This window comes from Paraburkholderia lacunae (assembly GCF_003353175.1).
Lineage (GTDB): Bacteria > Pseudomonadota > Gammaproteobacteria > Burkholderiales > Burkholderiaceae > Paraburkholderia > Paraburkholderia lacunae.
Window position 1 is genome coordinate 1 of record NZ_QHKS01000041.1, and the last position, 49,582, is coordinate 49,582.

Consider the following 49,582-nt stretch of genomic DNA (forward strand, 5'->3'; position numbering starts at 1 on the left):
CAGTATGCAGACGCCAAGCTCGACGCCTTGTTCCGTCGCGCGCTGCTTGAGCCTGATAGCCGCGGCAAGACCCGCAGGGCCGCCGCCGACGATCACCACGTCGTATTCCATCGACTCGCGCGGACCGTACTGCTCGATCAAAGTATCGTTTGCCATCGGTTCTTCTCAGCGGTCCGCCAACGGTTCGATCGCAATCGACAGCAGTCTCGCCTCCGGTCCGAGCGGACTGAGGTCCAGCGCTTCGTGCCGCTCTTCGAGCCATATTCCATTCATCGGCGCGAGCGAGACGTTGCGAAGCAACGAACTGGAGAGCGTCCATTGATCATCGACGGACAACAACAGCTGATTGGCCGCGGGCGTCACGCGCAACGAATGCGTATGGACGCCGACGCTCGCGCGGCATGCGTCGCGCCGCGTCATGACGTTGAGCACATGGACCGGTTTGGCGGCCAAGGTCACCCACACGTGCAGATCGCCGGAAAACTGCACCGGTTGCCCCGTGCGTGCAGTCAACTGGCCGTCCTGCGAATGCAGATCGACGGCACCGTCGTCGAGCAATACCAGCGTGCGGTCGAAGCCGGGAAACTGCGAAAACCTGGCCCCGCCGCTGAGCGTGGCAAGGCTGACGCGCCAATGCACGCCTGCGTGATCCTCGGGCCCGCGCGCGATGGTCCGTGTGACGCCGCCGCCGTTCGCCCACGGTTCCGGCGCGAGACTGGCGCAATTGAAAAAACGCACGGCGGGCTGCGCTCCCGTGACCGGATGCGGCGAGGCCTTGCCGTGGTCCGATGAAGTCGATGAGCCCGACGAGCTCGACTCGCCCGACAGATGAAGTGTCATCGGCCCGCGCCTCCCGCGCCGACATGCGCTTCGATCTCGCCCATCACCTCGAACAGATCGCCCACGAGCCCGATGTCCGCGACAGAAAAAATCGGCGCATCCGGATCTTTATTGATCGCGACGATGATCTTCGAGTCCTTCATGCCGGCTAGATGCTGAATCGCGCCGGAGATGCCGAACGCAAGGTAGACCTCGGGCGCGACCATCTTGCCGGTTTGCCCGACCTGCGCGGTATTCGGCGCATAGCCGGCATCCACCGCGGCACGCGATGCACCGAGCGCCGCGCCGATCTTTTCCGCCAATTCCCCGAGCCGCTCCATATTCTCCTTCGACGCAAGACCGCGCCCGCCCGCGACGACGATCCGCGCGTCGGGCAACTCGCGGCCAGTCTGTGCCGAGGCCTGGCGTTCGACGAGCCGCGTCCTGTTGAAGCCAGCGATCGGTTCGAGCGTCGCGCGCAGGCCGTTGCCGCCGCTGTCGGCAGCGGGCGCGAACGACGAGGCTCGAATCGTCGCGAACGTCACGGCGCTCGCCGTACTCACGTTGGCGACGACGCTTCCCGCGTAGAGGCTGCGGACATACGAGCCTTCACCTTCTACAGCGATCACATCCGGAATGAACGCGCCGCCCGCCAGCGCCGCAGCGCGTGGCAGGGCGCTGCGGCCGAGCGTCCGATGACTCGCGGCGATCAGCGAATACGGTCCGTGCAACGCGTGCACCGCGTGCAACTGCGCGGCGAGCGTTTCAGGTACGACGTACTCGTTTGCAGCGCCTGCCATCGTCAGGACGCGTTCTACCCCGGCGATCTTTTCGACTGTGGCTGCCAACGCGGCATCCGGCACGAATACGTCGACCGGCAGGCCGCGTTGCCTGACCGCGGTGATGACGCGAAGCGTCGCGTCGGCCACGCGGCCGTTTTCGCTTTCGGCTACGACAAGGCTTCTCATGTTGGCACTCCTGCCTGATCGAACACGTGCCGCTGCGTGAGCGCTGCAATGAGCGCGGCGCTGTCGGCGACCTTGATGCCGGGCTGGCGAACCGGCGGATCGCTGAGTTTGACGATGTGGCTGCGGGGCGTCAGGTCGATTGCCAGCGTGGCGGCGTCGACGATCGCGAGCGGCTTCTGCTTCGCCTTGACGATGCTCGGCAAGGTCACGCGGCGCGGGTCGGCGAGACGCAGATCGGCGCTGATGACAGCCGGACCGTCGAGCAGCCACGTCGCCGTGCCGGTGTCGTCGCCGCACGAGACGGACCAGCCTGTGCCCTGCGCTGAGAGTGCGCCGGCGTTCAACGCCTGTGGCCAGTCGAGCAGGGCGGCGAGCATGGCGGCGACACCGCCGATGTCGCCGTCGATCGCCTGCTTGCCGCACAGCACGAGGCCGTATTCGCGACTCGCCATGTGAGCGTTCAGCAAACGCGCCACCGCCAGCGAATCGAGCGTGGAAGTCGCCGTTGCCGTATCGATCAGCACGGCATCGTCCGCGCCCATTGCCAGCGCGGTGCGCAAGACGTCCTGGCTGGCTTGCGTGCCGCAGGTGATCACCGTCACTTTCGATGCGGCGCCGGCTTCCCTGAGTTGCAAGGCCTTTTCGACCGCGCACTCGTCGAACGGATTGAGCGACATCTTGAGGCCGGTGGTGTCGATTGCGCCGTTTGCGGCGACCCGCACGCGCACGTTGGCGTCCACCACGCGCTTGACCGGAACCAGAATGTTGATTGTCATGACGGGAGCATCCCTCGAGCGGAAATCAGGAAACCGCGCCGGAGCCGTATTTGCCCACCAGCAGCGCGCCGCTGGCGAACCGGTCGAGCGCATAGGGTGCGAGCGAAACGTCGGTGGGCTGACCGAGCGCATGCTGGGCGAGAATCCTGCCGATGCCCGGCGAGAGCTTGAAGCCGTGCCCCGAGAAGCCGAAGCCGACCACGAGTCCCTCGATATCGGCGACCTTGCCCAACACCGGGTTCCAGTCAGGCGTCACGTCGTAGACGCCGGTCCACGACGAAGCGAGCCCCGCGGCTTCATAAGCGGGGAAGCGTTCGGCGACCTGGGCGCCGACTTCGGCGACATAGTCGAGCGAGATCTCGCCCTGTTCCGTTTCCGGCGAGTTCAGCGTTTCGCCGACCACGCCCTCGGACACGAGCATCTGGCTGCCGCCGTAGCTGCGGTAATAGAGCATGCCGGCCGAGCCCAGGTCCTTGAACGCCGGCATCTTGAACGAGTACGCGGCGCCCTCGCAGTCGAGTGCGAGCACCGTGTGACGCTCCGGCTTGACCGGCAGCGGCACGCCGATCCAGTCAGCGAGTTCAGGCGTCCAGATGTTCTGGGTGCTGATGAGGGTGCCGCAACCGAAGTTGCCGGCACTCGTCTGAACGCCGGTGATCCGGCGTCCTTCGCGGATGAGGCCGGTTACCGTGACGCCTTCCATGATCTTGACGCCGCGCCGGCGCGCCGAACGGGCAAAGCCGGTGGCGACCAGATAGGCGTCGGCAAAACCCGCTTCCGGTTCGAAGCCGATCAGCGCGGCGTCGTCGAAACTGGCGATCGGCAGGCGCTCGTGCGCCTCGCCCTTATCGAGCAACTGCACTTCGATGCCCATGTCCTGCTGCGCGGCGAGCGAAGCGCGCAGCGGCTCCAGCTTGTCGCCCTCGGGCGAGCAGATCAGATAGCCGCATTTGACGAGGCCGCAGGACGCTTCGTCGTCGCCGACGTATTCGGCGAAGTTATTGAACGCCCACCACGACGAGCGCGCGAGCTCCACATTCTGGCGTACCGAATAATGCGTGCGCAGCAGGCCGGACGATTGCGAGGTGGTGCCCGCGCCGATCGTGCCCTGCTCGATGACCAGCACGCTCTGCGCGCCTTGTGCGGCGAGATGATGGGCAACCGACGCGCCGATGACGCCAGCGCCGATCACGATGAAATCGTAGTGGCTCATGTGGACCTCTGTGTGGGCAATGAGGCGAATTCTAGGAAAACACCGGCCGCGTTAATTTTGTATTAGGCAAACTTATGGCGACCCAATGCAATTTCTCATCCTGAACACCGGTCGTGCAAACCTCGGCACCATGCTTTCGTGCCTCACGGTATGACCGGCAAGTCACCCACGCGAGCGGAGCATGCCATGAGACGAACCCCGACCCCGATCGATCTGCGCGCGCTGCAGGCTTTCGTCGCCGTGTGCGACAGCGGCTCGATGACGGGCGCGGCGAAGCAGTTGGGCGTGAGCCAGAGCGCGGTCAGTCAGTCGATCGCGGCGTTGGAGCGCGACCAGGGCCTGACGCTGTTCGACCGGGAGAGCCGCCCGCCGAGGCCGAACGTGGCGGGGCGCGCGCTGCTCGAACTGGCGGGCCCGTTGATGGAGCATGCGCAGATGGTCAGCGCCCGCATCGGCGATGCCTCGCATACGGGCAAGATGCCGGTGCGGCTGGGTTGTGTCGATTCGTTCGCGGCGACGGTCGGCCCGGAACTGATTCGCGCGGTGTCGAATTCGGAGCGGCAGATTTCGATGTGGTCCGGCCTGACGCCGGGCCTGAGCAAGCAGTTGCACGACCGCGAACTGGATATAGCGATCTGCACGCAGACCACGCTGAACGACGCGCGGATCGTCGAGGTGCCGCTGTTTTCCGAAGCGTTCGTGGTGGTGGTTGCGCGCAGCCATCTGAGCGGACGCCGCCAGGTCGACTGGCGCACGCTCGCGCTGGAAATGCCGTTGATCCGCTACACGGCGCGCTCGGTGATCGGCCAGCAGATCGAGCGTTTCGCGCGGCACCTGGGCATCAACAGTCCGCGGCGTTACGAGTTCGACGCGACCGATCCGCTGCTGAGTCTGGTGGCGGCGCGCGTGGGTTTCGCGATTTCGACGCCCTTGTGTTTGTGGCAGGCCCGTCAGTATCTGGACGATATCGCGGTGATGCCGCTGCCGCCGAGCGGCCTCGGGCGGCGCGATTTCTTTCTGCTGCACCGCCAGGGCGAATGGGATCAGTTCGCCGGCGATATCGTCATGCTCACGCGCGGCGTGCTGGACAACGCGATCCAGCCGTCGCTGGCGCGCGCGCTGCCCGATCTGCCGGAAGACGCGTTGCGCTGACCCGAGGGAGATGGATCGCAAGTCGCCGTCGACGCGCGCGCCGCGCAGCTACAGCCGGTCTTGCGAAGCAGGGCAGAGGTATCGCTGCACGCGTTTCGGGCGCTATCACGCCGTTTGTATAAGCATTGCTTCTGACACTGTTTAACCGCACACCTCGTTCTTGTGCAAAGTCGCACCACTCGCGACGAAGATGTGCACCGCAGTCAAGCCAGCGAGCGCTTCAGCCCAAATGCCGACGAAGCCTCATTGCGCATAAAGCGTTTATTGGCGGGAATTTTTGATTCACGCAGTTAAACATGGCACAAACGTTGCATTGTTTTACCTGCCGGTCGTGGACGGACGCAGCGACTGATCAGTCGGCGCCCGATTGCGGGTACACAAAGATCGACAGGAATTGAATGGGCGTCTTGATCAGACGTTCAGGACCGTGCGGTATCTCGCCCTGGAAGGTGAGGGTGTCGCCGGGATGGAGGATGTAGGTTTGCTGTCCGTGGCGGTATTCGATCACGCCCTTGAGCATGTGGATGAATTCGGTGCCCGGATGCTCGAACACAGGGAAGCGTTCGGCTTCGTCCTCCATCGTGATCAGGAAGGGTTCGAAGAGCTTGCGCGGACCCTGGTCGTAAGCGAGCAGGTGATAGGTGTGACCGCGTTTGGTGCCTTTGCGGACCACCTCCATGCCGGCGCCTTTTTTGACGAGCTGTGCACCGCCTTGCGGTACGTCGAAATTGCGGAACAGCGCGGAGAGCGACACACCGAGCGCCTGGGCGATGCGGTTGAGCACGTCGAGGCCTGCGGAGGTCTGCGCGTTCTCGATCTTCGAGAGCATGCCGCGGCTGATGCCGGCCTGCGCGGAGACCTGGGCGATCGTCAGACCGTGGCGCTGGCGTAGCTCGCGGATGGTAATGCCGAGGTAGCGTTCGAGCGGCGTTTTGTTGTCTTCACCGGTTTGCATGTAGGCCTCATGGAAAAGGAAAGCGTAGCAGATCGCAGCGCCGGGTCGCGCGCGGAGAGTTTCACTAACAATGTTGTTGCAAGGAGTGGCGATGAACCTGAACGATGCGAGCAAGCTGCCGGTCAACGAACTCGGATGCGTGCCCCGCTTCGGCTCGGCGGAAGAGGCGCAAGCTTATCTGACGCAGCAGGGCGTGAAGTACGTGCTGGCGCAGTTTGTCGATATTCATGGCGTGGCCAAGGCGAAATCGGTGCCGGTCAGTCATCTGAAGAGCGTGTTGAAAGCGGGCGCCGGTTTCGCGGGGTTTGCGATCTGGGGTGTCGGTATCGAGCCGAACGGTCCCGACTACATGGCCGTCGGCGAGCTGGCGACGCTCACGCCGGTGCCGTGGCAGCCGGGTCTGGCACGGATCGTCTGCGACGGTCACGTGAATGGCGAGGCGTGGCAATACGATTCGCGTGTGACGCTGAAGAAGCAGGTTGCGCGGATGACCGAGCGCAACTGGACGCTCTTCACAGGTCTTGAGCCGGAATTCTCGCTGCTGCGCCGTTCGGCGTCCGGCACGCTGGAGCCGTGCGATCCGAGCGATACGCTCGCCAAGCCGTGCTACGACTACAAGGGCCTCTCGCGCACGCGCGTCTTCCTGGAAAAGCTCACCGAATCGATGCGCGCGGTCGGCATCGACGTCTATCAGATCGATCACGAAGACGCCAACGGGCAGTTCGAAATCAACTACACGTACACCGATTGCCTGACCTCATGCGATCACTACGTGTTCTTCAAGATGGCGGCCTCCGAGATCGCCAATGAACTCGGCATGATCTGCTCGTTCATGCCGAAGCCGTTCGCGAACCGTCCGGGCAACGGCATGCATATGCATATGTCGATCGGCGACGGCGAGCGCAACCTGTTCGCCGATCCCGCCGACAAGCTCGGCATGGGGCTTTCGTCGCTCGGCTACCAGTTCACGGCCGGCCTGCTCGCGCACGCACCGGCGCTGACGGCGCTGTGCAATCCGACGGTGAACTCGTACAAGCGCCTCGTGGTCGGCCGCTCGCTGACGGGCGCAACGTGGGCGCCGGCCTACATCAGCTATGGCGACAACAACCGTTCGACGATGGTGCGCATGCCTGGCGAGCGGATCGAACTGCGCCTGCCCGACGGCGCATGCAATCCCTATCTCGCGACGGCGGCCGTGATCGCGGCGGGACTCGACGGCATCGACCGCGGCATGTCGCCGGGCGAACCGGCTAACGAAAACCTGTACGAGTGGTCGCCCGCGCGGCTGTCGGAACACGGCATCGGCGTGCTGCCGCAAAACCTCGAACAGGCGCTCGACGCACTCGAAAGCGACCGTGTGGTCTGCGACGCGCTCGGCCCGGTTGCCGACGAATTCCTCAAGCTCAAACGGATGGAGTGGCTCGAATACATGCGCCACGTGTCGGACTGGGAACTGAAGACCTACCTCGAATTTTTCTAAGGAGAACCACAATGTGCGGAATTGTAGGCTTGCTGGTGAAGACGCCGGCACTGCGCGAGCGGCTCGGCGAACTGATGGTGCCGATGCTGATCGGCATGACCGAGCGCGGACCGGACTCGGCGGGCCTCGCGGTGTTCGGCAAACCGGTCGATGCGAGCCAGCGCAAGCTGAGCATCTACGCGGGCTTCACCGAAGAAGGCGCGGATTTCGCGTGGCCCACGTTGCTGGAAGCGTTGAACGCGGCGATGGACGTGACCGCACGCATCGACTCGAAAGGCAATCACGCGGTGCTGACCGTTCAAGGCAATGTCGAGCGCGTGAAGACGTGGCTGCGCGAACGCTATCCGAAGCTGTACCTGCTCTCGAGCGGGCGCTCGATCGATCTGTACAAGGATATCGGCTCGCCGTCGCAAGTCGCCGGGCGTTATGACTTTGCGAACCTGAAGGGCTCGCATCTGGTCGGCCACACACGCATGGCGACGGAATCGGCGGTGACGCCCGACCGCGCCCATCCGTTCACCGCCGGCGACGACTTCTGCCTGGTTCACAACGGTTCGCTCTCGAACGCGCATGGCGTGCGCCGCAAGCTCGAACCGCAAGGCATTCACTTCGATACCGACAACGACACCGAAGCCGCCTGCCGCTTTCTCGAATGGCGGCTGCGCGAAGGCGACACCTTGCCGGTCGCGTTGCAGAAGGGTTTCGAAGAACTCGACGGCTTCTACACCTTCCTGATGGGCACGTCGACCGAGCTCGCGCTGATTCGCGATCCGTTCGCGTGCAAGCCGGCGGTGGTCGCGGAAAACGACGACTACGTCGCGATTGCCTCCGAGTTCCGTTCGCTCGCGCATCTGCCCGATATCAAGAACGCCAGGGTCTTCGAACCCGCACCTGAGGAGATGTATGTATGGAAAGCCTGACTTTCGATCTGGAGCGTACGACGGTCCGTGAGCTGAACCAGTTCCTGCACAAGCCGGCGAGCGAACTGGAAGGCCAGGCGGTGACGGTCGTCGCGCCGAACGGCGCGCATAACCTCGCGGTCGGCGTGGATGCGCCGGTGCGGGTGACGATCGCCGGTCACGCCGGCTATTACGCGGGCGGCATGAACAAACACGCGACGATCGAGATCGACGGCAGCGCGGGCACCGGCGTCGCGGAAAACATGATGAGCGGCAAGGTGCATGTGAAGGGTTTCGCGTCGAACGGCGCGGGCGCTTCGGCGCATGGCGGCCTGCTGGTGATCGACGGCGATGCGGGCCTGCGCTGCGGTATTTCGCTCAAGGGCGGCGATATCGTGGTGGGCGGTTCGGTCGGCAGCTTTTCCGCGTTCATGGCTCAGGCCGGGCGCATGGTGATTTGCGGCGATGCGGGTGACGCGCTCGGCGACTCGCTTTACGAAGCGGTGCTGTATGTGCGCGGCGCAGTGAAGTCGCTCGGCGCGGACGCGCAATACGAACCGATGACCCAGGCCGATCTCGACGCCGTACGCGCACTGCTCAGCGCCGCCGGCATGGACCACGACCCGGCGTCGTTCAAACGGATCGCCTCCGCTCGCACGCTCTATCACTGGAACGCCGACGCGAACCAGGAATATTGAACACACGCTCTCGAAGAAGGTCCCCATGGAAGCCAAACCCGTTCACTTCGCCCGCTTGCAGCAGGAAGAGTCGCAAGGCTACGACCGCAAGACGATCGACTATATCCACTCCGCCGCGCAGCGCGGCCTCTACGAAATTCGCGGTCTGGGCGCGAAGCGCCGCGTGCCGCATTTCGACGATCTGCTGTTTCTCGGCGCCTCGCTGTCGCGCTATCCGCTCGAAGGGTATCGCGAGAAATGCGCGACGCAGACGGTGCTCGGCACGCGTTTCGCCACGAAACCGGTGGTGCTCGACATTCCGATCACGATTGCCGGCATGAGCTTCGGCGCGCTGTCCGCGAACGTGAAGGAAGCGCTCGGCCAGGCCGCGACCGCGCTGGGCACCTCGACCACCACCGGCGATGGCGGCATGACGCAGGAAGAACGCCGCTCGTCGAAGACGCTGGTCTATCAGTGCCTGCCGTCGCGCTACGGCTTCAACCCGGACGACGTGCGCCGCGCCGACGCGATCGAAATCGTGATCGGCCAGGGCGCGAAACCGGGCGGCGGCGGCATGTTGCTCGGGCAGAAGGTCAATCCGCGCGTCGCCTCGATGCGCACCTTGCCGGCCGGCGTCGATCAGCGTTCGGCGAGCCGTCATCCGGACTGGACCGGCCCGGATGACCTCGCGATCAAGATTCAGGAGCTGCGCGAAATCACCGATTGGGAAAAACCGATCTACGTGAAGGTCGGCGCGACCCGCACGTTCAACGACGTCAAGCTCGCGGTCCATGCGGGCGCGGACGTGGTCGTGATCGACGGGATGCAGGGCGGCACGGCGGCGACGCAGACCTGCTTCATCGAAAACGTCGGCATTCCGACGCTGGCCGCGGTTCGCCAGGCGGTGGACGCGCTCGAAGACCTGAACATGAAAGGCCAGGTGCAGCTGATCGTCTCGGGCGGCATCCGCACCGGCGCCGACGTGGCGAAGGCATTGGCGCTCGGCGCGGACGCGGTGGCGATCGGGCAGGGCATGCTGATGGCGCTCGGCTGCAACAGCGATACGTATTTCCAGAATGGCGCGCTGCATTCGGCGGCGGCGGACTACGCGGCGCTGAACACGTCGGCGGGATTCTGCCACCACTGCCACACGGGCAAGTGCCCGGTCGGCGTGACCACGCAGGACGCGGTGCTCGAACAGCGCGTCCAGCCCGACGAAGGTTCGCGCCGTGTGCGCAACTATCTGAAGACGCTGAACATGGAACTGACGACGATCGCGCGTGCGTGCGGCAAGCAGAACGTGCATCACCTGGAGCCCGAGGATCTCGTCGCCCTGACCGTGGAAGCCGCGGCGATGGCGCGCGTGCCGCTCGCGGGGACTTCGTGGATTCCCGGATGGACTGGATGAATTAATTTGTTTCGCGATTTTTGACTATGGAAAAGTTGAGCGCATTCAACTTTGACTCACCCATCTATCAGGAGCCCCACATGAGCACTCCGCAAAGCACCACGCAAGCGGCGCCAGCCTCGCCGGCATCAGCCGGCGGCCTGCGTGCCGGTACTTTAGGTTTTGCCGAGGTGATCGGCCAATCTATCGCGAACCTTTCTCCGACCTTCACGCCGTCGATCAACGTGACCGCGATCGCGGCGCTGGCCGGCGCGGGTACCTGGTTGATCTATGGTCTTTCGACGCTCGGGCTGTTGCTGGTGAGCATGAGCATCATCGCGCTCTCGAGCCGGATCGCGTCGGCGGGTTCTTTCTTTATCTATATCTCCCGCGCGCTCGGGCCGATGGCGGGCGGCATTGCCGGCTGGGGCCTGATTGCGGCTTACGTGGGTACTGCGATGGGGGTGGGCGCCGCAGGCGTGATGTTCGTGCAGAACGCTTTTTCGGCCTGGGGCATCAATATCCCGTCGTGGGCGGTCTACACGATCTTTGTCGGCCTGGCCTGGTTCTTCTCGGCACGTGACGTGAAACTCTCCTCGCGCCTGTCGCTGGCGATCGAAGCCGCTTCGGTGGTGATCGTGGGCGGCGTGCTGATCTATGTGCTCGCACTGCATCCGGACCATATCGTCGACCATGCGCAGCTGGGGCTGCAGGGCGTGAGCGGCAAGGGCATGGCGCAGGGCATGGTGCTCGGCATCTTCTCGTACGTGGGTTTCGAAAGCGCGGCCTCGCTCGGCCAGGAAACCAGGAACCCGCTGCGCGTGATTCCGCGTGCGGTGATCTGGAGCGTGATCCTGTCGGGCCTGTTCTTTATGTTCGTGGCCTATTCGATGATGATCGCGTATCACGACGATGGAGCCAAGCTCGGCGGCGATTCGGCCGTGCTCAGCACCTTGCTCACGAGCGTCGGCGCCTCGCCGCTCGGCCCGGTGTTTTATCTGATCGCCTCGGTCAGCGCGTTCTCGTGCGTGCTGGCGTCCATCAACTCGGCCAGTCGCCTGCTGTATTCGATGGGGCGCTACCAGTTCGTGCACCGCTCGATGGGTATGGTGCATCGCACGCATCAGACGCCGTACCTGGCCGTTGCGTTTTCCTCGATCGTGACCTTCGTGGTGTGCATTGCGATGCTCGGCACGGGTCCGCTCAACACCTTCGGCTATACGAGCACGTTCGCGACCTTCGGCTTCCTGGTCGTGTATTTCCTGGTCGCAATCGCGGCACCGGTTTATCTGAAGAAGCAGGGCGAGCTCAAGTCGATCAACGTGGTATGGGGCGTGCTCGGCGCGCTGGCGATGGTCGGCGCAGTGATCGGCAGCGTGTATCCGGTGCCCGATTATCCGTATAACATCCTGCCCTATCTGTTCGTTGCGTATATGCTGGTTGGCGCAGTCTGGTTGATGATGCTCAAGAAGCGCTCGCCGCAGGTGCTCGAAAAGATCGAGCACGATCTGGAAACAAGCGACGTGATGACCCATGGCAAAAAGTAAATGAGTGGACCCTTCTCCCCGGATAGTTTGCCCGCACCGAACACGGGCCGGATGCCAGACGATCCAGAGAGAAGGCCTGCCAGCCGTCGCGGCATGGGCGGCCAGGAAATCGACCTGCAGTTGCGGCCGGAGCGCGGCGAGTGCGCCGCCCTCGAGATCGGCTGTCTCTCTTGTCCTGCCCGCGCCCGCGGGCAGGACCACATCAACGAAGACTACGTCGGCGTGATGCTCGGCGATCTGGCGGCGCGCGCGGCCTCCGGCAGTGTGATCGCTCTCGCCGATGGCGTGAGCGGCAGCAAGGGCGGACGGGTCGCGGCCGAACTCTCGGTGCGGACCTTTATCGATGCCTATTACGGGCTCCCCGACACCTTGCAGCCCGGCGTGGCCGCTGCGCGCGCGCTCGAGGCCATTCACGGCTGGCTGCATCAGATCGGCCGCGTCGATCCCGCACTGAAGCAGATGGCCGCGTCCTTTGCGGCGCTGATCGTGCGCCGCGCTACCGCGTATCTGGTGGCGGCCGGCGACGTGCGGCTCTATCTGCTGCGCGATGGCCAACTGACCCAGCTCGGCGACGACGACGTGATGCCGGTCGCCTTCGGTTCTTATGTGGCGCACGCGGTCGGCATGCATCCGACGCTGGTGACCCGCATCGAAACCCTCGAGCTGCGCGAAGGCGACCGTCTGCTGATGTGCTCCGACGGGCTCTATCGCCGCGTGCCGATGCGCGAGCTGCAGACGGTGCTGGCGGCGCGCAGCAGTGCGCTCGACACGGCACGCCGGCTCGACGCGCTGGCGGTGGCGCGCGGCTCGCAGGACGACGTGACGAGCGTGGTGGTCGATGTGGGCAGCCTGCCTTTGCTCGATGTCGGTTACCTGGAGCGGGTGGTCGGCGCCTTGCCGATTCCGGCCGTGCCCGACGCCGGCCATGTGGTCGATGGCTATCTGCTCAAGAGCGTGTTGAGCGATGGCTTTTATTCGCGGATTTTCGCCGGCTACGATCTGGCCGATCCAAACACGCCGCTCGCGCTCAAGTTTCCCAAGCCGCGTGTCGAGCAGGACGAGAACGTGCGCCAGTCGATCGTGCGCGAACGGTGGCTGGCCGGCAAGATCGGCGACGATGGCGTGCTCGCGCCGCTGCCGGTCGATGCCGACCGGCAAACCCGGCTCTATGTGGTGATGCCGCTCGGCGCAGGCGTCACGCTCGAAAAACTGCTGGCGGCGCCGCAGCCCATCGCGCTGCCGCGTGCGCTCAAGATCGCGCGGCAGCTGGGCCGTTCGATCGACGCGCTGAATCGCCGCAATATCTTCCATCGCGATATCAAACCCGAGAACGTGCTGGTGATGCGGGGCGATGACACGCGCCTGCTCGATCTCGGTTTCGGTTATATGCCGGGCATGCAGGTGCCGGGCCCCGACGTCGCACCGGGCTCGCCCGCTTATATGGCGCCTGAGTTGATGAAGGGCGCATTGGGCGATGCCCGCTCCGAGGTGTTCGCGTATGGCGTGACCCTGTACCGGCTGTTCAGCGGCGGCAGGCTGCCCTACGGCTTCAATGGCCGCGTGCCGCTCTATCACTACCGGCCTGACGCGCCGCAATGGCTCGACCTGGTGCTGGAGAAAGCCTTGCAGCCCGATCCGGCGCGCAGGTATCAGGACGTGCTCGAAGTCTGCGCCGATCTCGAACGTTTTTCGAGCGATCGGGACGCGCTGGCGCCGGCTCGGCGCAAGCCCTTGCTCGAGAGCGATCCGGTGCTGTTCTGGCAGTCGGTCGTGGTGCTGTTGCTGGCGCTGCTGTTGTGGTCGTTGATGCGGCATTGAGCGGGGTGGGTGGCGCGGCACAGCGCCGCGTCAGGCGGCGCAAGCCGTGAGCCATTGCCCGCGCTGCTGCCGTTCAGGCACGCACGCGGCTCTTATCCGGATCGTAGAAGATCGGCGCCACGACCCGCGCATCGATACGTTTCTGATGTCCGTCGATCTTGCCGATCTGCACGTGCGTGCCCGCTTCGGCATGGGCGATATCGATCCGGCACAGCGCAATGTTCTTGCCGAGTATCGGCGAGCGCACGCCGCTCGTGACCACGCCGATCTGCGCGCGCGCGTTGTGTTGCCCATGCACGCAGTCTCCGTGATGCGCCGGCTCATTGCCGTCGAGTTCCAGCCCGACCAGCTTGTGCCGCGGATGCGCACTGCGGGCAAGCAGTGCTGCGCGGCCTATGAAATCGTCGGCTTTGCTCTTTAGCGGCGCCGAAAAACCGATACCGGCCTCGAACGGATCGGTTTGGTCGGTGAACTCATAGCCGGCGAAGATCAGACCCGCTTCGACGCGCAGCATGTCGAGCGCGTTCAGTCCGAGCGGGACCATCCCTAGCGGTTGCCCAGCCGACCACAGACGGTCCCACACGCGTTCGGCGTCCTGCGGATGACACCAGACTTCGTAGCCGAGCTCGCCGGTATAGCCGGTGCGCGAAACCATGAGCGGACAGCCTTCGCCATTGTCGAGCCGGCCGACCAGAAAGCGGAACCAGCCGAGGTGGTCGAGTGCCGTCTGGGTGGGGGGCGTCCACACGATCTGCTTCAACAGTTCGCGGCTCAGCGGTCCCTGAATCGACAGATTGTGAATCTGATCCGCGGCCGATTTGATCCACACCTTCATGCCGAGCGCCGCCGCCTGCTCGCGCAGCCAGACACCGGCGTAGTCTTCGCCGCAAATCCAGCGGAAATTGTCCGGGCCGAGGCGCAACAGCGTGCCGTCGTCGAGCATGCCGCCGTGCGGATAGCACATCGCCGAATACACGACCTGGCCGACCGCGAGGCGCCGGACGTCGCGCGTCAGGCAGTATTGCAACAGGGCTTCCGCGTCGGGGCCGATGATCTCGAACTTGCGCAGCGCCGACAGATCCATCATGGCGACGCGCTCCCGGCAGCCGAAATATTCTTCGACGGTGCCGAAACCTTCGTATTGCGTAGGCAGCCACCAGCCGCGGTAGTCGGTGAAATGGCGGGTGAGCGCAGCGGTCCTCGCGTGAAAACCCGACTCGCGGGTCAGGACCGGTTCGGCATCGGGCGTGGTTCGGGTAGCCATGGCAATGGAGAAACGTTCCTTGTTCGGATAGACGCGGATCTGGATATCGGTCGGATTCCAGCCGTTCGCGGGATCGATGTCGTCGGGGCAGGACGAGCTCACGCAGACGAGATCGGTTAGCGCGCGCATCAGCACGTAGTCGCCGGGGCGCGACCACGGTTCATCGAGCGTCATCTGCTGATGGGCATTGATGCCGGTGTTGAAGAAGAAATTGATCGCGGGCCAGCCGGGGCGCGGCGCCACGCCGAAGGCGGCGAGGGCGCGGCTCATGTTGTCGCTGCAATTGCTGTGGCCGAAGTAGCCCTGACTCTCGTAATAGCGCGCAGCGCATGCCAAAGCGAACGAATCGTGACGGCCCACCGTGTCGCGCACGACTTCGAGCATGGGCTGCATGCGTCGATTGAAGAACTTCGAGAACAGGCCGGGTGCGGGATACGCATTGCCGTTCAGCGTTCTCGTCACGGTCTGGTCGAGGTCGAGTTCTTCGTTTCGATCCAGCGCGGCGAGATCGAAGGCGACGAAATCCGAACATTGCCGGCCCGCGACGTCCAGCACCTGAATGTATTCGCCCGCGCGCACCGTGTACGCGGTGGCCGTGCCGGGCCGGATCGTGAAGTCGTTCAACGCGTCGGCCAGCGGAGCGGGAAGCGGCGGCGCGGCGAGCAGCGCGGGATTCGCGCGATCGATCGTGAGACGCAAGTCGGTGGGCGGATTCTGCGAATCGATTGCGCTCGCGATGCCCGGCGCGGCGACGATGACGAGCAGTGCTTCGGCGGCCACGAGTTCGCGGGTCAAACCCGCCGGCGTATCGCCGCTCCAGATGGCCGCCGCAGGCTGCCGTGCGCCCGCATCGACGCCACGCTTGAGCAGACCGGTCAGCACGGGCGAAGACGGGCCGTTATGCAAAAGACTCGCAATGAACGATGCGTCTGCCGACGCTTGCAGGTCGAGCGCGGCCAGCGCGGCTTTGCCTTGCGCGTCGAACGCCATGAGTTCGCAGCGCTGCCGGCCTTCGATATCGACGATCCGCAAGGTATCGCCGAAAGAGAGCGCGACCGCCGTGAGGCCGCCGCCCGCCACGCGATATCGTTCGCGTCCGGGCGCGCGCGCAAACAGCGCAGGCTCCGCGGGACGCGAGCTCATGGGGGTGCGTATCAGCATGTTCTTCCCTGGTTCGCGGCGCTTAGCCGGCGGTTTTCAGCGCCCCGACGGGTTCGCCCAGATACGCCTGCATCGAGTCGTCGAGTGCCGACAGCCACGGCGTGTGATGGGGCGGCGATTGCGTGCCGGTCATCAGCGAGCGATAGGACTTGTTGCGATAGCCCATGATGTCGTGATGCTTGTCGTGTTTCCATTCGAGGAACGTGCGGTTCACGCCTTCGATGTCGAAGCGCGGGTAGTCGGTCGCGTCGAGCAGCGCCTGGATGTAGCTGCCCTGAAACTCGAACATCTCCTGATGGGTGACGAGCTTCTCTTCCTTCGCGCGCCAGGCGAGGCTGTGCGCGGTCATGTCCGCTTTGGGCGGCAGCGCGATGCGGCCGAGAATCACATCGCGCGCATACCAGGCCTGAGCGTCGAACATGTTGAACGAGTACCACAGGTCCTGCATGCCGAGGTAGATCAGGCCGGGATTGTCTTCCCAGAAAATGCCCTGGTAGAGGTTCAAAGGCCACAGCCGGTTGCCGGTCTTCAGGCGCAGTTCGTCCGGCAGGAACGGAAAGTGATGCTGATACCCGGTGCACAGGATGATGGCGTCGATGCGCTTGTGCGTGTCGTCTGCGAAGTAGGCGATGTTGCCGCGCACGCGCTGCAGGAGCGGTTTCTCTTCCCAGTTGCCGGGCCAGTGATAGCCCATCGGCGCAGTGCGATAGCAACTCGTGATGCTCTTCGCGCCGTACTTGTAGCACTGGGAGCCGATGTCTTCCGCCGAATAGCTGCTGCCGATCAGCAGCACATCCTTGTCCTTGAACTCCAGCGCGTCGCGGAAATCGTGCGCATGCAGGATGCGGCCGCCAAAGCTCTCGAAGCCGGGAAAGGTCGGCGCGTTCGGCGTCGAGAAGTGGCCGCACGCGTTGACGACGTAGTCGAACTCCTCCGACGCGGTCGTGCCGGTGGAAAAGTCTTGTGCGGCGACGGTGAATTTTTGGCTTGCCGCGTCGAAGATTACCTGACGGACAACCGTATTGAAGCGGATATAAGGCCGCACGCCGGCTTTCTCGACGCGTCCGCGAATGTAGTCCCACAGCACCTCGCGCGGCGGATACGAGGCGATCGGTTTGCCGAAATGCTCCTCGAAGGTGTAGTCCGCGAACTCCAGACATTCCTTCGGCCCGTTGGACCACAGGTAGCGATACATGCTGCCGTGCACCGGCTCGCCGTTTTCGTCGGTGCCGGTGCGCCATGTGTAGTTCCACATACCGCCCCAGTCTTGCTGCTTCTCGAAGCAGACGATCTCGGGAATCTCCGCGCCTTTTTCTCTCGCGGACTGGAAAGCGCGCAATTGCGCCATTCCGGACGGACCTGAACCGATGATTGCGACGCGCTTTTTCATGGTTTTTGACTCACTCGATAGTGGGGCCTGGTTCATCGGAAGATCACGGTGCGGTCGCGGTTGAGGAAGACGCGATGTTCGGTGTGGAATTTCACCGCGCGCGACAGCGCCACCGTCTCCGTATCGCGTCCGATCGCCACGAGACCCTCGGGCTGCAGCACGTGATCGACGCGTTGCACTTCCTGTTCGATGATCGGTCCTTCGTCGAGATCCGACGTGACGTAGTGCGCGGTGGCGCCGATAAGCTTGACGCCGCGTTCGAATGCCTGGTGATACGGTTTCGCGCCTTTGAAGCCCGGCAGAAACGAGTGATGGATGTTGATGGCCCGGCCGGCGAGCTGCTTGCAGAGGTTGTTGGAGAGGATCTGCATGTAGCGCGCGAGCACCACGAGTTCCGTCTCGGTCTCGGCGACGATCTTCAGCAACTCGGCTTCCTGCAGGTTCTTGGTTTCCGGCGCCACCGGCAGATAGACGAAGCGGATGCCTTCGCGCTCCGCCATCGGCCGCAGGTCCAGATGGTTGGAGACGATCGCGGTGATCTGCATGTGCAACTGGCCTTTGTGATGCCGGTACAGCAGGTCGGCGAGGCAATGATCGAACTTGCTGACCATCAGCAGCACCTTCATCGGCTGCGCGGCGCTGTGGAGCTTCCATTGCATCGCGAAGTCGTTCGCGATGCTGCCGAAGTCGTGGCGCAACTTGTCGATGCTGCCGGCCTTCGCTTCGTTGAAGCGGAACACCGCGCGCATGAAGAACGTGCCGTTGGATTCGTCGTCGAATTGCGCCAGCTCGCTGATATAGCAGCCCGATTGCGCGAGGTAGGACGAGACGGCCGCGACGATGCCCGAGGTGGCCGGGCAACTGATCGTCAGTATGTAGTTCTGGGTCACTGCGACACTCCTGGAATGACGTGACAGACGTAAGAGGCGTAAGAGACGTAGCGGGCCGCCCGGGGATTAGCCGATCGCGGTGCGCTTCTTCTTTTCCGGATCGTCGAACGGCAGCTCGGCAGCGTTGGCGCGGGCCTTGATGCGGCCGCGCACTTCGAGCGGCGCGCCGGCGCGTGCGTAGTCCACGTCGAGGCGGGCGATCGCCATCGAGCGGCCGCTCAACCGCGAGACCATGCCGCAGGTGACGACGCCGACCTGCTTGCCGTCGTTCCACAAGGCGTCGCCGCCGCTGGCCGCTTCGGTGGAGTCCACCAGCACGCCGAAGATCCTGAAGCGCTCCTTGCCTTGCAGACGAAAGTGTTCGCCCGCGCCGCAGAACTCGGTTTTCCCCGGCGATACGGTGAAATCGAGCCCGAGTTCCCACAGCGTGTCGCCCGCCTTTTCGTTCGCGAACGGATACATCTCGGAGTTGTCGTAGGGGAAAAACAGCAGATAGCTTTCGACGCGCAGCCAGTCGAGCGCGGTGAACGCGCACGGGATGATGCCGAACGTCGCGCCCTTGTCGAGGACGGTGTCCCAGATGAAGGGAGCGTCCGCGGCCTTGCAGAAGATTTCGTAGCCGCGCTCGCCGGTGTAGCCGGTGCGCGAGATCGTTACCGGTTTGCCGAAGAGCCGTGTTTGCAGATGATGGAAATACGGCAGGTCTCGAATGCCCGGTACGTGTTCCGCGAGAAAGTCCACGGCGGCGGGACCCTGCAAAGACAGATCATGCAGATCGTCGTCGAACAGCACCGCCACCTGGCGGCCTTGCGCTGAGCGCACGAGGCGTTCATAACCGGTGCCCGAGCCGTGCACGACCATGAATGCGTTCGGCCCGGTCCGGTAGACGATGCAGTCGTCGATAAACTTGCCGTCTTCGTTGAGCATGGTGGCGTACACCGACTTGCCCGGGTAGAGCTTGCTGAGCTCGCGCGTGGTCGCCCAGTTGAGCAGGCTTTCCGCGTGCGGGCCGACGTAGTGCACCTTCTTCAGGCCGGATACGTCCATTAAGCCGGCCTTGGTGCGAATCGCTTCGTGCTGGTCGGCGAGGTCGCCGGAATAGGTCCATGCGGTGCCCATGCCGTTCCAGTCTTCCAGGTTCGAGCCCAATGCGCGATGTCGATCGGCGAGCGCGGAAATACGCCATGAATTAGCCATGTCTGTTACTCCAGAGGTGAGGGTGTCTGTGGGTGCGGCACTTCCGCGGCGTGCTGGACGCCGTCGTCGAACTGGCTCAACCAGTCGACGAGCGTCGTCCGGTAACGCGTCATGCCTTTGTAGTCGGCAATCGGCCCGGGCAGGTCGCGCAGCACCCGATGCAGACGGCGCGCCCACCCAGGATGTGTGACGAGCTCGGCCATGCTGGCGAGATACGTGCGGATGCTGAACATCAGCGCGTTGCTCTGCGGCAGCCGCGCCATGAATTGCAGTTCGACGCGTAGATGCACGCATTGCGCGACGTTTTCCGGGCTCACCTGGCCGCGTTCCGCACCCCACAGGTGGTAGTTCTCAGGCGCGGTGTCGAGGCGCGGATTGATCGTGAGCGTCCAGTTCAGACGCCGAACCGGACGGTCCACCTGAATGTTCAGCAGATACTTCAGCGCGCGATCGAAGATGCCCATCTCGTGCGCCATCGGCACCGGCGAATGCCATTGCCTGAAACTCATCCCCGCATCGAATGCGAGCGACCAGTCCGCAGGTCCGGTGACGACGCCGGCATCCATGAAGAGGTCGCCGTCGCGTTGATCGAGCAGCGCGATATCGCCTTGTGTTTGCCGCATGACGTATTCGAGCGGCTCGCACGGCAGCGTCTGCGCATCGCCGAAACGGAACGCCTGCTCGATGCCGAGCGCGCGATTGCGCCATATCCACTGATCGCCCTTGCGCCTGAGCGAAAACAGCTCGGGATAATCCTGGGCGAGATGCTCCATGATCATTTCCAGCGCGTCCCACGACGCTTTCTGCATGTGCGGCATCACCAGGCAGCGGCGCGGATCGTTTTGCAGCACGATGGCGCGCTCGGCGACTTCGGAGCGATAGTGCTCGTCGATATCGAACCAGTGCTCGAAGACCGAGCCCGGATCGCGCGGCGTGGCCGGTTCGAGATTCACCGAATACCGGTAGCCGTCTTCGGGAAACGGAAAAGGGAAGCGCGCAATGGCGGCTTCGCTGTTGCGAAACGAAAACGCCTCACGGTAGCTTTCGGCGGGTTTCAGAATGACGCTCATGGCGCGGTCCTCAGAGGTCAAGGAAAAGAGAGCTGCTGTGGGCACGCGAGACACACGGCATCAGATGCGTGGCGCGCTCGGCTTCGTGCAGGAACAGATCGCGGTGGTCGACTTCACCGGCAACGTGACGGGTCGCGCACTGACCGCAGACCCCGCCGCGGCACAGGTTCGGAATCTCGAGTCCGCTCGCTTCGAGCGCTTCCAGCAGGCTCTGGTCGGCCGCCACGTCGAGCCTCGAGCCGCTGCGCATGAGTGTCACGATGAACGGCGTGCCCGGCTGCGGCGCGGCGAACGCTTCCCAGTGCACGCGGCCGGCAGGCCAGCCGAGCGCGCGGGCGGTGTCGCGCACCGCGTCCAGAAGCGCTTGCGGACCGCACACATAGACATGCGTCCCCAACGGCCGGCCACGCAGCACCCGTTCGATATCGAGGCGCGCTCGCTCGCCGTCGTAACCATGAAAACGGTTGCCCAGGCGCTTGCTCAACTCGGTGCGATACGCGTCGGTGAGCCCTTGCCGGTAGGCGTAGTGCAATTCGAAATCGGCGGCGTCGCGCTCCAGCGCGGCGACATGCGAGACAAACGGCGTGATGCCGATGCCGCCCGCGATCAGGATGTGAGCGCGCGCGCCGGAATGCAGCGCAAACAGATTGGCCGGCGGCGTGATTTTCAACGCCGACCCTTCACGGATCCGCTCATGCATGAACACCGAGCCGCCGCGCGAATCATCCTGCTTGCGCACGGCGATGCGATAGCTGGACGAGTCTGCCGGATCGCCGAGCAGCGAATAGGCGTTGCGCAATGGGCGTTCGTCCAGTGGCAAGCGCACCTGGATATGACTGCCTGAAGAGAATTTCGGCAACCGGCCGCGCACGGCGCTCAGCGTGAACTCGCGCACCACGGGTGTCAGCAGCCGCGTCGCTTCGACTCGAACCTCGATCGTGTTCATGCGCGTGGCTCCTGGTAAGGACGATCCGGATCGGCGCACACGCCGAGATACGCGCCGACCCGCCGCGAGAAATGCTGGCGCACGCCCAGGTTGATGCCGCAGCTGGCGCATTCGACTTCGGGCAGTGCGTCGTACACGTGCGATACGCTGCAATGCACGCAGTAAACGGTGCGCGGTGCGCCATCGAGCTCCGCGCTGATTTCCTCTGGAAGCAGTCCCGCGTCGCAGGCGAGACGCCGGATGTACCAGATGAACGCTTCGTCGCCGCATACGTAGAGCCGCAAGCCGATGGCCGCGCGATCCAGGATCGCGAGAAGGTGGCGCTCGAGCGCGTCGCGCGCCGGGAAGAACGAGGCAGCGCGAGCCGTTGCGCACAGATCGCCTTGCACGAGCAAGGTGCTCTGGTCGCGCTCGGCCGGCAGCGTCGCGATGAAAGCGGCGATCTTCGCAAGTGCGCCGGCCTGAACGACCACAATGTGCCGCCGCGCCTCCTCACGTAGCCGCAGCGGCTGATAACGCGGCAGGCTCGGAGGAGAGCCAGGTATTCTGTCGTGCGTCGATGCCATGTCCGATGTCATGTTGAGTTGCCGGTTCTGTCGATGTGGGCGGGGCACGTGGACCCTGTTTCGCCTCAAACGTGTGCATTGGTCTCTGAACTAAAACAGGGCGTCTGCTCCATTCGAGTGCGTGGCGAAGTGCGGGTCAGTGCGGGGCAGTGCAGGTCCGACGGATCAATGACCCGAAAAAGCTGCGTTCCCCACAAGCAAAATAGTTTCTTAAAGGGAAACCTCGTTCAATCCTGACAACGAGGTACGCCTAAAGGAGTAGTGCCGGGATGGTGCGGACAACGGCACGGTTCTTGCCTTTAAAGTGGCTTTTGTCATGGGATGCCCTGCATGGCGTTGAGCCGGACCCCGATGCGGCGACACACATCCTCGCAAGCGGCTGGTGAGATCGACAGCGTCGATCTTTCGCTGCGTTTCCGGGATGCGCTGTTGCGGGTCTTTGCCGAGATCGCGGGCGGTCAAAGATCCACGCAGCCGTTGCAGCGGTTTCTCGGCTGGCTCGAAGCGGACCTTCCCGGCAGCCGCGCGACGCTGACGATCGCGGGCGAAACGTGGCTAGCGGGAGCGTCCGGCGTGGTTCTCTCATGCGACGAGCCTCGCGACTGCGCGTTGAAGACGTCGCATGCCGAAGCGTCGACCCGGCTGTGTCCGGCATGCTCGCGCGACGGCCGCATGCGGCTGGTTTCAAGGTCCGGCGGCACCGCACTTCTGCTCGAACTGGCATCACCCGCGAGTCAGCTGTTGGCGGCCGAAGCCGGCCATGCGGTGCAGGCGCTAGGCGCCGCGATCGGCTTGATCCAGCAGGAGCGTGAGGAACATCAGGAGGAAGCGAACACTGCCGACAGCGGCGCGCAGGTGCTGATCCGGGAGCTTCACGATTCGGTTGCGCAGCAGCTTGGCTTTATGTCGTTTCTCGTTAGCCGGGTGCAGCAGCAGTCGCGCAAGCCTGAGGTCGCGGAGCCCCTGATCGCCGAGTTGCGCACTACGATGACGCGGCTGCAACGCGACGTTCGCCAGTTGATCACCGGCGCGCGCCTGACGCTCGAAGGGCGTTCGTGGCGCCAGGCGCTGGCGGATTCCGTCGATGAGTTTTCGCGCCGCTGCAACGTGGTTTTCGAGCTGGACAACCGCATGCCCGACATCGAACTCGCGCCGGATGTCGCGCTGCACGCATTGCAGATCGTGCGCGAAGCGTTGTCGAACGTGGTCCGCCACGCCCACGCGCGACATGCGCGGATCGAAGTGATGGACGATCCCGCGGACGTCCTGTGTGTGACCGTGACCGACGACGGCGTAGGTTTGCGGCCTGCTTCGCCCGACGAAAATCACTACGGGCTGGAGATCATGCGCGAGCGGGCGCGTGCGATAGGCGCGCGCGTCGCCATCGAGAATGCGCAGCCGAACGGCACGCGGGTCCGCCTGCTTGTCCCGAAAGACGCTTCCAGAAGGGAGTCCCTTGATGGTTCCGACGACGTTGCTTCTGATTGACGACCATCCGCTGTTCCGACGCGGCCTCGCCGAGTACTTCAACTCGACCGGGGAGTTTCAGGTGGTCGGCGAAGCGTCCAGCGGGCGGCAGGGCATTGCGCTCGCGGAGCAGTTAAGGCCTGGCTTGATCCTGATCGATCTTCACATGCCGGGACTGGATGGTTTGCATGTGCTCGATGAACTGGGCCAGCTCGAAATCGGGAGCCGCAAGGTCGTGCTGACCGCCTCGCTCGATCGCAACGAGTTGTTGAGCGCGCTGCGCCTCGGCGCCGACGGCTATATGCTGAAGGAAACCGAGCCCGAAGATTTGCGCTTATACATCCGCAACTGCGTGCAGGGCGTGATCGTGCTCGACGATTGTCTGGTCACGCTTCTCGCGCAGGACGACGATGTGCCCGAAGGCGAAAGAGGCACTCGCCAGGTCGAACTGACCGAGCGCGAAGCGCAGACTTTGGCGCTCATCTCGGAGGGCATGAGCAACAAGCAGATCGCCCGGCAGTTGGGCATTAGCGACGGCACCGTCAAGGTCTATGTCAAGAATCTGCTACGCAAGCTGAATTTGCGTTCCCGGCTTGAACTGGCCGCGTGGGTTCACCGCGATGCCCTGGCGCGGCAATGATGAAGGCGTAAAACGAATGCAAGACAATGCTGTTGTAAGCGAATTGGCCACCAGCGCGTTGGGCCTCGATGCCTATCCGGTCGCGCTGCTGCAAGTGGATACCGAGGGCTGCATTCGCCAGGCGAACGCTGCGTGGGCCGAACTGATGGAAGCGAGCGCGGCGGGCGTCGAGATAGCCGCGTACGTGCATCCGGAAGATCGGCTGATCTGGCGCGCGGTGCTGGAGCGGTTGTGCAACGAAAGCGGAGTCTGCCTGCGCGAGCGAATCCGCTTCGTTCATCCGCACGGCCAGCTGCGCTGGCTGGAGGTGGCATGCCGCCGGCACGAAGACGCCTTCTTTATCTCCGCATTCGACGCCACGGCGCAAAAGCGTCAGGAGACTTCAATCGAAGCCAGGCTGCGCAGCGCGATGGGTCTCCTGAACGGCGTGCCGGGTCTGATCTATCGCGGCCGCAACAATCCGTCCTGGACGATGGAATTCGTCAGCGACGGCTGCGAAGAGTTGACCGGCTATCCGGCCGCCTGGTTTATCGATAGTCACGAACATAGCTACAGCCAGTTGATCGTGCCGGAAGACGTCGATTATGTCTGGCGCGGCGTGCAGGAAGCACTGGCGGATCGCAGGCCGTTCGAGCTGCGCTATCGCATTCGCGGGGCGAACGGCGTGCTGAGAAACGTCTGGGAGCGCGGCGTCGGTATCTATACGGCCAGCAGCGAGGTGCTGGGTATCGAAGGCGCGATCTTCGCGGCGCGATGAACAGCGCCGGTGTTGCGCGCAGAGTCGCGCAACACCGGCGTTCGGTTGACAGAAAACGGTACGTAGTCAGGTCGTGATCCAATGGCTCGCGAAGACGACCACCACGCCAAGCGCTAACGCCGCATACGGCAGAAAACCTGCGCGCCGCTCGGTGCTGGAGTTCGACAGGTCCATGTCGTCCAGCATCGCAGCGGGGAAACGGCCTTTGTCCGTCACGTAGTGACGCCAGACAAACACCGGCACGATCAGCGCCGAGAAGACGATGCCCGACATCAGGGTGCCTTTGCCCCATACGTCCGCGCCCAATCCCATCAATGCGAGATTGACGAACGACAGCACAACGCAGGCGCCGAGCACCCATTTCGGCGCCTTGAAAGGGCGCTCCCAACTCGACCGGTCGAGGCGGTGGATCCACGCGGCATTGAGATTCAGAAAGTTGAAGATGATGTAGCCCACATTCGACATCGCGAGGACGACGACGTAGTCGGACATCAGCAGCAGCACGAGATTGAATACGAGGTCGGTCCACATCGCGCGGGTCGGCGCGCCGTTGTGGTTGACGTGGGACAGGTATTTGGGCAGCCAGCCGTCGACGGAAGCCTGATAGAGCGTGCGCGACGAACCCGCCATCGACGTCATGATGGCGAGCACGAGCGCGAACACCAGCATCGGCTTAAGAATGAATGCGCCCAGCTTGCCGGTGTGCACGATTTGCGCCATCGCTTCGGAAACGCCCATGCCGCTGTAGATGCCCGGCGACAGAATGCCGTCGTAGACAGCGGGCTGCGTGACGTTGCCGGCGGCGTCCTTGACCTCGGGCGAGACGAGTTGGCCGAGACCGAGGGCGCCCTGGAACGCGAGCGGGACGAGCGTGAAGAACACGAGGCACAGGAGTCCGGAATAGACGATCGCCTTGAGCGTATCGCGGCGCGGATCCTTGAATTCGCGCGTGTAGCAGACCGCCGTTTCGAAGCCGTAGGTGGACCAGGCGGCGATAAAGAGTCCGCCGGCCATCAGTTCGATGCCGCTCAGATCCCACGTGCCGTCGATCACGCGGCCGCCCGCGTCTTTTGCCAGCGGGTAGAGCGGGAACAGATGCTGCATCGGCAGATCGCCCGTCAGCAACGGATAGACGCCGACCAGCAGGAGCGGCAGCAACGCGGAGATCGCGAGAATCATCTGGAGCCGCGCGGCCTGCAGAATGCCGCGATGCTGGATCGCGAAGGTCGTCAGCAGGATCGCGGCGCCGATCACGAAGGTGGCGTTGACCCGCAGACTCAGCCCGCTCGACAGCCAGCCCAGATCGACCAGGGTGATTTGCCACGTGTTGATCGCGGAGGTTGCGGGGAACAGCATGTTCAGCACGTAGCCCGCGCCGAGGCCCGAGCCGATTGCCAGCACCGGCGACCACGCGAACCAGTTGCACCACACGGAGAGCGGCGCGAGCAGTTTGCTGTAGCGCACCCAGGCGATGGCGCCATACACCGATGCGCCACCGGACTTGTGCGGAAACAGCCCGGCGATCTCGGCGTAGGCAAAGGACTGGATGAAGCCGAAGCAGATCGAGATCGCCCAGATGATCCACGATGGCTTGCCCACGGTCGCCGCAATCGAGCCGATCGAGAACAGCACCAGCGCCGGTACGCCGCTGGCTACCCAGAATGCGCCTGCCCAGCCGATCTTTCTATGAAGTCCCGTCGCGTCGACGGGTGCGGCAAGCTGAAGCTCCTGACCTGCATCGTTTACCGAACTCATGTTCGTCTCCCCAAGGGTGTGTCGTCACTCAGGCGACATTCACCGGACAATATCGCCGGAGCAAGGAGCGCGAAGAGGTACTCCCTCGGGGGGATGCGTAAGGGTTCCTTAAGGTTGAGCTGGTCGAGCCGGAGAGGCCGAAACGTCGCCGCTTGCTATCGGAGCAAAAAGTCATGCCGATGCTGCTGTGCATCATGCGCCGTTGACGATAGTTAGTCGGCGCCTGCGTTCGAGACAGGAAATAGAAAAACGTGCATACAGACGTTTACATATGCATGAGTGGGAACTACGATAAATTTGCCGCTCTCCATTGGGATCGTCGCAATTCCTACCAGCGGTTTCATCCGGCTAGCAGCGATCGCATCCAACCCGTGTCCGGGTCAAGAACCATAGTCTCTCGTCGCAGTTCAGAGCGAAGTTTCGTCAGCGTATCTTTCGGCGCCGACTCTTTGGAGAGGCAGTTCGGCCATGAGCATCGTCATGCCCGTTATCGTTGTTCTGCAAGCGGCCATTATTCTATGGTTGCTGATAACGCGGGCGCGACGCCGGCGGGCTTCGGCATCGATCGGTAGTGTCGATCCGCCAGCTATTTCTTCGCATTTTGTCGAGCGCACCATCGCCGGCCTTTTTACGGTGCGCTCAAACGTGCGTGAAAATACAGATAAAGCCGATCCCCATGACGCTTCGGCGAGAGCGGCCCCGGCAGAGCGGATGCGCGCGGAGCACCGCCACGTGCCCGAAGCGGCCGGCGTGCCGGAGTTGGGCCTTCCTGCGTCGCGCGCGAGGCGTCCGTTTGCCGAGCGCCTACGAACGGTGGCTTCGTTCCGGCCGGTTCGCCGCCACGCGCATCACAGCGGCACTCGATCAGCGGCCCTGCAGGATACCTACGACACCCGCGCCGGGCGCGATAGCGGCGAACACTACTTTCGCGAGGCGTTAGGGTTGTTGCCGCTCGCGATTCTGATGCTGGGTGAGCGCGGCCTGATCCTGATGACGAATCCGCAAGCGGCGACGCTGTTTGGTTATGAAGCCGGCGAATTGATTGGGAAGTCCATCGAACTGCTGGTTCACGATCTGCGTATCGACAACCCGTCCGCTATTGGAGCAAGTCCCGTTGCGTCGCGGCACGCCCTCGATATGGCGCGTTTGCACGAACTGTCTGCGCGGCGCAAGGACGGCACCGAGTTTCGCGTGGAAATCGGGCTGAATCCGTTTCGCTTCGACGGCAACGGTGTCACGCTCGCCTTCGTCATTGACAGGACGGATCGATACGAGCTGCACCGCAACCGCCAGGAGCTCGCCCATCTGACGCGTGTATCCACGATGGGGCAACTCGCCTCGTCGCTCGCTCATGAACTGAATCAGCCGCTCACCGCGATCCTGAGCAACGTGCAGGCCGCGCAACGATTCATGGCCGCCGATCCCATCGATCTGAATGAGTTGCGGGAGATCCTGAACGACATCGTCCAGGATGACTATCGCGCCAGCGAAGTGATTCGGCGCATTCGCGCGGTGGTCAAGAAAGGCGATCTGGAAGTCGCGTCGCTCGATCTCGCAGGCGTGATACGCGACGTGGTTCTTCTGGTGCACAGCGACGCGATCGTGCGCGGAATGCGCGTGACACTCGACGTCGACGACACCTTGCCGCCTGTGCGCGGCGACAAGGTGCAGTTGCAGCAGGTCGTGCTCAATCTCCTGCTCAACGCATTCGACGCAATGAACGACGTACCGCCTGCCGACAGAAGGGTATCCGTGACGCTCACGCGCCAGGGCAACGACATGGCATGCATAGCCGTTCGTGACAGAGGGCACGGACTGACCGCCGACAAGCTCGATAAGATCTTCAAGCCGTTCTTTACATCAAAACCCCAGGGGCTCGGTTTGGGATTGTCGATTAGCCGCTCCATCATCGACATGCACCGCGGGCGGCTCTGGGCCGAAAACAACGTCGATCGAGGCGCGACGTTCTATGTCGCATTGCCGGCTGGCGATGCGACGGGGCAGGACGAATCGCGAAAGAGACCATGACAGATACCGATTCGTTTGTATTCGTCGTCGATGACGACGACTCCGTGCGCCGCGGGTTGGCCCGCCTGATCCAATCCGCCGGCTATCGCGTCGAGACCTTCGGCTCGGCACGCGCATTTCTCGATCGGATCGACTCCGTCACTGGCCCTGCCTGTGTGGTCCTCGATGTCCGGTTGCCGGATCTCACGGGCCTCGAGTTGCAGCGCGAATTGAAGGGGGCGCTGCCGGTCATCTTCATCACCGGATATGGCGACATTGCCATGACCGTGGGGGCGATGAAAGCGGGGGCAACCGATTTCCTCGCCAAACCGGTGCGCGATACCGACCTGCTTCGTGCGATCGGGCAGGCGCTCGAGTGCGCGGCACAAGCGCATGCCGTGCGGTGCGAAATGGAGGCGATCCGTCTCCGTCTGCGCAGACTGACGCCGCGCGAACTGGAAGTGATGGCGCTCGTCGTAACCGGCCGTCTGAACAAGCAGGTCGCGGGCGAACTTGGCACGGTCGAAAAAACCATCAAGGCCCATCGCGCGCGCGTCATGTCGAAGATGGAAGTCACCTCGCTGGCCGAGCTTGTCCGCGTCGCGGACAAAGCCGGTGTCGGCCATGCTGCCGAAACACACGCGCCGCGCTGAGCGGTGAGGATCCGGCGTCGTCGGCGTCATCGGCGGCTCGCACCGGCGCGTTCAGGGCTCGCGGCCGGCCGCTCTCTGCTGTCCATCCGGGACCAAGGTCCAATATCGGTAAACCTGTCTGCCTCGTAGGCTGTCGTATGAGAGAGTGCGCGCGGCGCCTGCATTCCCGCACACCGGACTACTCACCATGGGAAAACTCAAACCGTTCGTTGTCGTCGTCGATGACGATGAATCGGTGAGCCGAGCGATCAAGCGACTGTTGCGTTCAATCGGGATCGCCGCCGACACGTTCGCAAGCGGCGACGCGTTTCTCGAAGCCCTGGCGTCCATGCCGTCATATCACCCTGACTGCGTCATTCTCGACGTGCAGATGCCAGGGTTGAACGGACTGGAAGTACAGCGACGTCTGGCCGGCAGTGGCATACCTGTCGTTTTCATCACCGCCCACGACGATATCGGCGTGCGCGAGCACGCGCTCGCGGGCGGCGCGGTCGCCTATTTGCGCAAGCCGTTCAACGACGAACTGTTCGTCAAGACGGTACGCGCAGCCCTTGAAGGCGATCAGCCGCCGTAGCGCAAGCTCGTGCGCTTGCGTATTCAGACGATATGGGACCAAAGGCCAATTGTTTTAACGGGACGCAAACACCACTATTCACGTTGACCGCGAAGCATTCGAGGCGGAAACGCGTTTCAAACCGTGGTGTCAATTTCTGAATGGAGTACGCATCATGATCAAGTACCTTCGGCTGATTCTCGCGGTTCCCCTCTTTCTGTTTGCCGTGGCGTGTTCGACGAACCCGACTGTTGCCAAGGGTGGGGACCCCGAATTGGACGCGCAAGCACGTCAGGCGCTGCAGCAACTATTTGACAGCACCCCGAAGGCGAAGGATCTCCAATTCCAGGCGAGAGCCGTCGTCGTGTTTCCGAGCGTCGTCAAGGCTGGGTTGCTAGTCGGTGCGCAAGGTGGAAAGGGCGTGATGTTCAGTCCGGATGGCCGGATCCTCGGGTACTACAGAGTGCGCGGACTTTCATACGGGTTGCAAGCGGGCGCACAAAGCTTTTCGGAGGCGATGTTTTTAATGACCGACTCGGCAATCACTGAGCTCACGAGCGGCACCGGATTGTCCGTTGGTGTGGGACCGAGCGTCGTGGTGGTGGATGCTGGGATGGCCAAATCGATGACAACTACGACAATGAAATCAGATGTCTATGCGTTCATTTTTGGCCAGCAGGGCTTGATGGCCGGTCTGGGCGTTCAGGGGCAGAGAATCGTCAAGTTCGACGAGTGAAGTGCGCAATCTCCTCGCGCAGTCATAGCGGCCGATGCTCTGAAGCGAATCGCCTCGGCAATGCACACCGCACCCTGCGCGCGATGCACACCGCACCCTGCGCGCGATGCACGCCGCGCCGGGCGCGCGATCGGGAAACCTGCTCGGGAGAGCCGGGAAAAACGTTCGCGCGTTGCGCGGACATTGGCCGCCAGTAGCCGGTAAGCCAGTAGCCGGTAAACGGGTCGACCGTAGAACATTGAGGACCTCGGACCATGCAACGAATGCAGCGAGTCGCAATGGGTTTGGTGGGATGGATGCTGACATTCGCGGCCGCCGCGCAGCAGCCCATCATCTATCCGGCCAAAGGCCAAAGTCCCGAGAAGCAGCAGACCGACACCGCCGAATGCCAGCTATGGGCAAAGCAGACGACCGGCGTGGATCCGGTCGCGATCGCCCAGCAATCCGGTCAACCGGGTGCTCAGCCGAAGCAAGGCGGCGCGCTCAAGGGCGCAGCCGGCGGCGCGGCAGTGGGCGCGGCGGTGGGCGCCATCGCCGGCAACGCGGGCAAAGGCGCGGCGATCGGCGCGGTCACGGGGACAGCAGGCGGCGGCATGCGCCAGCGCCGCGCCAACCAGGCAGAGGCGCAACAGCAGCAAGCGGCTCAGCAACAGACGTCCCAACAGATGGCGACCTTCAACCGGGCGGTGTCGGCGTGCATGACCGGCCGCGGCTACACGGTTCAATAGACATCGATCGGGACGGGGGAGACATCCATGAGCAGGAACCGCCTACGTCTCGCCTTTGCCGCACTCGCCGCGTTCGCCCTGTGTGCCGCTTGTCGTAAAGCGCCCACGCTGCCCACGGCCGGACCGATCGAGGTCACCGTGATGCAGGTCACGCAGCGCGACACGCCGGTCGATTTTGAATTTACCGCGCAAACGCAGAGTTCTCGCGAAGTCGAGATTCGCGCACGCGTCGACGGCTTTCTCGACAAGCGCGTCTATACCGAAGGGCAACTGGTTCATGCCGGACAGACGCTCTTCCTGATGGACCCCAAGCCCTTCGAGGCCGCGCTGCAAACCGCGAAAGGCGAGCTTGCGCAGCAGCAGGCAAGGCTAGGCGTCACGAAGGCGAACCTCGCGCGCGTCATTCCGCTGGCTGCGCAGAATGCGTTGAGCAAGAAGGATCTCGACGACGCGACCGGCAATGAAAAGCAGGCGGAAGCCGCGGTGATCGCCGCGCAGGGACAGGTGCAGACCGCCCAACTGAACCTGAGCTACACGACCATCAAATCGCCGCTCACCGGCCTGTCGAGCTTCGCCCGCCAGCAGGACGGCAGCTATGTGACGGCCGCCGCCTCCGGGCTGCTGACCTACGTCTATCAGCTCGATCCGATGTGGGTCAACTTCAGCATTTCCGAGAATGAGCTGCTGAGGTACCGCGACGAGACCAGCAAAGGCCATCTGCGGTTTCCTGCCAACAACAACTTCGAAGTGACGGTGATCATGGCCGACGGCACCGAGTTTCCGGACCGCGGCCATATCGACTTCACCAATCCGGCCTTCAGCACGGAAACCGGTACGTTCCTTGTTCGTGCGTCGTTCGCGAACCCGAATGGCACGCTGCGCCCCGGGCAGTTTGTCCGTGCGCGGGTGTCTGGTGCCACGCGTCCGAACGCGATCCTCGTGCCGCAACGCGCGGTATTGCAGGGCGCGAAGAGTCACTTTGTGTGGGTCGTCGACAGCGATTCGAAAGCGCATCAACGGGTGGTCGAGGTCGGCGAGTGGCACGGCGACGACTGGTTCATCTCGCAGGGATTGCAGCCTGGCGAAAGGGTGGTCGTCGACGGTGCGATCCGCGTTGCCGCCGATACGCCGCTGAAGATCGTCGCAGCCCCAGCGGCGCCCGCAGCGCCCGCGGCACCCGCCGCAACCGAGGCGCCGGCGAGCGGAGCAGGAAAGGCCGGGGAGCGCACAGCTGACACTACCGCGGCGAAGTGAGCCGGCCAGCGACATGAATCTCTCCCACTTCTGCATCGAGCGCCCGATTTTTGCGTCGGTGATATCGATTGTCATCACGCTTGGCGGCGCCGTCGCAATGTTCAATCTGCCGATTGCGCAGTACCCGGACATCACGCCGCCGCAGATCACGATCGCCGCCAACTATCCGGGTGCGAGCGCCGATGTGGTCGCCAACAATGTGGCCGCGCCGATCGAGCAGCAGGTGAACGGCGCGGACAACATGATCTATATGAACTCGTCGAGTTCGGCGACCGGCAACCTGACCGTCAATGCGTTCTTTCAGATCGGCACCAACCCCGAGCTCGCGCAGGTCGACGTGCAGAACCGCGTGAACCTGGCGCTGCCGCAACTGCCATCGTCGGTGCAGTCGCAAGGCATTCAGGTGCAGAAGAAATCGTCGGCGTTCATGATGGTGATCGCGATCTATTCGCCGACCGACCGCTACGACGCCACGTACATCGCCAACTACGCGAACATCTACGTGCTCGATGCGCTCAAGCGCGTGCCGGGCGCCAATCAGTCGAGCATTTTCGGCACGCCCGACTACGCGATGCGGATCTGGCTGAAGCCCGATCGCATGGCGCAACTGGGCGTCACGGCGGGCGACGTGCAGAGAGCGGTCGCCAACCAGAACCAGCAATTCGCCGTCGGCCGTCTCGGGCAGTCGCCGACCGGCGCGCCGGTCGAACAGTCGTTCGCGGTCACCACCACCGGCCGCCTGAGCGACCCTGCCGAGTTCGACAACATCATCATTCGCGCCGCTAACGGCGATGCGGCGATCGTGCGGCTCAAGGACATCGGCCGCGCCGCGCTCGGGCAGAAGGACTATTCGATCCGCAGCCGCTTTCAGGGCAAGCCGGCCACCGTTATCGCGGTGTATCAGCAGCCTGGCGCCAACGCGCTGGACGTGTCGAAGCAGGTTCATGCGACGCTCGCCGAGATGAAAAAGAGCTTTCCGGAGGGGCTCGAATACAGCATCGCGATGGACACGACCGATTTCACCCGCGCGTCGATCACGGATGTCGTCCACACGTTCTTCGAAGCGCTCGTGCTGGTCGTGATCGTCGTGTTCGTGTTCCTGCAAAGCCTGCGCGCGACGCTGATTCCGGTGCTGGCGGTGCCGGTATCGATCCTCGGCACCTTCATGGGGATGCTCGCGCTCGGTTTCTCGATCAACATGCTGACGCTGTTCGGCATGGTGCTCGCGATCGGCATTGTGGTGGACGACGCGATCGTCGTGATCGAGAACGTCGAGCGCAACATGAGTGTGCACAAGCTGAGTCCGAAAGACGCCGCCAAGCGGGCGATGGACGAAGTCGCCGGCCCGGTCGTCGCGATCGTGCTGGTGCTGTGCGCGGTGTTTGTGCCGGTCGCGTTTCTCGGCGGCATCACGGGCCAGTTGTACAAGCAGTTCGCGATCACGATCGCGATCTCGGTGATTTTCTCAGGCGTGGTTGCATTGACGCTCTCGCCGGCCCTCGCCGCGCTGCTGCTCAAGCCGGGTCACCACGAAAAACGCGGCTTCTTCAGATGGTTCGACAATCGCTTTGAAAGGATGACGAACAGCTATTCGAACGTCGTCAAACTGGTCATCAAGCGCTTCGTGGTCGCGCTGTTGCTGTTTGTCGGAATGATCGCGCTGGCGGTCGTCATGATGCGCTCGATACCCACGTCATTTCTGCCGCCCGAAGACCAGGGCTACCTGCTCGGCGCGGTCATCATGCCGGACGCCGCGAGCCTCGATCGCACCGGCGAAGTCTCGCAGCGTGTCACGGACTACTTCATGAAGCAGCCGGCGGTGAGCAGCGTGACGGTCGTCGACGGCTTCAGTCTGCTCGACAGCCAGAACAAGAACAATGCAGGCGCGTTTTTCATCGGCTTCAAGGGTTTCGACGAACGCTACAAGTTCGCCAACATCAAGACGCAAAACGCGCGGGCCGTGCTGATCGACGCGTACCAGAACCTCTCGAAAGTGAAGGAGGGGATCATCCTGCCGGTCAATCCGCCGTCGATTCCGGGGCTGGGTACGACAGGCGGCACCGAGATGTGGATTCAGAGCAAGGGCGACGCGACCATCGCGCAGCTCGCCGGTGTGGTGCAGGACTTCATGGACAAGGCGAAGAAGCGGCCCGAACTGGCGCGCGTGACCTCCACCTTCAATGCGTCCGCGCAACAGTTGCTGGTCGACGTCGATCGGGACAAGTCGGAAACGCTCGGCGTGCCGATCGAAGAAGTGTATAGCGCGATGCAGACGATGTTCGGCTCGCTGTACGTGTCGCAGTTCAATCGTTCCAGCCGGCTGTGGCAGGTCATCCTGCAGGCCGAGCCGTCCTACCGGCTTTCGCCGCAGGACCTCAACCAGCTCTACGTGCGCAGCAGGACGAACAACATGGTGCCGCTCAAGGCGGTGGTGACGTCGAAGTACGTCACCGGACCGGACCTCATTACCCGCTTCAACAATTTTCCAGCGGTCAAGATCACCGCCAACGGCGCACCGGGCTACAGCTCCGGGCAGGTCATCTCGACGCTCGAGGAAGTCGCCGACGAGGTGATGCCGCCGGGCTACGGCGTCGGCTGGAGCGGGGAGGCCTTCGAGGCGCGGCAGTCGGGCAGCACATCGGGTCTCGTCTTCGTGTTCGGCCTCGTGATGGTGTTCCTGATTCTCGCCGCGCAATACGAGAAATGGAGCCTGCCGTTCGGCGTACTGATGGCGGTGCCATTCGCGCTGTTCGGCGCGCTGCTTGCGATTCTGCTGCGCGGCCTCGATAACGACGTGTACTTCCAGATCGGCCTGACGATGCTGGTCGCGCTTGCGGCCAAGAACGCGATCCTGATTTTCGAGTTCGCGGTGCTGAACCGCGAAGCGGGCGGGTCGGTATACGACGCCGCTGTCACTGCGGCGACCGAACGGTTGCGGCCGATCATCATGACGTCGCTCGCTTTCATCCTCGGTTGCGTGCCGCTTGCCATTGCGTTAGGGGCGTCGGCTAACAGCCGGCATTCGATCGGTACCGGCGTGATCGGCGGCATGCTCGGCGCAACGGTGATTGCGGTGTTCTTCATCCCGATGTTCTTCTACGTGCTGGAGTCGATGTCGGAAAAGAGCGGCAGCAAGAAGACACCGGGAGCAAGCGGCGGAGCCGGGGGACAGGAGCCGGCTCCGGCTGTGCAACCTGGCTCGGGCGGCCCGTCGATCACGCCGTCCGCGCGACATGAGGATGACTGACATGCGCGGCTCAGCGTTCCTGCTGCGTGTGATGCCGGCCCTGCTCCTGACGCTCGGACTGAATGGCTGTCTGTTCGGCCCCGACTACGTACGGCCGAAGGTGGCGACGCCCGCAACGTTTCGTTTCGAAACGAACGAAGCGGCCGAGCTCGCCAATGCGCCATGGTGGGAGCAATTTCAGGATCCCGCATTGAACGATCTGATTGCGGCAGCGCTCGCGGATAACAAGGATGTGAAGATCGCCGCCGCTCGCGTCGATCAGTTTCTCGGACAGTTCGTCACGACTCGCTCGGCGCTGTTTCCGCAGATCAGCGCGGGCTTCGACGCGTCGCGCCAGCGTGCTTCGCAGGCGGGCCCGACACCGTTGCCGCCCGGCGTCGGCCCGGTATTCAACGAGTTTCAGGCGCCGCTCATGGTCGCGTGGGAAATCGACCTGTTCGGCAAGGTACGGCGCCAAACCGAAGCGGCACGCGCGAGCCTGCTGGCAAGCGAGGAAGGCCGCCGCGCGACGATCCTGTCGCTGGTCGCGTCGGTTGCCACCGCCTACATCAATCTGCGCGATCTCGATGCGCAACTGGCGATCGCCAAGGCGACGACAGACAGCCGCGCCGGATCGGTGAAAGTTTTCCAGGCGCGCTTTTCAGGCGGCGACGTATCGCAGATGGAGCTTGCGCAAAGCCAGTCGGAATATGAGGCATCGCTCGCGGCCATTCCACAGATCGAGACGCAGATCGCCCAGCAGGAGGACGCCCTCTCGGTCCTGCTCGGCCACAACCCCGGCGCGATCCCGCGCGGCCGCGAACTGGCCGAACTGGCGGTGCCCGCTGTGCCTGCGGGGCTGCCATCCGATCTGCTCGAGCGCCGCCCCGATCTGCGGCAGGCGGAGCAGAACCTGATCGCCGCCAATGCGCTGATCGGCGCCGCGCGCGCGCTGTACTTTCCGTCGATTTCGCTCACGGGCCTGTTTGGATCGGTCAGCGGACAGTTCTCAAAGCTGTTCACCGGTCCCGCGCGCGTGTGGTCGTATGCCGGCTCCGTGACGGTGCCGATCTTTACCGCGGGCAGTATCGGCGGTCAGGTTCAGCAGGCTGAGGCGCAGCAGCAACAGGCACTGTTCCAGTATCAGCAAACGATCCAGGTGGCGTTCCAGGAAGTCGACGATGCGCTGATCGCCTTGCAAAAATCGCGCGAGCAGCTTGTCGTGCAGGGTCGGCAGGTCGACGCGCTGCGCAACTATGCGCGATTGGCGCGGCTGCGTTACGAAGGGGGCTACACGAGTTATATCGAGGTGCTGGACGCCGAACGCAGTCTGTTCAACGCGCAACTCAGCTATACGCAAACCCATGGCGTGGTGTTCAACTCGCTGATTGGTCTTTACAAGGCAATGGGCGGCGGATGGGTCGTACAAGCCGAGGGCATGACAGGCCGCGTCATGCAGCAGGGTGCTGCGGTGCATGGAGCGAATGAAGCCGCGACGGAGCAGCCGCAATGACAGCTTCAACGATTACTCCAGCGACCACTCCAGCGAAAAGCGCGCGCCTCATCGCCTGCCACGAATGCGATCTGCTGCAACGCGAAGCGCCGTTGACAGGCGAAGGTGTGTTGCGCTGCTGCCGCTGTCGCGCGGAGCTGTACCGCAACCATCCGAACAGCCTCGACCGGGCGCTGGCCTTCACGCTCACGTCGATTGTGTTGTTCGTGATCAGCAACGTGCATCCGATCGTCGGCCTGGCGGTCAACGGCGACCTCGTGCAGACGACTTTGCTGGGTGCCGTCCGGATCCTGTACAACGACGGCATGTGGCCGCTCGCGGGGCTCGTGTTCGCGACGACATTCCTGATGCCGCTATTGCAGACGACCTGCATGGCGTACATGCTGGTGCCGCTGCGGCTTTATCGCCTGCCGTACCGGGCCGACGTGGTGTTTCGTCTCATGCAACTGGCGCGGCCGTGGGGCATGACGGAGGTTCTGATCCTCGGCATGCTGGTAGCGCTGGTCAAGCTGGCGCATATCGCCAGTGTCGTGCCGGGTGTGGCGCTCTGGTCGTTTGGCACGCTCATGCTGCTGCTCGCGGCCGCCAGCGCCGCATTCGATCCCCACGAGCTCTGGCAGCGCATGGGCGACCGCTACAGCGGCGCACCGGATCCGGACCAGCTCGCGACCCCATCCGCACGCACAGCGCTGGCCAGCGGTCTGATGACCTGCCACAGTTGCGGGTTGTTGACGAAATCGGACGCGCATCTGCACGACGCCAGTTGTCCACGCTGCGGCGCGCATCTTCACCCGCGCAAACCGGCGAGCTACTCGCGCACGTGGGCGTTCCTGATCGCTGCGATGGTGCTGTACATCCCGGCCAACGTGTTGCCCGTCATGAACACCAGTTCGCTGTTCGGCTCGCAGAAAGACACGATTCTGAGCGGCGTGGTCTACCTCTGGATCTCCGGTTCGTGGCCTCTCGCCGTCGTGGTGTTTATCGCGAGCATTGCCGTGCCGATGCTCAAGATCATCGCGATCATGTACCTCGTGATCTCGACGCAGCGGCGCTCGGCCGTGCTATTGCAGCAGAGAACGCGCATCTACCGGCTGGTGGAACTCGTCGGCCGCTGGTCGATGCTCGATATCTATGTCATCACCATTCTCGTCGCGCTCGTGCAGTTCAATGCGCTCGCGACGATCCAGGCTGGGCCGGCCGCCGTTGCGTTTGGCGCGGTGGTCGTGCTGACGATGTTCGCGGCCATGTCGTTCGACCCGCGTCTGATCTGGGACGCGGCGGAGGCTCATCATGGCTAAACCTCCCGGTCAGCCGGAGTCGCCGGATCTCCCCGAAGCGGTGGCCACGCCTCGCTCGCGCTGGCGCATGCAGATCGTCTGGCTGGTGCCGATCGTGGCCGTGCTGATTGGCGGCTGGCTGGCCGTGAAGGCCGTCCTCGAGCAAGGGCCGACGGTCACCATCAGCTTCGCCACCGGCGAAGGTCTCGAAGCCGGCAAGACCAAGATCAAGTTCAAGAACGTGGACGTTGGCGTGGTGAAGAGCGTGACCTTGTCGAGAGACCATCGCAGCGTCGTGGCGACCGCTGAGCTTGTCAAGGACGCGTCGAACATGCTGGTCGACGATACGCGCTTCTGGGTCGTGCGCCCGCGCATTTCCGGGGGCACGGTATCGGGGATCGGCACGCTGCTGTCCGGTTCCTTCATTGGCATGGATCTGGGAGCCTCGACGAGGTCGCGGCGCGACTATGTCGGACTCGAGTCGCCACCGGTATTCGCCAGCGGCGTACCGGGGCGGGAGTTCGTGCTGAAGAGCGAGGATATGGGCTCGCTGGATGTCGGCTCTCCTGTCTTCTTCAGACGCCTGCAGGTCGGACAGATCACGGCGTATTCGCTCGACGCGGACGGCAAGGGCGTCACGCTGCGGGTCTTCATCAACGCGCCTTATGACAAGTACGTGCAGAGCGATACGCGCTTCTGGCATGCAAGCGGTGTCGACGTGTCTCTGGGTACCGATGGCGTCAAGGTCAACACGCAATCGGTGGTGGCGATCCTGATCGGCGGTCTTGCGTTCCAGACGCCAGATGAGACTGCCGGTCAGCCCGAGGCCGCCGTTCGTACCGAATTTTTGCTGTTCCACGATCGTGCGGAGGCGATGAAGCGCCACGATCGCATTGTCGATACCTATGTATTCAATTTTAACGACTCGGTGCGGGGGTTGACGGTCGGTGCGCCGGTCGATTTCCGCGGCATCGTGGTGGGCGAGGTGGCAGCGATCTATACGCGCTTCGATCCAGTCAGGAAGCTGTTCAGCATTCCGGTGGAAATTCACCTTTATCCAGAGCGCTTCACTTCACGTTACCAGTCGGGCGGGGCCGGAGGCAGGCTCGCATCGAATCCCCACCAGATGGCGGAATGGCTGGTCGCACACGGCTTGCGTGCGCAGCTGCGAACCGGAAACCTGTTGACCGGACAGCTGTATATCGCGCTCGACTTCTTCCCCGCTGCGCCCAAAGCCGAGGTGAACTGGAGCGTGAACCCGCCGGAAATTCCGACCGTGCCGGGTGGACTGCAATCGCTGCAGGATTCGGTGACCAGTCTGGTGGCCAAGCTGAACAAGATCCCGTTCGAAGGCCTCGGCAAGGACGCACAAAAGACGCTGGCGGATGCGGATTCGCTTCTCAAACTGTTGCGCACCGAGGTCATGCCGCAGGCTCGGGACACGCTCGCCGCTGCGCAGACGACGCTGGACTCGGCGAACGGTGCGTTGCAGCCGAACTCGGCGCTGCAGCAGGGCACCACCGATGCGATGCGCGAACTTGCCCGCACCGCGGCCGCATTCCGCACGCTCGCGGATTACCTCGACCGTCATCCTGAGGCGCTGATTCGCGGCAAACCGGGGGATAACAAGTGATGCGCCTATCCTTACTCGTCGCATTCGCACTGGCTGTGCTCACGCTGGCCGGTTGCGCCTCGCCAAAGGCCGACTTCTACACGCTGAGTCCGGAAGCGCCACGCGAAAGCGCCCGTCCTGCTACGCCGATTGTCGTCCTGATAGGGTCGGTCAACGTGCCCGAACTCGTCGACCGGCCGCAGATCGTGGTTCGCGCCGGCGCCAATCAGGTGACGATGAACGAATTCGCCCGCTGGGCGGACTCGTTGAAGAGCCAGATTCCGCGTGTGCTTGCCGCCGACGTCGCCCAGGAGCTGAACAGCCCGCGCGTGTCCGCTTACCCGATGGCCGGAGATATGACCGCGGTCTGGCGCGTGCAGATCGACGTCCAGCGCTTTGACGCCACGCTCGGCGACGCGGTCACCGTCGAGGTGTTGTGGTCCGTGTCGCCGCCCGGCAAACGTGCGCCGCTCAGCGGTCGCAGCACCGTGCGCGAGCCCTGCGCCGGCGCCGGCTACGATGCCGTGGTGGCCGCTTATAGCCGGGCCTTCGCCACGGTCAGCGGCGATATCTCCGCCTCGATCCGTTCGGCGGCGCCGCTCTGAAACGCGGCGAAAGCGCCGCAATGTACGGTGCCATCTAAGGCCATCCAAGGCCATCCAGGGCCATGCGCGAGGCCTCATCGCATTCATCCCGGCACACCTGCTAGCGCCGCGACAGATGAATTCCCGCGAGCATGCAACGCACGGATCCGCCAGCCTGTTCGATCGTGCCGACGCGCAACGGCAAGAGCCGCGCGGAGCGTTCGATGAGGGCGCGCTGCTGTCCCGTCAGGCACCCAAGCGCCCGTTCGGACAGCGCAAGAACACGGCCATCCTTGCCCGACAGTTCCAGTGCATTGCCCGCGAAGTTATCGATCTGCGAACGGTCCAGCGCGATGACGGCGCGGCCGCTCTCCAGCAGGCGTTCCTTCACCTGAGCGCGGCGGTGTTCATCCTGGATCAGGTCGAGACCGATCAGCACGAACTCGGTCGCGACGCTCATCATCACGTTGGTGTGATACACGGGGCGGCCGGCGGCGTCGGCGGTATCGAAGCACATCGGTTCGAAATTGAAATGCGTGCAGAAACGTTCGAGCGCCACGGGGTCCGCGCGGCGTGAGCGCGCAGTGTAGGCAATGCGGGCGATATGATCCAGCACCATGGCGCCCGTGCCTTCCAGAAACATGTCGTCGTGTTCCAGGCCCGAGTAGTCGATGACGTCCTGCACGCGGTAGGTCGCCTTGAGCATTTCGATTACATCGGTTCTGCGTTCGCGCCGCCGGCTGACCGAATGCATTGGATAGACCGCGACGTGGCCGCCGGGATGCGTCGAGAACCAGTTGTTGGGAAACACCGAATCCGGTGTCTGGTTCTCGCCTCTGTCGTCGAATACGTGCACGCGTACGCCGGCCGCCTCCAGCGTTTCGACGGCGGCGCTGACTTCATCGCGCGCCGCCGTGGCAAGCAATGCCGCTTCGGTCCGGCTCCGGACCTCGCCTGCACGCTGGAACGCGTTGTCGGCCGCTGTTTCGGGGTTCGGATGAAAACAGTGCGGGCGGATCATCACGACGGCGGCCGGCGCCTGGATTGACAGGAGGCTCATGGGATTTCTGATGGTAGGCAGTGGGTACGTACGGGGCTGGAACGGCCCCGGGTCCGATCGCTTGGGACCGATCGCTTTATCGGGCGAATGCGAATGCGTCGGCCAGCGCCGGCGTTGCAGCTGCGTTTGCCGCAGGCGCGGGCGCAGCGGTGGCCAGTGCGCCGAACAGGTCTCTCGGATCGGCCGGCGGCGGGATCAGCGCGACTTCGATGCCGGCGTCCTGCTCCTGCGCGAGCGCGTGGAGATAGCGCAGCGCGGAATAGTCTTCGAGCGCGAAGCCCACGGAGTCGAATACGGTGACCTGAGCGGCGCTCTCCCGGCCTGCCGTCTCGCCGCGCAGCACGCGCCACAGTTCGATGACGGGCGAGTCGGCGGGGAGTTGCTGAATGTCGCCTTCGATGCGGGTCTGCGGCTCGTATTCGACGATTACGCGGCTCATGCGCAGCACGTCCGCATGCAATTCGGTCTTGCCGGGGCAATCGCCGCCGACGGCGTTCAGGTGCATGCCGGGCTCGATCATGTCGGGTGTGACGATCGTCGCGTAGGCTTTGTCGGCCGTCACGGTCGTGACGATATCGGCGCCTCGCACCGCGTCGGCGGTAGACGTTGCGCGAACGATCCGCAACGCCGGCCACGCGGCCAGGTTGCGCACGAGCTTATCGGTTGCACGCGCATCGATATCGAACACGCGAATCTCATCGATGCCGAGGAGCGTGTGGAACGCGATCGCCTGGAATTCGCTTTGCGCGCCGTTGCCGATCAGGGCCATTCGTCGCGAATCGGGGCGCGCAAGGTTTCGCGCAGCGAGCGCGGAAGTCGCCGCGGTGCGCAGGGCGGTGGTCAGCGTGAGTTCGGAGAGGAACAGCGGGTAGCCGGTATCGACCGAGGCGAGCGCACCGAAGGCCATCACCGTGTGAATGCCGCGCTCGGCGTTGATCGGATGCCCGTTCACATACTTGAAGGCGAACAGGTTCGCGTCGGCGATGGGCATCAATTCGATCACCCCCACCCGCGAGTGACAGGCGACGCGCGGCGACTTGTCGAAATCGCTCCAGCGAAGATAGTCCGCACGGATGGCTTCGGCGAGCTCGCTCAGGAAGCGCGGCACGCCGATTTCGGCAACGAGTCGATACGTGGCGGGTACGTCGAGAAAGCGGGTCATGGTCATGCCTCCAAGGTTGAAATGGGCTCCAGCACGGGAGCGATGACGGCATTATTCCCGTGAGTCCAGCCAACAAAAAGATGGCAAACCTTGCAAAATTTCCCGTCCGAATAGCAAAATGCTTTGGCAAAATGGCGTTTTGTACATCGCCAACAGGGGCAATCCGCGCGAGCGGCAAAAACGGGCAACGAAAATGATCCATCTCGATGACATCGACCGGCAGCTCATCGCGCTACTGCGCGACAACGCGCGCATGTCGGTCGTAGCGCTGGCGAAGCAGTTGCGCGTCGCGCGGGCCACGGTGCAGAACCGGCTGACGCGTCTGGAGGAGAGCGGGGTGATCGTGGGCTACACGGTGCGGCTGAAGCCGGCGGCGGAGGCACACCGGATTCGCGCGCTGATGTCGATCGCGGTCGAAGGCAACCGCGCAGCCGACGTGGTGAAGGTGCTGCGCGGATACCCCAATGTCGCGACGATTCACAGCACCAACGGGCGCTGGGATCTCGTCGCGGAGCTGCGGGCGGATTCGCTGGAGAACTTCGATCGCGTGCTCGGCGCGATCCGCCTGATCGACGGGATCGCGAGCACCGAGACGAGCATTTTTCTTTCGACGCACAAGATGTGAGGCGGCGGGTCGGGGCATTCGCCGCGTTCACGTTGGCCGCGTTCACCGCGGCTTGAAATTCAACGCTCCTGCAGTTTCAGCGCGATGCATCACTGCATTGTCGTGTCGATACGTGTTCCCCGCTTGATGAACAGCGTGACCGGCGTCTTCTCGCAGATTTCGGCGAGGCGGGCACGCTGGGCATCGTCGAGGGGCGCATCGACGGATACGGCGCGCCGGATGTATTGGCCGCCGTTATGGTCGTTGTGTAATTCGGCGCTGACTTCGATTCGGCCGCCCGGCCAGGTTTTCCTCTGCATGTACATCTTGAGCGTTGCCGTGGTGCAGGCGGCGAGGCCCGCGAGCACGAACTCGAATGGCGCCGGGCCGCGATTTTGCCCACCCTCGTGCGGCGCTTCATCGCCGACCAGGCTGTGGGTGCCCGCTTCGAGTTTGACGAGATAGTCGGGCGCGTCTGCGTCCGATACGGCGGTTGCGGTTGCCAAGGTCATAAGAATCCTCACTTGCCGGTATTGGTGGCGGTAAGGGGATTCTATCGACTTCGTCTGCTACCGGCGCAAACGCTTCCGGCGATTGCGCTGAGCATCCCATTCGCGCATCTCTTTCGGCTGGCGCTCGAAAACGCATCGCCCCGAGGCTTGGCCGGGGTCTGCGCGTCAAGTGGCCATCGAACTACGCCGCCGTCCACTCGACGAGTTTGGCGACAGTGTTCATGTTGCGGGCGGTGCCGGTTTTCGCGGCCGGGATGTTCAGTTTGGAATGCGCCATGCCTTCCCCGTAGTGCACGTAAATCTCGCGCGCTCCGAGGACGATTTCTTCTGTCTGCTGGCCACTTACACGATCCAGGGTATCGGCAGGCGGCGGTGCATCGAGAAAGATTGCGACGGTTCGATTCGGTGCCGCCGACCCGAAGGGATTCCCGGCGAGAACCGCGGCGAGTTCGGCGCCTGTCCGGACGAGAACCCCTACGGGCTTGCCGGCATACGTCGCGAGGCAAGCCTCGAGCTTCGCCTTCACAGAACGTTCAGGAAGCTTGCTTTCGAATACGACGTTACCGCTGGCGATATACGTGCGCACGTTGGAAAAGCCGATGGATTCGCACATCGCGCGAAGTTCGGCCATGGGAAGTTTGCCGGTGCCGCCCACATTCACGGCCCGCAGGAAAGCAGCGTAGGTAGTCATCCGGCGATTCTATCGCCGTTTCCGGCAATGCCGGACGGCGGTATCGCTTGTAGATGGCACGGAGATCGAGCCGTACAGCGTGGTGGTCGCGCGGTGATCTTCGAATGGCAATAAGAATCCAGTCATCAGCTGCGTGCCTGCCTGCTGGACATCCTGATTCTTGCTCATCCGCCAGTTCCGATGGATTCGGATTTTCCGACTCAACGACGGACCGTGCATCGGGTCAAGGCATGGAGGCCGTCGCACTGCGGCTCACCAGTGTGCAGCCGCACGTCGCATGATGGCCGTGCAGGGCAACCGGGGCACCGCCGAACATGCTGTTTCCATCGCCTTCCGCGATGGTCTGTGTTCCGTGTTCCCTGCATTCAACCGAGTCGCCCTTGCGGGCAACCGGCTTGCCGTCCACGAAGTCGGCGTTCGAACCGGTCGTGACGGTGCCGCCGTGCGGGGCCAGCGTATCGCCAACGACAATGACTTGTCGGGCCATCAGAACTCTCCCTTGCAGCCGGTTTATTGCCTTGTGACGACGCGCCTGTCGGGCGCTGCCTACAAGCGGATGTCGAGTATGCCGGGCATTCCGGTATCCCCGTTGGGACTGCCCAGGTAAGTCCACTGCAGGTCCTGAGCCGCGACGTCGATGAACTGTTCGCCCGGGTGCGGGAACGCGTGATCCTTCTCGACGAACGCCTGGCGGTCCCAGCGGTTGTACACCCCAGCCATCGGGTGATCGTCGGCGACACGGCCTTCCCATATCCCGGTCTGCGGGCAGCGCTGCTGGCCATTGCACCGGACCGGCGAAGCGGGTTCAGGGACTTCGCGCAGGAAGCCGGCCTCGATCATGTGTTTCAGGAAATCGTATCGCTGCGGTGGCAGGGCATACGTCTCGCCGAGATAATGCCACTGCACCTGGTCGGCAGTGAGCCACTCGAATGACGATGCTTCGAAGCGCTCACCGGCCTGATAGCGCTCCGGCGCGTTTCGCCGGGCGGGAATCAGTTGGGTCTTGGGAGCAGATGCGGGACCGTACAGCGCAAGCCAGTAGCCGTCGCGCGGCACGATCTGGTTGCCCGCCACCGCCATCGTGCTTTGTTCCACCGACGACACAGTGTATCCGGGCGGAATGAATTCACGTCCTTGCAGCGCTGCGCCTTGTTGCGGTTTGGGCGGTGGTGTCACGGCCTTTGCGCCGTCGATCAATGTCTGCACATCGCCGTCCCACTTGGGCAATGGGGCCGGAGGCAGGGGGAGTACCTTGTCGAGATTGGGAAGCTTCAGGCGGCCACCATAAAACTCCAGCGCGTCGCCAAGCTTGCTGTAACGCTGGGCACGGGCCTTGTCAATGCTGCCGACGAGATTGCTGCCGTCTGCAAGGCCTAGGCCATTGAATTCGGGAACGATACTGTTGGCGCATTTTGCACTTCCAAGTTTTACACCCTCGTGCAAAAGCTTGAGAGCCTTCAGCTTGGCTTCAACTGTCTTGGAGCGTGAATAGATAAGTGACAATTCGTCTGCCGCGTCCCCATAACCTTGGGCCAAGGCACATTCCAGCATTTGTGTTGCAACGGGCAGATTGCCCCAGAATTCCCCCTCAGGATCATCGTACGCACCATCCATTTTTGTGCCGAGGAACGTCATCGCCGAAGGACTACCCATGTCGGCCGCGCGCTGAAAAAACGCGTACGCACTGGTGGCGCTCCCTCCCTTGACCACACCGTTCTGATGATAGATGCCCATCATGTCGTATGCGTCGGGCACGCCCAGTTTCATAGCCTTCTCGACCCAGCCAATCGCGGCCTCCGGATCGTGTTGCGGAACGCCCGGATTGTCGCTCAGGATCAGTGAGGCGAGATTAAGCATGGCTTTCCAGTGATTGCGTTCGGCCGCCTGCATGTACAACTGGTAAATCTTCGCGTAGTCACGCTTCGTGGCGTAGATGTTCGGGTCATCGAGCGCCAGCGCCTGCTGGAACCACAGTTCAGCCTGCGGATTGACCGGCGGTAGGTGCGGGTCCTGGTGCACACAGGTGAAGGTTTCGCGGTGCGGATTGAACAGCGGCAGTTTCTCGTAGCGTGGCAGGTCGGACATGGCGGTGCTCAGCTTGCTGGTAAGGGCAGTGAAGGGGCTGGCCTGCACGCCAGCGGTCATCACACCGAGGCTGGCGACCAGAAATCGCAGAACGAGGGTGATAAACCCTGCGCGGAATCGATACATGTCAGGCATATTCTGAGTTTCCCGAAGACGGCATGGTCACTGACGCGTGCATCGTGTTCGTGGCACGGTGGTCCTCGAAGGGCAGCAGGAAGCCATTCAGAGGCTCTTTGCCGCCCTTCTTGACATTAAGGTTCTGTGCCATACGTCTGTTCCATGCTCTAAAAACATCGGGCAGATCGGCAGGGCTGCCGCTGCCAGGAATATCGCCTCCGGAATGCAAATTGAAAACATTCTGGCGCAACGAGCCAGCATATTCCAGTCCGGTCACGCCGATATTGATTTCGCTGTCTGACGACATGCTTCGTTGGTTCAGGTTCGCACTGCCCACCGTGAGGAACACGTCGTCGATGATCATCAGCTTGGAGTGGATGTAGATTTCACGGTACGCCATACCATCGCCGTGGGGGCCGCTCGCGCGCAACCGGGCGACACTCACTTTCATTCCATAGGTGGCCGCAAGCTGCTGCGTGCTGGGGCGATCCAATACCTTGCGCTGGGTGCTTATCGGACCGTCGGGCGTGTCGACGGTATCGGTGATGGTTTTTGCGTCCGCATAATTCTGGCTGATATTGCCGTCATCCACGTACTTTCTCTGGTCCGACATTCCATCGCTCGCGCCAAGCTCGGTAAGCATGTCATACGTGCGTGGAATCATTCCGTCGTCTTCTGGATGCGGGATGACGATGAACAGATGTAGCATCGGCATCTGTGAAACGGGTTTGCCAGACTTTGCCGCCCACGCCTCGCAGAATGTTTGTCGGGTGTCTTTCAGGTGACGTGCGAATGCGGGATAGAAAAAATACTGGTTCTCGATATAGATGTAGTTGCGGGCGAAACTGCTGGCCTGATAGTACAGTTCCTTGATCGTCTTGTCGTTCTCACGCGGATGGGTGCGAACGATCTGCACGCCGTGAGCTGGATTGCTGGGTACCTTCGGGATGTTGGCCGGGATGTCGGTCAGCTCGTTGACCTTATGGTCTGGCGCGAAGATGTTCCAGTCGCTCACAAAGTTATGATGCAACCGCTTGAGCGCGGGACCGACCACGCGGCACGCATAGTCCTGGTACGGTCTGCCGTGCACGTAGCCTTTCGTCGCGGGTTGCCCTTGCGTCGCCTCCTCGTGCGCCTGCTCGTCCTTGAGCTTACCCTTGGCTAACGCCTCCCGTATTGGATCGTCGATCTTGTGGGCAGTGCTGTCCCAGTAGTCGGTCACAGAGTTCAGCCCCATGACGTAACCGACTGCGTAGCGGCCTTCCTCGTAGGCGTAATCGATCAGGACCGGTTTCTGATGGTGCGTCGGATAATTTTCCATCAGACCGGTTTCATCAGTTGGATTTCCCGCCACGTAAGCCGGCTTGTCCTCCTCGTCGGCCAGTGCGTGGTGCGCATCCGCGGTTTCGATGGAGCGGAATGCAACCTGAAGACGCGGATTCTTCCCGCTGACGTTGCCTTTCGGCAGATTGTCTTTCCACCACCGGATGCAGTATTCCTGACGCTTCTTGCTGTCGTACGGAGACGACGAAGTGCCGACTATCCAGGCCGCCGGATTGGTGAATGGATTGTGGCCGTTGTCGGAGTAGCCGGGTACGTTGTTCTGTTTGGCCGAGGCAGTTTCGGCGTACCAGACCATCAGTCTGACCGTAACCGGGTTCTCCTTGCGGGTCGTGATCTCTTCAAGCAGCGCCCCATAGGTCTGCCCGCGCGGCCACGTGTCGCCGCCGCGCACGAGTTCCATGCCTGGGTCGAATCCCCAGCAGATGATTTCCACGGTCGATTTCGCATTTTTCAGGTCGTTCGCGATCGATCTGAATCCATCTTCGCCACAGATCATGAAATCGAGCGTGTTCTCATAGGTAATCGGCGCAATGTCCTGGCGTTTTTCCAGTAGCCATTGAACCGATCCCTGCGCGGTACGGCTCTGTTCGTCAATCGCGACGGTTGCCGGATTCTGGGACTGTAGGGTGTCAGCCACGTTCAGGTCCTTGTCATCAGTGTGTCTGGATGCAACGCATCAGGCCAGCCGTTCGCCACGGTTGGTCCGCTGGTCGGTGTGGTCTGGATCGCCCCGAAGGGCATCCTTGACGTTCAGATCGTAGTGGCTGCCGTTGGCGAGCTTGACCTGATACGCTGGTGTGCCGGGCTGATGATCCTTCACCACGACACGTCCGAATTCGTCTGTCACGCCTTCGCCGATTTTTGCGCCGCCCTTGTAGAGATCATAGGGCTCACTGGCGAACTGATGTGCCTCGCCCGGCAGCGCCCCCAGCGCGAAATGCAGCTGCTCCTTCTCCGGTGGCAAAGCCAAAATGTTCGGCGTGCTCACGCTGTCAGGTCCAACAAACGTCCGGCTGGCCGAGTGCACCTCAAAACCGCCCGACGTGCCGTGTTTGATCTGTCCGGCCGTC

At 63.2% G+C, this 49,582-nt stretch carries 43 protein-coding genes and 1 pseudogene; 22 read left to right on the forward strand and 22 right to left on the reverse strand.

The window, feature by feature from the left end:
• The 5 genes from DLM46_RS35165 to DLM46_RS35185 form a co-directional block, all read right to left on the reverse strand.
• Positions 1-156, reverse strand: a 156-nt coding sequence (locus DLM46_RS35165) for an FAD-dependent oxidoreductase (protein WP_115108942.1), incomplete at its 3' end; no start/stop codon positions are given.
• Positions 157-165: 9 nt separating this feature from the next.
• A complete protein-coding gene (locus DLM46_RS35170) occupies positions 166-840 on the reverse strand; it encodes a HutD/Ves family protein (protein ID WP_115108867.1) in 675 nt (224 codons plus the stop codon).
• Complete coding sequence (locus DLM46_RS41040; RefSeq protein WP_115108869.1) at positions 837-1,787, reverse strand: electron transfer flavoprotein subunit alpha/FixB family protein; 951 nt, start codon at positions 1,785-1,787, stop codon at positions 837-839. Before DLM46_RS41040 ends, DLM46_RS35170 begins: the two co-directional genes overlap by 4 nt.
• On the reverse strand, positions 1,784-2,557 hold the full coding sequence (locus DLM46_RS35180; protein WP_115108944.1) for an electron transfer flavoprotein subunit beta/FixA family protein: 774 nt from the start codon (positions 2,555-2,557) through the stop codon (positions 1,784-1,786). Before DLM46_RS35180 ends, DLM46_RS41040 begins: the two co-directional genes overlap by 4 nt.
• 31 nt (positions 2,558-2,588) lie before the next feature.
• Entirely contained in the window at positions 2,589-3,776 is a 1,188-nt protein-coding gene (locus DLM46_RS35185; protein WP_115108871.1) for an NAD(P)/FAD-dependent oxidoreductase, read from the reverse strand.
• A 186-nt stretch (positions 3,777-3,962) separates the two neighbouring features.
• Between DLM46_RS35185 and DLM46_RS35190 the strand changes: the two genes are divergently transcribed.
• Positions 3,963-4,928, forward strand: coding sequence for a LysR family transcriptional regulator (locus tag DLM46_RS35190; protein WP_115108946.1), 966 nt, complete (start codon positions 3,963-3,965; stop codon positions 4,926-4,928).
• 352 nt (positions 4,929-5,280) lie between these two features.
• On the opposite strand, the gene DLM46_RS35195 is transcribed toward DLM46_RS35190, so the two are convergent.
• Entirely contained in the window at positions 5,281-5,883 is a 603-nt protein-coding gene (locus tag DLM46_RS35195; RefSeq protein WP_115108874.1) for a helix-turn-helix domain-containing protein, read from the reverse strand.
• Positions 5,884-5,974: 91 nt separating this feature from the next.
• Here DLM46_RS35195 and glnT point away from each other — a divergent pair, with 91 nt between their 5' ends.
• From glnT to DLM46_RS35225, 6 genes are all read left to right on the forward strand, one after another.
• On the forward strand, positions 5,975-7,363 hold the full coding sequence (gene glnT / locus DLM46_RS35200) for a type III glutamate--ammonia ligase (protein WP_208866405.1): 1,389 nt from the start codon (positions 5,975-5,977) through the stop codon (positions 7,361-7,363).
• A gap of 11 nt (positions 7,364-7,374) precedes the next feature.
• On the forward strand, positions 7,375-8,283 hold the full coding sequence (locus tag DLM46_RS35205) for a class II glutamine amidotransferase (RefSeq protein ID WP_115108876.1): 909 nt from the start codon (positions 7,375-7,377) through the stop codon (positions 8,281-8,283).
• Positions 8,271-8,960 carry a GltB/FmdC/FwdC-like GXGXG domain-containing protein gene (locus DLM46_RS35210; RefSeq protein WP_115108878.1) on the forward strand — a complete coding sequence of 230 codons (690 nt, stop codon included), beginning with the start codon at positions 8,271-8,273 and terminating at the stop codon, positions 8,958-8,960. Before DLM46_RS35205 ends, DLM46_RS35210 begins: the two co-directional genes overlap by 13 nt.
• A gap of 25 nt (positions 8,961-8,985) precedes the next feature.
• Positions 8,986-10,347: an FMN-binding glutamate synthase family protein gene (locus DLM46_RS35215; RefSeq protein ID WP_115108880.1), complete on the forward strand. Its 1,362-nt coding sequence runs from the start codon at positions 8,986-8,988 to the stop codon at positions 10,345-10,347.
• Between the two features lie 80 nt (positions 10,348-10,427).
• Entirely contained in the window at positions 10,428-11,873 is a 1,446-nt protein-coding gene (locus DLM46_RS35220; RefSeq protein ID WP_115108883.1) for an APC family permease, read from the forward strand.
• A 51-nt stretch (positions 11,874-11,924) separates the two neighbouring features.
• Positions 11,925-13,691 (forward strand): bifunctional protein-serine/threonine kinase/phosphatase, encoded by a 1,767-nt coding sequence (locus DLM46_RS35225; RefSeq protein WP_165848136.1) that lies wholly within the window; start codon positions 11,925-11,927, stop codon positions 13,689-13,691.
• A gap of 73 nt (positions 13,692-13,764) precedes the next feature.
• Here the strand turns inward: DLM46_RS35225 and DLM46_RS35230 are convergent, their stop codons facing one another.
• The 7 genes from DLM46_RS35230 to DLM46_RS35260 all read right to left on the reverse strand — a co-directional run bounded on the left by DLM46_RS35230 (position 13,765) and on the right by DLM46_RS35260 (position 22,175).
• On the reverse strand, positions 13,765-16,098 hold the full coding sequence (locus DLM46_RS35230; protein WP_244306493.1) for a trimethylamine N-oxide demethylase: 2,334 nt from the start codon (positions 16,096-16,098) through the stop codon (positions 13,765-13,767).
• 40 nt (positions 16,099-16,138) lie between these two features.
• A complete protein-coding gene (locus DLM46_RS35235) occupies positions 16,139-17,506 on the reverse strand; it encodes an NAD(P)-binding domain-containing protein (protein WP_115108887.1) in 1,368 nt (455 codons plus the stop codon).
• A gap of 32 nt (positions 17,507-17,538) precedes the next feature.
• Complete coding sequence (gene purU / locus DLM46_RS35240; protein ID WP_115108889.1) at positions 17,539-18,396, reverse strand: formyltetrahydrofolate deformylase; 858 nt, start codon at positions 18,394-18,396, stop codon at positions 17,539-17,541.
• A gap of 66 nt (positions 18,397-18,462) precedes the next feature.
• Positions 18,463-19,593, reverse strand: coding sequence for an aminomethyl transferase family protein (locus DLM46_RS35245; RefSeq protein ID WP_115108891.1), 1,131 nt, complete (start codon positions 19,591-19,593; stop codon positions 18,463-18,465).
• A gap of 5 nt (positions 19,594-19,598) precedes the next feature.
• Positions 19,599-20,663: a heme-dependent oxidative N-demethylase family protein gene (locus tag DLM46_RS35250; RefSeq protein ID WP_115108894.1), complete on the reverse strand. Its 1,065-nt coding sequence runs from the start codon at positions 20,661-20,663 to the stop codon at positions 19,599-19,601.
• A 10-nt stretch (positions 20,664-20,673) separates the two neighbouring features.
• Positions 20,674-21,609, reverse strand: coding sequence for a PDR/VanB family oxidoreductase (locus DLM46_RS35255; RefSeq protein ID WP_115108895.1), 936 nt, complete (start codon positions 21,607-21,609; stop codon positions 20,674-20,676).
• Positions 21,606-22,175 carry a dimethylamine monooxygenase subunit DmmA family protein gene (locus DLM46_RS35260; RefSeq protein ID WP_115108898.1) on the reverse strand — a complete coding sequence of 190 codons (570 nt, stop codon included), beginning with the start codon at positions 22,173-22,175 and terminating at the stop codon, positions 21,606-21,608. Before DLM46_RS35260 ends, DLM46_RS35255 begins: the two co-directional genes overlap by 4 nt.
• A 351-nt stretch (positions 22,176-22,526) precedes the next feature.
• Between DLM46_RS35260 and DLM46_RS35265 the strand changes: the two genes are divergently transcribed.
• The 3 genes from DLM46_RS35265 to DLM46_RS35275 are packed head-to-tail and all read left to right on the forward strand — an operon-like array spanning position 22,527 to position 25,039.
• Positions 22,527-23,663 carry a sensor histidine kinase gene (locus DLM46_RS35265; RefSeq protein ID WP_133300431.1) on the forward strand — a complete coding sequence of 379 codons (1,137 nt, stop codon included), beginning with the start codon at positions 22,527-22,529 and terminating at the stop codon, positions 23,661-23,663.
• Positions 23,635-24,282 (forward strand): response regulator, encoded by a 648-nt coding sequence (locus DLM46_RS35270; protein WP_115108902.1) that lies wholly within the window; start codon positions 23,635-23,637, stop codon positions 24,280-24,282. Before DLM46_RS35265 ends, DLM46_RS35270 begins: the two co-directional genes overlap by 29 nt.
• A 16-nt stretch (positions 24,283-24,298) precedes the next feature.
• A complete protein-coding gene (locus DLM46_RS35275) occupies positions 24,299-25,039 on the forward strand; it encodes a PAS domain-containing protein (protein ID WP_115108904.1) in 741 nt (246 codons plus the stop codon).
• A gap of 66 nt (positions 25,040-25,105) precedes the next feature.
• Here the strand turns inward: DLM46_RS35275 and DLM46_RS35280 are convergent, their stop codons facing one another.
• On the reverse strand, positions 25,106-26,794 hold the full coding sequence (locus tag DLM46_RS35280) for an APC family permease (protein WP_115108906.1): 1,689 nt from the start codon (positions 26,792-26,794) through the stop codon (positions 25,106-25,108).
• 732 nt (positions 26,795-27,526) lie between these two features.
• Here DLM46_RS35280 and DLM46_RS35285 point away from each other — a divergent pair.
• The 11 genes from DLM46_RS35285 to DLM46_RS35335 all read left to right on the forward strand — a co-directional run bounded on the left by DLM46_RS35285 (position 27,527) and on the right by DLM46_RS35335 (position 40,958).
• Positions 27,527-28,822 carry a PAS domain-containing sensor histidine kinase gene (locus DLM46_RS35285; RefSeq protein WP_165848137.1) on the forward strand — a complete coding sequence of 432 codons (1,296 nt, stop codon included), beginning with the start codon at positions 27,527-27,529 and terminating at the stop codon, positions 28,820-28,822.
• Positions 28,819-29,454, forward strand: coding sequence for a response regulator transcription factor (locus DLM46_RS35290; protein WP_115108910.1), 636 nt, complete (start codon positions 28,819-28,821; stop codon positions 29,452-29,454). The genes DLM46_RS35285 and DLM46_RS35290 overlap by 4 nt, the downstream gene beginning before the upstream one ends.
• 187 nt (positions 29,455-29,641) lie before the next feature.
• Positions 29,642-30,028 carry a response regulator transcription factor gene (locus DLM46_RS35295; RefSeq protein ID WP_115108913.1) on the forward strand — a complete coding sequence of 129 codons (387 nt, stop codon included), beginning with the start codon at positions 29,642-29,644 and terminating at the stop codon, positions 30,026-30,028.
• A gap of 154 nt (positions 30,029-30,182) precedes the next feature.
• Positions 30,183-30,743, forward strand: coding sequence for a lipid-binding SYLF domain-containing protein (locus tag DLM46_RS35300; protein WP_115108916.1), 561 nt, complete (start codon positions 30,183-30,185; stop codon positions 30,741-30,743).
• Between the two features lie 254 nt (positions 30,744-30,997).
• Positions 30,998-31,471 carry a YMGG-like glycine zipper-containing protein gene (locus DLM46_RS35305; RefSeq protein WP_115108918.1) on the forward strand — a complete coding sequence of 158 codons (474 nt, stop codon included), beginning with the start codon at positions 30,998-31,000 and terminating at the stop codon, positions 31,469-31,471.
• A gap of 27 nt (positions 31,472-31,498) precedes the next feature.
• Positions 31,499-32,725, forward strand: a complete 1,227-nt coding sequence (locus DLM46_RS35310) for an efflux RND transporter periplasmic adaptor subunit (RefSeq protein WP_115108920.1) — start codon at positions 31,499-31,501, stop codon at positions 32,723-32,725.
• Positions 32,726-32,738: 13 nt separating this feature from the next.
• Positions 32,739-35,972, forward strand: coding sequence for an efflux RND transporter permease subunit (locus tag DLM46_RS35315; protein ID WP_115108922.1), 3,234 nt, complete (start codon positions 32,739-32,741; stop codon positions 35,970-35,972).
• A gap of 1 nt (position 35,973) precedes the next feature.
• Positions 35,974-37,464: an efflux transporter outer membrane subunit gene (locus tag DLM46_RS35320; protein ID WP_115108925.1), complete on the forward strand. Its 1,491-nt coding sequence runs from the start codon at positions 35,974-35,976 to the stop codon at positions 37,462-37,464.
• The gene (locus tag DLM46_RS35325; protein WP_115108927.1) at positions 37,461-38,762 is read left to right on the forward strand and encodes a paraquat-inducible protein A; all 1,302 of its coding nucleotides are present in this window, start codon (positions 37,461-37,463) and stop codon (positions 38,760-38,762) included. Before DLM46_RS35320 ends, DLM46_RS35325 begins: the two co-directional genes overlap by 4 nt.
• Positions 38,755-40,374 (forward strand): PqiB family protein, encoded by a 1,620-nt coding sequence (locus tag DLM46_RS35330; RefSeq protein ID WP_115108929.1) that lies wholly within the window; start codon positions 38,755-38,757, stop codon positions 40,372-40,374. Before DLM46_RS35325 ends, DLM46_RS35330 begins: the two co-directional genes overlap by 8 nt.
• Positions 40,374-40,958, forward strand: a complete 585-nt coding sequence (locus DLM46_RS35335; protein WP_244306494.1) for a PqiC family protein — start codon at positions 40,374-40,376, stop codon at positions 40,956-40,958. Before DLM46_RS35330 ends, DLM46_RS35335 begins: the two co-directional genes overlap by 1 nt.
• A 100-nt stretch (positions 40,959-41,058) precedes the next feature.
• Here the strand turns inward: DLM46_RS35335 and ctlX are convergent, their stop codons facing one another.
• Both ctlX and DLM46_RS35345 read right to left on the reverse strand, forming a co-directional pair.
• Positions 41,059-41,997, reverse strand: a complete 939-nt coding sequence (gene ctlX, locus DLM46_RS35340; protein WP_115108933.1) for a citrulline utilization hydrolase CtlX — start codon at positions 41,995-41,997, stop codon at positions 41,059-41,061.
• 76 nt (positions 41,998-42,073) lie between these two features.
• Positions 42,074-43,159, reverse strand: a complete 1,086-nt coding sequence (locus DLM46_RS35345; RefSeq protein WP_115108953.1) for an ornithine cyclodeaminase — start codon at positions 43,157-43,159, stop codon at positions 42,074-42,076.
• Positions 43,160-43,352: 193 nt separating this feature from the next.
• On the opposite strand from DLM46_RS35345, the gene DLM46_RS35350 reads away from it, so the two are divergent.
• A complete protein-coding gene (locus DLM46_RS35350; protein WP_115108955.1) occupies positions 43,353-43,784 on the forward strand; it encodes an Lrp/AsnC family transcriptional regulator in 432 nt (143 codons plus the stop codon).
• An 89-nt stretch (positions 43,785-43,873) separates the two neighbouring features.
• Here DLM46_RS35350 and DLM46_RS35355 read toward each other — a convergent pair whose 3' ends face one another.
• The 6 genes and pseudogenes from DLM46_RS35355 to DLM46_RS35380 form a co-directional block, all read right to left on the reverse strand.
• Entirely contained in the window at positions 43,874-44,275 is a 402-nt protein-coding gene (locus tag DLM46_RS35355; protein ID WP_115108936.1) for an OsmC family protein, read from the reverse strand.
• 181 nt (positions 44,276-44,456) lie between these two features.
• Complete coding sequence (locus tag DLM46_RS35360; RefSeq protein WP_115108938.1) at positions 44,457-44,966, reverse strand: DUF1697 domain-containing protein; 510 nt, start codon at positions 44,964-44,966, stop codon at positions 44,457-44,459.
• 223 nt (positions 44,967-45,189) lie between these two features.
• Complete coding sequence (locus DLM46_RS35365) at positions 45,190-45,453, reverse strand: PAAR domain-containing protein (protein ID WP_115108940.1); 264 nt, start codon at positions 45,451-45,453, stop codon at positions 45,190-45,192.
• Positions 45,454-45,512: 59 nt separating this feature from the next.
• Entirely contained in the window at positions 45,513-47,186 is a 1,674-nt protein-coding gene (locus DLM46_RS35370) for a tetratricopeptide repeat protein (RefSeq protein WP_244306495.1), read from the reverse strand.
• On the reverse strand, positions 47,179-49,149 hold the full coding sequence (locus DLM46_RS35375; protein ID WP_208866408.1) for a phospholipase D-like domain-containing protein: 1,971 nt from the start codon (positions 49,147-49,149) through the stop codon (positions 47,179-47,181). Before DLM46_RS35375 ends, DLM46_RS35370 begins: the two co-directional genes overlap by 8 nt.
• 39 nt (positions 49,150-49,188) lie before the next feature.
• Positions 49,189-49,582 (reverse strand): annotated as a pseudogene (locus DLM46_RS35380) (type VI secretion system tip protein VgrG); the annotation flags it as partial.

What these genes read in the sequence shown, in the direction of transcription:
- DLM46_RS35170 (WP_115108867.1), bottom strand. Translation starts at nt 840, where the DNA reads ATGACACTTCATCTGTCGGGCGAGTCGAGCTCGTCGGGCTCATCGACT.
- DLM46_RS41040 (WP_115108869.1), bottom strand. Translation starts at nt 1,787, where the DNA reads ATGAGAAGCCTTGTCGTAGCCGAAAGCGAAAACGGCCGCGTGGCCGAC.
- DLM46_RS35185 (WP_115108871.1), bottom strand. Translation starts at nt 3,776, where the DNA reads ATGAGCCACTACGATTTCATCGTGATCGGCGCTGGCGTCATCGGCGCG.
- DLM46_RS35190 (WP_115108946.1), top strand. Translation starts at nt 3,963, where the DNA reads ATGAGACGAACCCCGACCCCGATCGATCTGCGCGCGCTGCAGGCTTTC.
- DLM46_RS35195 (WP_115108874.1), bottom strand. Translation starts at nt 5,883, where the DNA reads ATGCAAACCGGTGAAGACAACAAAACGCCGCTCGAACGCTACCTCGGC.
- glnT (WP_208866405.1), top strand. Translation starts at nt 5,975, where the DNA reads ATGAACCTGAACGATGCGAGCAAGCTGCCGGTCAACGAACTCGGATGC.
- DLM46_RS35205 (WP_115108876.1), top strand. Translation starts at nt 7,375, where the DNA reads ATGTGCGGAATTGTAGGCTTGCTGGTGAAGACGCCGGCACTGCGCGAG.
- DLM46_RS35210 (WP_115108878.1), top strand. Translation starts at nt 8,271, where the DNA reads ATGGAAAGCCTGACTTTCGATCTGGAGCGTACGACGGTCCGTGAGCTG.
- DLM46_RS35215 (WP_115108880.1), top strand. Translation starts at nt 8,986, where the DNA reads ATGGAAGCCAAACCCGTTCACTTCGCCCGCTTGCAGCAGGAAGAGTCG.
- DLM46_RS35220 (WP_115108883.1), top strand. Translation starts at nt 10,428, where the DNA reads ATGAGCACTCCGCAAAGCACCACGCAAGCGGCGCCAGCCTCGCCGGCA.
- DLM46_RS35225 (WP_165848136.1), top strand. Translation starts at nt 11,925, where the DNA reads ATGCCAGACGATCCAGAGAGAAGGCCTGCCAGCCGTCGCGGCATGGGC.
- DLM46_RS35230 (WP_244306493.1), bottom strand. Translation starts at nt 16,098, where the DNA reads ATGAGCTCGCGTCCCGCGGAGCCTGCGCTGTTTGCGCGCGCGCCCGGA.
- DLM46_RS35235 (WP_115108887.1), bottom strand. Translation starts at nt 17,506, where the DNA reads ATGAAAAAGCGCGTCGCAATCATCGGTTCAGGTCCGTCCGGAATGGCG.
- DLM46_RS35245 (WP_115108891.1), bottom strand. Translation starts at nt 19,593, where the DNA reads ATGGCTAATTCATGGCGTATTTCCGCGCTCGCCGATCGACATCGCGCA.
- DLM46_RS35250 (WP_115108894.1), bottom strand. Translation starts at nt 20,663, where the DNA reads ATGAGCGTCATTCTGAAACCCGCCGAAAGCTACCGTGAGGCGTTTTCG.
- DLM46_RS35255 (WP_115108895.1), bottom strand. Translation starts at nt 21,609, where the DNA reads ATGAACACGATCGAGGTTCGAGTCGAAGCGACGCGGCTGCTGACACCC.
- DLM46_RS35260 (WP_115108898.1), bottom strand. Translation starts at nt 22,175, where the DNA reads ATGGCATCGACGCACGACAGAATACCTGGCTCTCCTCCGAGCCTGCCG.
- DLM46_RS35265 (WP_133300431.1), top strand. Translation starts at nt 22,527, where the DNA reads ATGCGGCGACACACATCCTCGCAAGCGGCTGGTGAGATCGACAGCGTC.
- DLM46_RS35270 (WP_115108902.1), top strand. Translation starts at nt 23,635, where the DNA reads ATGGTTCCGACGACGTTGCTTCTGATTGACGACCATCCGCTGTTCCGA.
- DLM46_RS35275 (WP_115108904.1), top strand. Translation starts at nt 24,299, where the DNA reads ATGCAAGACAATGCTGTTGTAAGCGAATTGGCCACCAGCGCGTTGGGC.
- DLM46_RS35280 (WP_115108906.1), bottom strand. Translation starts at nt 26,794, where the DNA reads ATGAGTTCGGTAAACGATGCAGGTCAGGAGCTTCAGCTTGCCGCACCC.
- DLM46_RS35290 (WP_115108910.1), top strand. Translation starts at nt 28,819, where the DNA reads ATGACAGATACCGATTCGTTTGTATTCGTCGTCGATGACGACGACTCC.
- DLM46_RS35295 (WP_115108913.1), top strand. Translation starts at nt 29,642, where the DNA reads ATGGGAAAACTCAAACCGTTCGTTGTCGTCGTCGATGACGATGAATCG.
- DLM46_RS35300 (WP_115108916.1), top strand. Translation starts at nt 30,183, where the DNA reads ATGATCAAGTACCTTCGGCTGATTCTCGCGGTTCCCCTCTTTCTGTTT.
- DLM46_RS35305 (WP_115108918.1), top strand. Translation starts at nt 30,998, where the DNA reads ATGCAACGAATGCAGCGAGTCGCAATGGGTTTGGTGGGATGGATGCTG.
- DLM46_RS35310 (WP_115108920.1), top strand. Translation starts at nt 31,499, where the DNA reads ATGAGCAGGAACCGCCTACGTCTCGCCTTTGCCGCACTCGCCGCGTTC.
- DLM46_RS35315 (WP_115108922.1), top strand. Translation starts at nt 32,739, where the DNA reads ATGAATCTCTCCCACTTCTGCATCGAGCGCCCGATTTTTGCGTCGGTG.
- DLM46_RS35320 (WP_115108925.1), top strand. Translation starts at nt 35,974, where the DNA reads ATGCGCGGCTCAGCGTTCCTGCTGCGTGTGATGCCGGCCCTGCTCCTG.
- DLM46_RS35325 (WP_115108927.1), top strand. Translation starts at nt 37,461, where the DNA reads ATGACAGCTTCAACGATTACTCCAGCGACCACTCCAGCGAAAAGCGCG.
- DLM46_RS35330 (WP_115108929.1), top strand. Translation starts at nt 38,755, where the DNA reads ATGGCTAAACCTCCCGGTCAGCCGGAGTCGCCGGATCTCCCCGAAGCG.
- DLM46_RS35335 (WP_244306494.1), top strand. Translation starts at nt 40,374, where the DNA reads ATGCGCCTATCCTTACTCGTCGCATTCGCACTGGCTGTGCTCACGCTG.
- ctlX (WP_115108933.1), bottom strand. Translation starts at nt 41,997, where the DNA reads ATGAGCCTCCTGTCAATCCAGGCGCCGGCCGCCGTCGTGATGATCCGC.
- DLM46_RS35345 (WP_115108953.1), bottom strand. Translation starts at nt 43,159, where the DNA reads ATGACCCGCTTTCTCGACGTACCCGCCACGTATCGACTCGTTGCCGAA.
- DLM46_RS35350 (WP_115108955.1), top strand. Translation starts at nt 43,353, where the DNA reads ATGATCCATCTCGATGACATCGACCGGCAGCTCATCGCGCTACTGCGC.
- DLM46_RS35355 (WP_115108936.1), bottom strand. Translation starts at nt 44,275, where the DNA reads ATGACCTTGGCAACCGCAACCGCCGTATCGGACGCAGACGCGCCCGAC.
- DLM46_RS35360 (WP_115108938.1), bottom strand. Translation starts at nt 44,966, where the DNA reads ATGACTACCTACGCTGCTTTCCTGCGGGCCGTGAATGTGGGCGGCACC.
- DLM46_RS35365 (WP_115108940.1), bottom strand. Translation starts at nt 45,453, where the DNA reads ATGGCCCGACAAGTCATTGTCGTTGGCGATACGCTGGCCCCGCACGGC.
- DLM46_RS35370 (WP_244306495.1), bottom strand. Translation starts at nt 47,186, where the DNA reads ATGCCTGACATGTATCGATTCCGCGCAGGGTTTATCACCCTCGTTCTG.